We start from the raw sequence: 56,005 nt of genomic DNA, 5'->3' as shown, positions 1-56,005 counted from the left end.
GTCGGTGGCCGGGAACTGCCAGTCGTCGAGGAGTCCCTGGACGTACATCATCGATCCCCCGACGATCACCGGGACCCGACCCGCGGCGCGCAACCGGTCGACGTCGGCCCGCGCGGCCTGCTGATAGCGCGCGACCGTCGCCACCTCGGTCACGTCGAGCACGTCGAGCTGATGGTGCGGGATGCCGCGGCGTTTGTCGGGCGGGAGCTTGGCCGTCCCGACGTCCATGCCGCGGTACTGCTGCATGGCGTCGATGTTGACGATCTCGCCGCCGAGCCGTTCGGCGAGGTCGAGGGCCAGATCGGACTTGCCGCCGGCAGTGGGTCCGACAACAGCGATCGGGGTGGGCGGCGCGGTCATCGGACGTGCTCACCGTCGTCGACGGTCCAGGTCGCGACCACGTAACCCACGCCGAAGGGCGCGTCGGCGAAGTCGGGTACCGCCCGGACCGACCGGTCGCCGACGAGACCGGCCGCCACCTGCCACGCGACCCGGCCGCCGACGCCCTCGGCATCGCACTTCGCAGGGTCGAGTGCCATCAGCGTGTCCGTGTCCGCCGATCCGAGCGCAGCCACGATCGCGTCGTTCAGCGCCACCGCCGATTCCCGACGCCCCCCGCCGGGGGCCTTGTCGGTCAGCGCCGTCGACCCGTCGCCCACCACCAGGACCCCGACGGCGTCCGAGCCCTCGTCGAGACGGGCGGCCAGCCGGGTACCCACCGCGACGCACTCCGCGGGCGGCGTGGCGGAACCGACGCTGCACACGCTCAGCGGACCCAGCGACATCCGCTCGGCGATCCACCCGGCGATCAGCGCCGACAGACTCATCCGGGGCAGCGGGTCGGTGACCGCGACATCGGCGATAGCAACATCGGTGATCGCGGAGTCGATCGTGACCGGGACGTCCACGCCGAACCGCGCGAAGGTGCCGCGCAAGGGCTCGCCCACGAGGCCAGCGGTCGACCCGTCGGCGGTTCCGACCGCCACCCAGCGGTCGACGCCGAGCGCGCCCGCGACCGCGTCGAGAGCTGCGCGCCGCACCGGCTCGGTGTCGAAGGCGGCCGGTCCGGCCAACTCAGGGACGAGCAGCGGGGCACTCGGAACGAAGACGACGGCCGCAAGCACACCACGACGCTAGTCGACAACACGAGGCCCGCTCGCTCCGCTCCCGGCGCCGGTGACATTCGGCCCGCTCGCTCCGCTCCCGGCGCCGGTGACATTCGGCCCGCTCGCTCCGCTCCCGGCGCCGGTGACATTCGGCCCGCTCGCTCCGCTCCCGGCGCCGGTTACCCCGCGCCGCGACCCACCAACTCGGCACGGACGCCACATCGACGGGCCTGAACTGCTTGAATGGAACGGTACTTGTCGGCGATCGCGGGCGTAGGATGCCCGGCGAGAACCGACTCCAGCGACCGGCAGCCGTGACGCGCGGCACCACTGAGCGGCAGGACACGTGCACATGAGCAACCCGACCGAATCGGCTTCCGAACCCCAGCAGGCACCCGCCGGGCAGGACACACCGAAGCCGGGACCCAAGCCGGGACCCCGGCCCAAGCCCGGACCCCGCCCCGGCATCGCGTCCGAACCGGTCGTCACGCATCTCGTCACCGGCGATCCGCACCGCTTCGGTCGTATCGACGAGTCGGGTGTCGTGTGGCTCAAGACCGACGAGGGCGAACGCGAGATCGGTTCGTGGCAGGCCGGCACAGTCGAGGAGGGGCTTGCGCACTTCGGACGCCGGTTCGACGACCTCGCCACCGAGGTCGAGATCCTCGAGGAACGGCTCACCGCCCGCTCGGGAGACCCGCGTAAGGCCCAGCAAGCCGCCAAACACCTGCTCGACGAGTTGCCCAACGCGCATGTGATCGGTGACGTCGCCGCGCTGCAGCGCCGCCTCGAGGCCATCGTCGGCAGCGCCGACGAGGTCGCCGAGACCATCCGCGCCGAGCGCGAGAAGACCCGGTCGGAGGCCATCGCGCGCAAGGAGGTCCTCGCCGCCGAGGCCGAGCAGATCGGCGCCGACGCGACCAACTGGAAGAGCGCGGGCGACCGGCTGCGCGAGATCCTCGACGAGTGGAAGTCCATCAAGGGCGTCGACCGCAAGACCGACGACGCGCTGTGGAAGCGGTACGCCAAAGCGCGCGACGCCTTCAATCGCCGGCGAGGTGCGCACTTCGCCGAACTCGACCGCGAGCGCGCCGGTGCGAAGGAACGCAAGGAAGCACTCATCGCCCGCGCCGAGGAGCTGTCCGGCTCCACCGACTGGGGTCCGACGTCGGCCAAGTTCCGGGAACTGCTCGGTGAGTGGAAGGCGGCCGGCCGCGCCCCGCGGGACACCGACGAGGCCCTCTGGCAGCGGTTCAAGGCCGCACAGGACGTCTTCTTCGGCGCCCGCAACGCGGCGTCGTCGGAACGCGACGCGGAATTCTCTGCGAACGCGACCGCCAAGGTCGCCCTGCTCGATGCCGCCGAGAAGGCCATCGACCCGGCCGCCGATCTCGACGCGGCCCGCCGCGAGTTCCGGTCGTTCCGCGATCAGTGGGACGAACTGGGCAAGGTCCCGCGCGATCAGATGCACAGCCTGGAGGCCCGCGCGCGGGCCCTGGAGAAGCGCATCCGCGACGCCGAGGACGCTCAGTGGCAACGGACCGATCCCGAGGCACTGGCGCGGGCGGCGCAATTCGCCGATCGCGCAGCGCAACTCGAGGACCAGGCACGCAAGGCGGCCGAACGCGGAAAGGACCGCGACGCCGCGAAGTTGCGCGATCAGGCTGCGCAGTGGCGCGAGTGGGCCGCCGCCGCGGAGAGTGCCGTCACCGACCGCTGAGTCCGGTCGGGGCCGGCCGGATCAGTCCTCGTGCGGGTTCTTGCGGTACAGCGCTGCGGCGTAGGCCTCCTGCTCGGCGGCCTGCCGGCGCCGCTCGTCCTCGAGCGCGAGCTGGTAAGAGCTCCGCGCCCACACGACGCGGGACCAGTGGAACGTGAGCACGAAGACCGCGATCCAGCCCAGCACGAGGCCGATGCCGACGCCCGACGGCGGCTCGACGCCACCGACGCCCGGCGTGTTCCGCGACCACCACGCCAGCATCCCGGCGACGCACGCGATGGCGCACCCGCACAGCGCGATCCACGCCAGGAACCACCGGCGGGTGAGCAGCGCGAGCATGGAGACGACGATGCCGAAGATCGTCACCAGGTAGACGAAGATCCTCGACACGATCGTGACGCGCTCGGCGGCCGCCTCGGGCGTGAAGGTGAGGACCTCGAGCCCGGTGACGGATCCCGTGTGCGGCAACACCATCGACACCATGGCGAGGACGACGGCCACGGCGACGACGACCGCGCGCGCACCCGGGTCGATCTCGCCGGCCACCCGCCGTTCCGCCTTGCGCAGGTCGTTCTCGTACTGCTCGAACGCGGCCTTCTCGGACGCAGAGCTGCCGGACGCCTCGTTGTCGGACGCCGAATTCTCGGACATGGTCATCGCCTCACTTCGTGATGGTGGTCAGCTGCCGCAGCCACTGCCGCAGCCGGCGTCGGCCGGGACGGCGGCGGGGGCACCGAACCCCGGCAGCCCGAGCCCGACGCCGACGGGCGCGGTGGTGGGGGTACGGCTCTGTTCGTGTGCGTCGCCGGCGCGGGTGCGGCGGTGCGCGAGAACGCCGGAATCGGCGATCAGATGGTGTGGTGCCGCTGCGGTGAGCTGCGTGTGCACGACGTCACCCGGGCGGATCCCCGACGCCGTTCCGGGCGCGAAGTGCACCAGGCGGCCGTCCCGGGCGCGGCCGGTCATGCGCTGGGTCTTCGCCGACTTGCGCCCCTCGTCGGCGACCACGAGCAACTCCACCTCGGTCCCGACCAGCGCCTCGTTCTCGGCCAGGCAGATCCGCTCCTGCAGCGCGATGAGACGCCGGTAGCGATCGGCCACGACCTCGGGCGGCACCTGATCGGCCATCGTCGCGGCGGGCGTGCCGGGGCGGGGCGAGTACTGGAAGGTGAACGCGCTCGAGAAGCGGGCGCGCTCGACGACGTCCAGGGTGGCCTCGAAGTCCTCCTCGGTCTCGCCGGGGAAGCCGACGATGATGTCGGTGGTGATCGCCGCATGCGGCATGGCCTCGCGGACCTTGTCGAGGATGCCCAGGAACTTGGTCTGCCGGTAGCTGCGGCGCATCGCGCGCAGGATGCGATCGGACCCCGACTGCAGCGGCATGTGCAGTTGCGGACACACATTCGGCGTCTGGGCCATCGCCTCGATCACGTCGTCGGTGAACTCGGCGGGGTGCGGTGAGGTGAACCGGACGCGTTCGAGCCCCTCGATGTCACCGCAGGCGCGCAGCAGTTCGGCGAAGGCGCCCCGGTTGCGGGGCTGATCGGGATCGGCGAAGGACATCCCGTAGGCGTTCACGTTCTGGCCCAGCAGCGTCACCTCGACGACACCCTGGTCGACGAGGGCCTGTACCTCGGCGAGCACCTCGCCCGGCCGGCGGTCGACCTCCTTGCCGCGCAGCGACGGCACGATGCAGAACGTGCAGGTGTTGTTGCACCCCACCGACACCGACACCCAGCCCGAGTAGGCGGAGTCGCGCTTGGCCGGCAGGGTCGACGGGAACCGCTCGAGCGCGTCGAGGATCTCCACCTGGGCGGCGTCGTTGTGGCGGGCACGATCGAGCAACGCGGGCAGCGACCCGATGTTGTGTGTGCCGAAGACGACGTCGACCCACGGTGCTCGGGACAGCACCGTGTCCTTGTCCTTCTGCGCGAGGCAGCCGCCGACGGCGATCTGCATGCCGGGCCGATCGGACTTGACCGGAGCGAGGTGCGACAGGTTGCCGTACAGCTTGTTGTCGGCGTTCTCCCGAATCGCGCAGGTGTTGAAGACGACGAGATCGGCGGGGTCGTCATCACTGGCGCGCACGTACCCGGCGTCCTCGAGCAGACCGGCGATGCGCTCGGAATCGTGGACGTTCATCTGGCAGCCGTAGGTACGGACCTGATAACTGCGCGCGGCGGGTGCTGCCTGCTCAGGCCGATCCGACAACTCGATACTCACCCCTACGAGGGTACGGGGCGCACGCAAATCGACTCCCACAGGACACCGTGTTCCACGTCGGCCGATAGGGTGCCCCAATGACCGTTTCGCCGAGTAAGTCCGCGGACCCAGGGTCCCAGCCGATGATCGCGATGCGCGGGGTGCAGAAACACTTCGGGTCGTTGCACGTCCTCAAGGACATCGATCTCGAGGTCCCCGCCGGTCAGGTCGTGGTGGTCCTCGGACCGTCGGGTTCGGGCAAGTCCACCCTCTGCCGCACGATCAATCGCCTCGAGCCGATCGACGGCGGCGAGATCCTGGTCGAGGGGCAGGTGCTGCCCGCCGAGGGCAAGGACCTCGCCCGGCTCCGCGCCGACGTCGGAATGGTCTTCCAGTCCTTCAACCTGTTCTCGCACAAGACGATCCTCGAGAATGTCACGCTCGCGCCGATCAAGGTGCGCAAGAAGAGCAAGGACGAGGCCGGCAAGCGCGCCCTGGAACTGCTCGAGCGCGTCGGCATCGCCAGCCAGAAGGACAAGTACCCCGCCCAGCTCTCCGGCGGCCAGCAGCAGCGCGTGGCCATCGCCCGGTCGCTGGCGATGAACCCGAAGATCATGTTGTTCGACGAACCGACCTCGGCCCTCGACCCGGAAATGGTCAACGAGGTGCTCGACGTGATGGTGTCCCTCGCGAAAGAGGGCATGACGATGGTGGTCGTCACCCACGAGATGGGCTTCGCGCGCAAGGCCGCCGACCGCATCATCTTCATGTCCGACGGGGCGATCATCGAGGACTCCGATCCGGAGACGTTCTTCAGCAACCCGTCGACCGATCGCGCCCGGGACTTCCTCGGCAAGATCCTGGGGCACTGACATGAAACAGCGAACCACCCGCCCGATGCGGACCGCGGGCCTGGTCCTCGCGGTCGGCGCCCTGCTCGCCACCGTGTTGTCCGCCTGCGGCAGCACCGAACCGCGCAACCTGCTCGACTCCATCCGCGAGGGATCGGTCGTGCTGGGCGTCAAGTTCGACCAGCCCGGTCTCGGCCTCTACGAGCCGGACGGCAACGTCGAGGGATTCGACGCCTCGGTGTCGCGCTATGTCGTCAACCACATCGCCGACGACCTCGGTGTCCCCCATCCCGAGGTCACCTGGCGCGAGACCCCCTCGGCGCGCCGCGAGGCGATGATCGACAACGGTGAGGTCGACCTGATCGCGGCCACGTACTCGATCAACGCGGCGCGCTCGAAGAAGGTGTCCTTCGGCGGTCCCTATCTCGTCACGTACCAGGGTCTGATGGTGCGCGCCGACGACAACACGATTGACGAACTCGCCGACCTCGACAAGGGCAAGAAGCTCTGCTCGGTGACCGGCTCGACACCGGCGCAGAACGTCAAGGCACAGCTGCCCGCGGTCCAGTTGCAGGAGTACGACTCCTACTCGGCCTGCGTCGAGGCGCTGCGTCGCGACAAGGTCGACGCGGTGACCACCGACGAGGCGATCCTCGCCGGCTACTCCAACTTCTGGGAGGGCGAGTTCAAGCTCGTCGAGATGACCTACCTCAAGGACGCCTGCGTGAAGGATGCCCTGAAGACCGCGGGCAGTCCGTTCTCCACCGAGCGCTACGGCGTGGGGCTGGCTCTGGACGACACGGCGTCGCAGAACGCCGTCAACACGGCACTCGACGCGATGCTCGCGCCTTCCGTCGACGGCGAGTCGGCCTGGAACGCCGCGCTGCGCGAGGCGCTCGGCAATCCCTACGTGGACGAGATCATCGCCCGCGCCGACCGTCCGGACTCGAAGTTCCCCTACCTGCCCGATCCCGGCGACCTCGACTTCCTCGACTCGCCCTCCACACCGTGCCCGCCCGGGCTGCAGTGAGCGACGGAGCTACCGATGAATGACGTCTCTCTGTGGGAGAGCATGGGTCCAGAGCTGTGGCCCGCCTTCTGGGTGACCATCCAGCTGACCTTCTACTCGGCGATCGGCTCGCTGGTGTGGGGCACGATCCTCGCGGCCATGCGGGTCTCCCCGGTGCCGGTGATGCGCGGCTTCGCCGAGGTCTACGTGAACATCGTCCGCAACACGCCGCTGACACTCGTGGTGCTGTTCTGTGCGATCGGCCTGTACCAGAACCTGGGCCTGACCTTCGCGCCGACGATCGAGTCGAACAACTTCTGGCTCGCCGTCCTCGCCTTCGTGCTGTACACCTCGACGTTCGTCTGTGAGACGCTGCGCTCCGGCTTCAACACGGTCCCGCTCGGGCAGGCCGAAGCCGCTCGCTCCCTCGGCCTCTCGTTCACGCAGGTCTTCGGGGTCATCGTGCTGCCACAGGCGATCCGGTCGGTGATCGGTCCGCTGGGCAGCGTCCTGATCGCGCTCACCAAGAACACGACGGTCGCCTCGGTGATCGGCGTCGCCGAGGCGGCGGCTCTGATGAAGACCGAGATCGAGACCTACTCCGACCAGCTGTTCGTCATCTTCGGCGTCATCGCGGCGGGATTCATGATCATCACACTCAGCGAGGGTGCCGTCTTCGGCTACCTCGCCAAGCGACTGGCGGTGAAACGATGAGCGCTGACTCGACCGTCCTCTACGACGCCCCGGGACCACGCGCCCGCACCCGGAACCGCTTGCTGGCGATCGCGTTCATCGCGGTCCTGGCCGCGATCGCGATCTACGTGATCGCCGTCCTCGCCGCCAACGAACAGTTCATCGCCGAGAAGTGGTCGCCGTTCGTCACGTGGAGCACTTGGACCGGCTACATCCTGCCGGGCCTGTGGCGGACCCTCGCGGCCGCGGCGGTCTCGATCGTGCTGTCGTTGTTGCTCGGTGCGGTCCTCGGTATCGGCCGACTCTCCGATCACCTGTGGGTACGCACCATCGCGGGCCTGTTCGTCGAGGTGTTCCGCGCCATCCCGGTGCTGATCCTGATGGTGTTCACCTGGTTCCTGTTCGCGATCTACGGGGTCTTCCCGTCGTCCTTCCTGGCGTTCGCGGCGGTGGTCACCGGACTCACCCTGTACAACGGGTCGGTCATGGCCGAGATCCTGCGATCCGGTATCAACTCACTGCCCAAGGGACAAACCGAGGCGTCGATGGCCCTGGGTCTGCGCAAGAGCCAGATGATGCGCATCATCCTTCTGCCACAGGCGATCACGGCGATGATGCCCGCACTGATCTCGCAGATGGTCGTGGCGCTGAAGGACAGTGCGCTGGGCTACATCATCGGTTACTCCGAGGTGGTCCGCAGCGGCCTGCTCTCGGCGTCGCGCTACGGCAACTACATCCCGGCACTGATCGTCGTGGCCATCATCATGATCCTGATCAACTTCGGGCTCTCGACCTTCGCCACCAGCCTCGAACGCCGGCTCCGGCAGGGGCGCCGGTCGTCCGCACCGCCCGCGGATCCGGAAGAGACCGAACTCGCTGCGTCGGAGAACCTGCCGACCGGCAGGTGACACCCGCACGATCGTCGTGTGGGGGCGCTCAGCCGCTACGCAGCTCGCTGAGCGCCTCCCCCACGACGTCGAACGCCAGGGACTGGGAATAGCCGCGCCGCACCAGCATTCCGACGAGACGTCGCATCGCCTTGTCGCGTTCGGCGCGATCCTCGGCTATCCGGTCGACGACCGAGGGCGTGAGTTTGCGCACGACCAGACCCGACGCGATCTCACGTTCGTCGTCGGGGTCGATGTCGGCGAGGGCCTCGGCGATGATCGACTCGTCGATCCCCTTGGTGCGGAGCTCGTGTCGTAACGCGACGCGCCCCTTACCGGAGTTGAGGTGGCGGGATCGTACCCACTCGGAGGCGAACTCCTCGTCGTCGAGGAGGTTGTGTTGCTCCAGGCGCGCCATCACGTCGTCGACCGCCTCGGGTTCGAAACCCTTGCGCGTCAATCGCTCTCGCATCTCCTGGCGTGAACGCGCACGGACCCCGAGCAGTCGGAGCGCCGAGTCCCATGCACTGGGTCCCTTACGGTCGGGGTCGTTGTCCCGCCGTGTGCGCGTCTGCCCGGGGTCCGTTGCCTCGCTCACGGTCTACCTGAACTCGCCTTCGATGTCAGAATTCGACTGGGGCGGGGGCGATGTCGTCGGCGTCGACGGTGGCGCCGATGCCCAGCTTCTCTTTGATCTTCTTCTCGATCTCGTCGCGGATGTCGACGTTCTCGAGCAGGAACTTGCGCGCGTTCTCCTTGCCCTGGCCGAGTTGATCGCCCTCGTAGGTGAACCACGAACCGGACTTGCGGATGAAGCCCTCCGCGACTCCCATGTCGATCAGCGAGCCCTCCTTGCTGATGCCCTGGCCGTAGAGGATGTCGAACTCGGCCTGCTTGAACGGCGGTGCGACCTTGTTCTTGACGACCTTGACGCGTGTGCGGTTACCGACCGCGTCGGTCCCGTCCTTGAGGGTCTCGATCCGGCGAACGTCGAGGCGCACCGACGAGTAGAACTTCAGCGCCTTACCGCCCGTGGTGGTCTCGGGCGAACCGAACATGACGCCGATCTTCTCGCGCAGCTGGTTGATGAAGATCGCGGTGGTCTTCGACTGATTCAGCGCGGAGGTCATCTTCCGCAGGGCCTGGCTCATCAGGCGGGCCTGCAGACCGACGTGGCTGTCGCCCATCTCGCCCTCGATCTCGGCCTTGGGGACCAGCGCGGCCACCGAGTCGATGACCAGGATGTCGAGCGCGCCCGATCGGATCAGCATGTCCGCGATCTCGAGCGCCTGCTCACCGGTGTCGGGCTGGGACACCAGCAGCGCGTCGGTGTCGACGCCGAGTTTGGCGGCGTAGTCGGGATCGAGTGCGTGCTCGGCGTCGATGAACGCGGCGATGCCGCCCTGCGCCTGGGCGTTGGCGACGGCGTGCAGGGCGACGGTCGTCTTACCCGAGGACTCCGGACCGTAGATCTCCACGACGCGGCCGCGGGGCAGTCCGCCGATACCGAGGGCGACGTCGAGCGCGATGGACCCGGTGGGGATGATCTCGATCGGCTGACGGGTCTCCTCGCCGAGCCGCATCACCGAACCCTTGCCGAAGTTCTTGTCGATCTGCGCGAGGGCGAGGTCGAGAGCCTTCTCGCGGTCTTGAGGCGCAGGTGCCATGGGAGTTCTCCTCGGTTGTGAGCCGGATTTCCGGCGGGCGGTCTGTGCGGTCCGGGCGTTCATGTGATGAAAGTAGCCGGTGGGTCCGACAACTCTTCAGACGCAGACTCGGCCCGTGTGGTTCCGTCTGATTTCACCTCTGGGCACCAGGATGGACGAACACCTGTTCGATGGCAAGTGTGACACGCGGTGGCGTGTCACCAGCGATGGCGCGGTACATCGAAGTCGCGACAGATCGCGATCCAGACATCGCGCGGGTCGACCCCGTCGTCGATCGCCTGGGCACCCGTGCGACCGCCGACCTCGATCAGGATGTGATCGGACAGAATCGAATCCGCCGACGGCACACCGAATTCGGTGGTCATCAACTCGGTGAACTCGGTCAGACGCACGGGTCCAGCCTAGGTGACGCCGCCAGAACGCGATGCGCGACCGCCACCGGGTCGACGGCGTCGGTCACCGACTCCCCGATCGCACCCGCCGCGCGCGCATGTGCCGGATCGTCCAGGACGGCCCGCACGGCGTCGGCAACCGCGTCCGCGGTGACCGGACGCACCGCCTGCCCCGCGCCGGCTCGTCGGATCCGGGCGGCGAGCTCCCACTGGTCACCCCCACCGGGTACCGCGACGACCGGCACCGACGCGAGCATCGCCTTCGCGAGGATCCCGTGCCCGGAGCCACAGATCAGCAGGTCGGCGTGCGCGAGCACCTCGTCCTGCCGGCCCGGCCCCGCCGTGATCAGTTCCCCGCGGAAGCGGGCGAGATCAGCCCCGTCGGGGTCGCGGAGCCCCGAGACCACCACCCGCACGGTCCGGCCCAGTGTGTCGGGCGACAACGCTTCGAGAGCCTCGCCGAGCATGTCGGCGGCGCCGGTCTGCGCGGTCGACGGGGCGACGACGACGAGGGGGTGATCGCCGGGAGGCACGGTGAAGTGATCGTCGGTGGGCTCCCACACCAGGGGTCCGACGAGATGCGCGTCGGTCGGCCAGTCGGGGCGCGGGACCTCGAGGCCGGGAAGGGTGGCGATGAGTCGCGCCGCCGGTTCCGCGTCGACGTCACCCAGCCCGATCGTCCGCCGGGCAGCGTCCCGCTGCCGCACGCCCTGGCGGATCGACGACGCGGTGGCGGCGCGCATCAGCGTGTCGCGCAGCCGACCCCCGACGCCGCGACCCGGTTCGAGCCCGGACCCGATCGGCGGTAGTCCCCGGGACGGCCGGTACAGCGGATGCGGCGACAGCTCGATCCAGGGCAGTCCACACAGTTGAGCGGCCCAGCCCCCGCCCACGGTGATGACGTCGGAGATGACGAGTTGCGACCCGGCCGCACGCAGCGGCCCGACGAGCTGCTGGGCCATGCGCGCGGCGCGGGCACTCAGTTTGGCTCCGGCGTCGGAGTCGTCGTCGGAGTCCTCGGCGCGCAGCCCCGGGAGATCAGCGATGTCGATCCCCCGGCGGCGCGCGGCCTCCGACCATGCGAGCGAGGTGAACACGACCGGTGTGTCACCGGCGGAGCGGAACCGCTCGGCCAGCGCGAAAGCCGGGAAGGCATGCCCGGCGTCGGAGCCCGCGACGATCGCGACGCGCACGGGTTCGTCGTGCACGCGTGCGCGATCTGTCAGTTCTGCTGGGGCGGCTCGGTGGTCGGCGGCGCGGACTGGGTCGCCGGCTTCTGCAGACCCGGTGCGGTCGTCCCGGCGGCGGGCAGCGCGTCACCGCGCATGCTCGCGCGGATCTGTTCGAGACGAGAATGTCCGGCCATCTGCACGCCGGCCTGCTCGACCTCCTGCATGCGGCCCTGCACGGAGTTCTTGGCCAGCTCCGCCGAACCGAGCGCGTTCGCGTAGCGTCGTTCGATCTTGTCGCGGACCTGGTCGAGGCTCGGCGTGTTGCCGGGCACCGACAGCTCGCTCATCTGGTTCAGCGACGCCGAGACCTGCTCCTGCATCTTCGCCTGCTCGAGTTGACTGAGCAGCTTCGAACGCTCGGACAGCTTCTGCTGCAGGATCATCGCGTTGCGCTCGACGGCCTTCTTGGCCTGATCGGCCGCCTGGAGCGACTGGTCGTGCAAGGACTTGAGGTCCTCCACGCTCTGCTCGGCGGTCACCAGCTGGGCCGCGAACGCCTCGGCGGCGTTGGTGTACTCGGTCGCCTTCTGGGTGTCGCCGGCCGCGGCGGCCTGATCGGCCAGCGTCAGCGCCTGGCGGGTGTTCGCCTGCAGCCGCTCGACGTCCTCGAGTTGCCGGTTCAGCTTCATCTCGAGCTGACGCTGGTTGCCGATCACCGAGGCCGCCTGCTGCGAGAGCGCCTGGTGCTGGCGCTGGGCGTCCTCGATCGCCTGCTGGATCTGGACCTTCGGGTCAGCGTGCTCGTCGATCTTCGCGTTGCCGAGTGCTGTGAGGTAGCGCCACAACTTCACGAACGGGTTCGCCATGCTCGTCGTACTCCATTCAGGGGTCTGAGAACTCTGGTGACCAATCTAGCGTCTGCGAGTCCGGTGTTGAGTCGGTGTCGTTCAGACGGTGCGGGTCAGGCAGCCGCGAGAGCCGTGGCCTCCCGGCGGCCGGCGGGAGCCGGGATCACGACCTTGGTCGCGGTCAGTCCGGCCTCGGTGGCTTCGACGCCGTCACCCATCGGCTCGGCGCCGACCACGACGGGTTCGGCACCGGCCGGACGCATTGCGCTGCCGACTTCGAGGAGCAGGTCGGCGATCTCGACGTCGAGCGCGTCGCAGATCGCGGCGAGCAGTTCGCTCGACGCCTCCTTCTGACCGCGTTCGACTTCCGAGAGGTAGCCCAGACTCACCCGCGCACCGGTGGACACCTCGCGCAGGGTCCGGCCCTGCTGCGTCCGGACCCGACGCAGGCTGTCGCCGAGCGCCTCGCGTAAGAGCATCGCCATCGAGTCTCCTCCCTACTGAACGTCTCGGCCCAACTGAACTGCTCGGCGCCCACCGAACCGGCGGCGCGCCTGCTGCCCTACCCAACGCTTCGCGGTCCCGACAGGTTCCCCGCAGCACCGGCGGCGTCGGCACCCACGGTCGGGTCAGCACCGTCTGATCGACGATAGTCGAAGTCAGCGACCGCCGCCGGTTCCTCCCACAGCACGTCCGTGCGGTGCCACCGGCCGGGGTGCGGTCTCATCGCGATCGGACCGGACCTTGACCGCCTGCCAGGTGTAGTCCAGACCCGTGTAGATCGTCACCACCACCGCCAGTCCCATCAGGATGTCGGCGGCGAGCTGCCACGGTCCGCCGAGCGGGAGCAGGTACAGACCGATGGCGAGCGCCTGCAGCAGCGTCTTGAGCTTGCCGCCGCGGCTGGCCGGGATGACCTTGTGCCGCAACACCCAGAAACGCAGCGCCGTCACCCACACCTCGCGGGCGACGATCACCACGGTGACCCACCACGGCAGGATGCCGAGGATCGACAACCCGACGAGGGCACCGCCGATCAGGGCCTTGTCCGCGATGGGGTCGGCCAGCTTCCCGAAGTCGGTGATCAGGCCGCGCTGCCGCGCGATCATCCCGTCGTACCGGTCGGTCAGGGCCGCGACCCCGAAGACGATCGTGGCGATCGTGCGCCACAGCGTCGACTCGCCCGACTCCATGAACAGCGCAACCAGGAACACCGGCACCAGGACGATCCGGAACACCGTGAGTGCATTGGCGATGTTGACCACCGGCACCGGGTCCACCGGGTCGGTGATGTGGTCGGGCCCGCGGCCCGCATTGGCGATGCCGTTCTCTTCGACGGCGCGCCGGATCCGGTCGGTCATGAGCTCGCTCCTGACCGCGGCGTCGTGCCGCAGTTCAGGGCAGTCCTCAAGTACACGCCCATCAGGGTATCGGCAGTCCCGGCGAACGACGTGCACAGGTCGCCCCATCGCAGAGACTAAGCTGAATTCCCATGTCCCCCGCCGATCACGTCGTCATCCGTCGTGCGCGCACCTCCGACGTCCCGCGGATCAAAGAACTGATCGACCAGTACGCCGGGAAAATCCTCCTCGAGAAGAACCTCGTCACGCTCTACGAGTCCGTCCAGGAGTTCTGGGTCGCCGACGTCGACGGCCTGGTCGTCGGTTGTGGTGCGCTGCATGTGCTCTGGGCCGATCTCGGCGAGGTCCGCACGGTCGCCGTCGACAACGCCCACGCCGGGCGCGGCATCGGCCACCTCCTCGTCGACCGGCTCATGGCGGTCGCCCGCGAACTGCAGCTCTCGCGCGTCTTCGTGCTCACGTTCGAGACGGCCTTCTTCGCGCGGCACGGTTTCGCCGAGATCCAGGGCACCCCGGTCACGCGCGAGGTGTTCGAGGAGATGTGCCGGTCCTATGACACCGGCGTCGCAGAGTTTCTCGACCTCAGTTACGTCAAACCCAACACCCTGGGCAACACCCGGATGCTGGCAACCATCGAGCAGGAGTGACCATGCCGTTCTTCGCCGTGCAGTACACCTATCGCCCCGCCAAGGCCGCCCTGCGGGATCAGCACCGGCCTGTGCACCGAGAGTGGCTCGCGGAAGAACATTCGGCGGGCAACGTGCTGATCGCCGGCCCCTATCCCGACGGGTCGGGCGCGCTCATCGTCATCCGCGCAGCCGACCTCGAGGCGGCCGAGGCATTCCTGGCCAACGACCCGTTCCAGGCGCATCAAGCCGTCGACGCCATCCGCATCGACGAGTGGACGCAGGTGTTCGGGCCGTTCCCGGGCTGATGCCACGTCCACCCGTCGGCGACGGGTGGACGTGGACGGGTCAGGAGTCCTTGGACTTCGGTGCCGGGGCGTCGGTCGTGTCGCCGGCGGATTCGACCTCCGGCGACTTCGCCATCCCGCGACTCTTGATCAGGCTGGCCACCGTGGTGATCACCAGGACACCGAGGATCACCGACAGCGACAGCCCGGTCGAGATCTCGGGGACCGCCACGTGCTCGCCACCGTTGATGAACGCCAGGGTGTTCTCGTGCAGGGCGTGGAGGACCAGCTTGACGCCGATGAAGGCCAAGATGATCGACAGGCCGATGGACAGGTACACCAGGCGGTCGAGCAGTCCGCCGATGAGGAAGAACAGCTGACGCAGACCCATCAGGGCGAACGCGTTGGCGGTGAAGACCAGGTAGGGCTCGGACGTGAGGCCGTAGATGGCCGGGATCGAGTCGAGCGCGAACAGTACGTCGGTGAAGCCGATGACGATGAGAACCATCAGCATCGGGGTCGCGAGGCGCTTGCCGTTGACGCGGGTGAACAGCTTGTCGCGGTCGTAGGAGTCGTGCGTGCGCAGGTAGCGCTTGACGAAGCGCTCGAGGCGCGTCTCGCGCTCCTCCTCGTGCTCGACCGGGTCGTCACTCTCGCGGAGCAGCTTGACGGCGGTGAAGATCAGGAACGCGCCGAACAGGTAGAAGACCCAGCTGTAGGCGTTGATCGCGGCCGCACCGACGGCGATGAAGATGCCGCGCATGATGAGGGCCATCAGGATGCCGAGCAGCAGGACCTTTTGCTGGTACTCCTTGGGCACCGCGAACTTCGCCATGATGATGACGAAGACGAACAGGTTGTCCACCGACAGCGCCTTCTCGGTGACGTAACCGGCGAAGTACTCACCGCCGAAGGTCGAACCCCAGTTCCACCAGACGAACAGACCGAAGATGACGGCGAATCCGATGTAGATCGCCGACCAGATGCCCGACTCTTTGAGCGACGGCGCGTGGGGCACGCGCACGTGGGTGAAGAAGTCGAACGCGAACAGGGCGAGGATCACCGCACAGGTGATCAGCCATACGGACAGCGAAACATCCACTTGTAACCTCCAGCAGGCAGCATGAGCTGACGAGCCAGAGGTCTCTCCCACCGAACGGGGGCCGACGCTCCGGGTCAGGGCCGCGACGATGATCGGCATCGTTGCGAATCGTGACCGTATTGACGGAGACGCCGCTTTGGGGATACTCCCCTCATGGATCTCCGGCTACCTTATACAAACCGCAGGAAGCCTGCAGAAACCGCAGGTCAGCAACCCGCGTCAGGTGCCGGAACTGTCCGTTTCGTCGCCGCCGCCGGTGATCGAGGCGATCACCCCCGCCAGATCGTCGGGCTTCACGAGCACCTCACGCGCCTTGGAGCCCTCGCTGGGGCCGACCACTCCCCGCGTCTCCATCAGGTCCATGAGACGGCCGGCCTTGGCGAACCCGACCCGCAGCTTGCGCTGCAGCATCGACGTCGACCCGAACTGGCTCGACACGACCAGTTCGATCGCCTGCAGGAGATCGTCGAGGTCGTTGCCGATGTCGCTGTCGATGTCCTTTTTGTCGCCCGCCTTCGCCGCGGTGACACCCTCGGTGTACTCCGGCTCGGCCTGCTCCTTGGAGAAATCGACGACCGCGGCGATCTCCTCGTCGGTGATGTAGGCACCCTGCATGCGGATCGGCTTGTTGGCGCCCATCGGGAGGAACAGGCCGTCGCCCATGCCGATCAGCTTCTCGGCACCCGGCTGATCCAGGATGACGCGTGAGTCGGTCAGCGACGACGTCGCGAACGCCAGCCGCGACGGCACGTTGGTCTTGATCAGACCGGTGACGACATCGACCGACGGACGCTGCGTCGCGAGCACCAGATGGATGCCGGCGGCGCGCGCCTTCTGGGTGATCCGCACGATCGCGTCCTCGACGTCGCGGGGCGCGGTCATCATCAGGTCGGCGAGCTCGTCGACTATGGCCAAGATGTACGGATACGGCTTGTAGACGCGTTCGCTGCCCAGCGGGGCGGTGATGTCTCCCGACCGGACCTTCGAGTTGAAGTCGTCGATGTGGCGCACCCGCGAGGCCTTCATGTCCTGGTAGCGCTGCTCCATCTCCTCGACGAGCCAGGCGAGTGCGGCAGCGGCCTTCTTCGGTTGCGTGATGATCGGCGTGATGAGGTGCGGGATTCCCTCGTACGGGGTGAGCTCGACCATCTTCGGGTCGATCAGGATCATCCGCACCTGCTCCGGCGTCGCACGGCTGAGCAGCGACACGAGCATCGAATTGACGAAGCTCGACTTGCCCGAGCCGGTCGACCCGGCGACCAGCAGGTGCGGCATCTTCGCCAGGTTGGCGCTGACGAAATCACCCTCGATGTCCTTGCCGAGCCCGATCACCAACGGATGCTTGTCCTTCCGGGTCGACGGCGAATTCAGCACGTCGGCCAGGCGAACCATCTCACGGTCGGAGTTGGGGACCTCGATACCGACCGCGGACTTGCCGGGGATCGGCGCGAGCAGGCGCACGTTGTCCGTTGCCGCGGCGTAGGCGATGTTGCGTTGCAGCGCGGTGATCTTCTCGACCTTCACGCCCGGGCCGAGTTCGATCTCGTATCGCGTGACGGTCGGCCCGCGGGTGTATCCGGTGACCGCGGCGTCGATCTTGAACTGCTCCAGCACGCCGGTCATCCGGTCGATCATGTCGTCGTTGGCGCTGCTGCCCATCTTCGGCGGATCGCCCTCGAGGAGAAGGTCGGCGGGCGGCAGGCGATAGTCCCCGTCCGCGGTGGGATCGGACGGGATGAACGCCTCGTCGTCCGACATCCCCTCGTCCGTCATCTCGTCGTCGAGATCGGGTTCGTGCCGGGGCTCCGGTTCGGGTGCGGGACGCGGCGCGGATCGCGCGGTGGCCCGCCGGGCCGGGGTGGCGCGGGTACGGGGGCTAGGCGCGATCACCTCGGTGACCTGCTGGTCGGCATCCGCGAAGTTCTCGGTGACGGCCTCCTCGAGCGGGGCGACGTCGGCGACGTCGGCGGGCTTGCGCCGCGACGTCCGTCCCGAGGTCCGCGCTGGCGCCGAATCCGGCGGGTAGTTGTCGTACGGGTTCGACGAGTACGACCGACGCCGGGACCGCGACTCGCGCGCACCGGAGTCCCAGGGATCCGACTCGGCGCTGTCGGTCTCGGTATCGGGGTCGTCGAAATCCGGATCGTCGTAGTTCTCGGCGTCGGCATCCCACTCGTCGTCGTCCCAGGGCGCGTCGTCCGCTCGTCCGACACCCAGCCCGAGGTAACCGGCGGCGGCGTCGACGACCTCGCGGACGGTTCGGCCGCTGAGGATGAGTACGCCGAATGCCATGCACAACAACAGGATCGGCACCGAGACCCACGCGGTGACACCCGCGGTCAACGGTGTGCCCACCGCGAAGCCGACGAACCCGGCCGCGCCGGACCGTCCGGGGAGGTCGACCGGCGCACCGGCGACGAGGTGCATCAGACCGAGCAGCGGAAGGATCACCAGGAACCCACCCGACAGGTAGCGGCCGCGTCGCTCCGGGGCGGCCGGCCGTCGCATCAGGACGACTGCCAGCGCGAGGAGACCGACCGGCACGAGCACGGCCGCCGACCCGATGACCGCGCGGATGAGGGCCTCGATGAAGGCGCCCACCGGACCCGCCGCACCGAACCAGACACTGGCGCCGACGAGCAGACCGAAGGCGAGGAGACCGAGTGCTGTCCCGTCCCGCCGATGGCTGTGACCGCCGGGCCGGGGTCGACCGTTGCCGTCGGGCCCGTCGTCGAACTCCTCGAAGTCCGGGTCGGTGTCGTCGATGTCGTCGAACTCTCCGACGGCTTCGGTGCGCGGTCCGCGGCCGACGCCCGAGCCCGCCCGGGCGGCGCTGCCGACGCCGCGCGCGAACAACGACCATCCGGCACCGATACCCTTGCCCACCGCGGACGCCCCGGCCGCGGCGACGGAACGACGATGCAGGTCCACCGACTCCGCTGGTGCAGCGGACCGGGAACTCTTTCGCGATGCCCCGGCCTTCGACCTCGTCGAGGCACCGGCGCCCGTCTGACGACGCGAGCCACCGCTCTTCGAACCGCCGCTCTTCGAACCGTCACCCGTCGAGCGGCGAGCGGCGGTCGAACTCCCTCGAGCCGAACTCGCCCGCCCCGAACCACCGCGAGCGGATTTACCGCGCGTGGAACCAGCAGCGCCGCGCGCGGAGGACGCGCGTGTACCCGTGCTTGCCTTCGAAGCCATACCGACAGACTAGTGGGCAGCGGTCACATCAGTCACACGGGCAACACAGACAACGGATGCGTGTCGAAGTTGTGATCGCTCAGAGGCCGCGCGAACTCTCGCGGACGCCCGTGATCGCGGCGGCGTCACCGGCGAATGTGACGTCGACCGGTGTACGGCCGAACGCGAACAGCACCAGCTCACCGACACGACCGGTCACGATGACGTCGTCACCCGATCCCGCCGTCACCAGATCCTCGCCGTCCGGGGTGCGCAGGGTCACGCGGGCCGGGACCTTCTTGAGCGTCATCCGGCCCATCGACTTGGCCGGCGTGCGCAACTCCGCCTCGAGTTCGGGGGCCAGCGACCGGGGCGTCCACGGCCCGTCGGGGTCGGCGCCGCCACGCAGGACGTCTTCGTGGTGGACGAACATCTCAGCCAGGTTGGCGAATCGGTCGACCAGCTTGAACGGCGAGTAGACCGGCGGCCCCGAGGCGAGCAACGCCAGTTGGGCATCCCAGTCCTTCGACGTCGCCTGGGCCCGCACCTTCTCGGTGTGGCCGGCGAAAGCCGGGATGAGGATGCCCGGCCCGGTGTCGGGGCGTCGTTCCCGGACCACGAGATGCGCCAACAGATCGCGGGTGGTCCAGCCCTCACACAAGGTGGGCGCGTCGGGGCCCACCTTTCGAAGGGTCTCGACGAGGGCTGCTCTTTCCTTCTGCGCTCCGGTCACACGACCACGGTAGCGACAACGCCGTGGTCTCGTTCCTCGACGCCGGTCAGTCCCCGACCGCGATGACCGTCGGCACGATCATCGGACGGCGACGATAGGCGGTCGACACCCAGCGCCCGACCGCACGGCGAATCCCCTGGGCGATCCGGTGCGTGTCGGAGACACCCTCGGCCGCCAGCGAATCCAGCGTCTGGTTGACGATGTCCGCCGCCTCCTTGAGCGCGTCCGGGTCGTCGGAGAAACCGCGTCCGGAGACCTCGGGTGTGCTCACCGCACGGCCCGTCGTCACGTCCACGGCGACGGTGATGGCGATGAATCCGCCCTCCCCCAGCACGAGCCGTTCGGAGAGCGTCGACTCCCCCACGTCGCCGACCGAGAGGCCGTCGACGTAGACGTGCCCGACCGGAACCCGTCCGACGATGTCGGCGCGACCGTCGACGAGGTCGACCACCACGCCGTCCTCGGCGAGGACGACCCGGTCCTCGGGCACACCGGTCGCTACCGCGAGCGCGGCGTTGGCGCGCAGGTGCCGCCATTCGCCGTGCACGGGCATCGCATTCGAGGGGCGCACCGCGTTGTAGAGGTAGAGCAGCTCACCGGCCGAGGCGTGGCCCGAGACATGGACCTTCGCACTCTGCTGGGTGATGACGGTCGCGCCGCGCTTGGCCAGCCCGTTGACGACGGCGAACACCGAGTTCTCGTTGCCGGGGATGAGCGAGGACGCCAGCACGACGAGGTCGTCGGCCCGGATGTTGATCTGCCGGTGCTCTCCGCGCGCCATCCGGGAGAGCGCGGACAGCGGCTCGCCCTGCGAGCCGGTGGAGATCAGCACGACGCGGTGGTCGGGCAGGGTTGCCGCGGTGTCGAGATCGACGACGACGCCGTCGGGTACCGAGAGGTAGCCGAGATCCTGCGCGATCTGCATGTTGCGCACCATCGAACGGCCGACGAAGGTGACCCGCCGATTGTGGGTGTGCGCCACGTCGATGATCTGCTGGATGCGATGGACGTGGCTCGCGAACGACGCCACGATGACCCTCTGTGTGGCCTTGCCGATGACCTGGTCGAGCACCCCGCCGATCTGACGTTCCGGGGTCACGAAACCGGGCACCTCGGCGTTGGTCGAGTCCACCAGGAACAGGTCGACGCCCTCATCGCCGAGGCGGCTGAACCCGGCGAGGTCGGTGAGCCGGCCGTCGAGGGGCAGCTGGTCGAGCTTGATGTCGCCGGTGTGCAGCACGACGCCGGCGGGGGTCCGGATCGCGACGGCCAGGGCGTCCGGGATCGAGTGGTTGACGGCGAAGTACTCGCACTCGAACGGGCCGTGCGAGGTCTTCTGACCTTCGACGACCTCGACGAGCTTGGGTCGCAGGCGATGCTCGCGACACTTGGCCTCGACCAGGGCGAGCGTGAACTTCGCGCCGATCACCGGGATGTCGCTGCGTAGCCGGAGCAGGAACGGCAGAGCGCCGATGTGGTCCTCGTGGCCGTGGGTCAGGATCACCGCGTCGACGTCGTCCATGCGGTCTTCGATGTAGCGGAAGTCCGGCAGGATCAGGTCGACGCCCGGCTGGGCGTCCTCGGGGAAGAGCACACCGCAGTCGACGATCAGCAGACGGCCGTTGTATTCGAAGACGGTCATGTTGCGGCCGATCTCGCCGATCCCGCCGAGCGCCACCACGCGCAGACCACCCTTGGGCAGTCGGCGGGGTGTGCCCAGTCGGTCGACAGGGGCCGGGGTTGCCGGTTCGGGCCGGCGGCCGCCGCGGGCGTCGCCGCGCTCGTGGCGGGGGCGACGGGTGTTCGACGCGGGACTCGCCGGACGCTTGGCCGCGTGCTTCGGCGAGTTCGCGTCGGACTTCGGTTCCGATGATCCGGTCCGCTCGGCTCGCGCGCGCCGGGGTTGCCGTGCCTTCGAGGTCACCTCGACAGGCTCGGCGGACGAGGTGGGCTCGGCGGACGGGGTCGGCTCGGCGGACGGGGTCGGCTCGGCGGGCGGGGTCGGCTCGGCGGGCGGGGTCGGCTCGGCGGGGGGCGGACTCGGCGGGCCGGCCTTGCGGGCGGCGGCCCGGCGTCGGGTCCGGGGGCGGACGGTGCCGGTGGTGTCGTTGCCGGTGGTGTCGTTGCCGGTGTGGGGGCCGGTGGTGTCGTTGTCCGTCATCAGACCAGCACACCCGCCGCGCGCAGATCCACGATCAGTTCCTCGATCTGCGCCGGGTTCGCGGGCACCTGCGGCAGGCGCGGGTCGCCGACCTCCAGCCCGAGGATGCGCAGTGCCGCCTTCACCATCGTGACCCCGCCGAGGCGCCCCATGGCGTTGACCAGCGGCAGCATCGAGGTGTTGATCGCGCGGGCGGTCGGCAGATCGCCCTTCTCGACAGCGATCTGCATGTCGCGCAGGCGATCCGGGACGAGGTGGCCGATGACGCTGACATAACCGGTCGCGCCGATCGACAGCCACGGCAGGTTGAGTGCGTCCTCGCCGGACAGGTACTCCAGGCTGGTGCTGGCGATCAGGCCGGCCGCCGAGTGCAGGTCGCCCTTGGCGTCCTTCACCCCGCGGATGTTGGGGTGTTCGGCCAGGGCGAGCATCGTCTCGTTCATGATCGGGACCACCGATCGCGGCGGGATGTCGTAGAGCAGCACCGGCAGCGCGGTGGCGTCGGCGACGGTCCGGAAGTGCGCGAGGAGCCCGGCCTGCGGCGGCTTCGAGTAGTACGGGGTCACCACGAGGAGCGCGTGAGCACCGATCTTCTCGGACTCGATCGCGAACCGGACGCTCTCGGCGGTGTCGTAACTGCCTGCGCCCTGGGTGATCCGGGCCCGGTCGCCCACCGCGTCGAGGACCACCCGCAGCAACTCGAGCTTCTCCGGCACGGTGGTGGTCGGCGACTCACCGGTGGTGCCGGACACGACCAGCCCGTCACATCCCTTGGCGACCAGATGGTCGGCGAGGACGGCGGCCTTGTCCAGATCGAGGCTTCCGTCCGGGCGGAAGGGGGTGACCATCGCAACCACGTTCGTCCCGAAGGGATGCTCGTGCAGCGGTTCCTGGACTGCGTTCATGGTGCTCAAGGCTACCGCCTCCCTGTTGGTGACGATCCTCACCCTTCCAGCACGAATGGTGAGGTGGCGACCTCGGTCCCGTCGGCCAGGGTGCCGATCTCGAAATCGCCGAACACGGTGGGCGCCACCCGCATCAGCTGGCGTAGACACTCCACCGCGAGCTGGCGGATCTCGACGTCGGCGTGCTCGGTGGCGCGCATGCCGACGAAGTGCCGCCAGGCGCGATGGTTGCCGGTGACGACGATCTTCGTCTCGGTGGCGTTCGGCAGCACGGAGCGAGCAGCCTGACGTGCCTGTTTCCGACGCAGGATGGCGTTGGGGACGTCGGCGAACTTCGCCTCCAGCGCCGCGAGGAGCTCGGTGTAGGCCGCCCGGCTCGCGTCGGTCGCCGCGGCGAAGAGGTCCTCGAGTTCCGGGTCGCCCACGATCGCCGGCGGCGCCACCACGTTGGAGTCGTGCTCGGGCACGAACCGCTGGGACAGTTGCGAGTACGAGAAGTGGCGGTGCCGGATCAGTTCGTGGGTGCACGAGCGGGAGATGCCACTGATGTAGAACGTCACCGATGCGTGTTCGAGCAGCGACAGGTGCCCGACCTCGAGGATGTGCCGCAGGTAGCCGGCATTGGTGGCGGTACGCGGGTTCGGCTTGTCCCAGCTCTGATAGCACGCCCGGCCGGCGAACTCGACCAACGCCTCACCGCCCTCGGCGTCGGTGCTCCACGGCACGTCTTCCGGCGGGGTGAACTGGGTCATCGCCACCATCTGCACCTTCAGCGGCACCAATTCGGACACGCATGTCTCCTGTCGTCCGTCGCGGCCACACGTCCGCGTGCCGCGCGGTATCCGATTCTCCCCCACCACGTGAGTACCGCACCGTCGGGCTCCGCCCGCGGTAGAGTCCCTGCAGGCGTGGGCGAGTACCCGGGGGTGGATGCGATGACGACGCGACGCGACTTCCTGCGCACGGGCGCGGTCGTGACCGGAGCGGCGCTCGCCTCCCCCGCCGTCGTCGCCCAGGGCGCCCCGCGGTCGCCCCGACCCCCGTCGGCGGCGGTGTTCCGGCACGGCGTGGCGTCCGGCGACCCGCTCCCCGAGGCCGTCATCCTGTGGACCCGCATCACCCCGACCCCGGTTGCGACCCCCGGTTCCGGCCTGGGACCGGAGAGCCTCGTCCGCTGGGAGATCGCCCGGGACCCCGGCTTCGGCGCCGTCGTGGCCGCGGGCGAGGTGCGGACGTCCGCCGACTCCGACCACACGGTGAAGGTCGACGCGTCGGGTCTGACGCCGCGCACCTGGTACCACTACCGCTTCACGGTGCTGTCCGGACCCGCGACCGGTGCGGTGTCGCCCGTCGGTCGCACGTGCACCGCCCCCGCGACGGGTGCCGACGTCGCGAAGATCCGTTTCGGCGTCGTGTCGTGTGCCAACTGGGAGGCCGGATACTTCGCCGCCTACCGGCACCTGGCCGCGCAGCCGGCCCTCGACGCGGTGGTCCACCTGGGCGACTATTTCTACGAGTACGAGACCGGGCGGTACACCGGCAAGACCGGAACCGTCCGGCCGCACGACCCCCGCCACGAGACCATCACGCTGCGCGACTACCGGACACGCCACGCGCAGTACAAGACCGACCCCGATCTCGCCCGGCTGCACCGGGTCCTGCCGTTCATCTGCATCTGGGACGACCACGAGTCGTCGAACGACTCGTGGTCGGGCGGGGCGGAGAACCATCAGGCGGGCGAGGGCTCCTGGGCCGCACGGCGCACCGCCGCGCTACGCGCGTACGCCGAGTGGATGCCGATCCGCCCCGCCGTCGACACCGCGGGCCGGCACCTGTTCCGCAGGCTCCGCTTCGGCCGTCTGCTCGAATTGTCCATGCTGGATCTGCGCTCCTACCGCGACCTGCAGGTCAGCGCCCGGTCGGCGGCCATCGACGATCCCGCCCGCTCGATCCTCGGCCGGTCTCAGATGTCGTGGCTGACCAACGGACTCACGTCGTCGGAGACCCGCTGGAAGATCGTCGGCAACCCGGTGATGATCACCCCGGTGCTGATCCCCCCGCTGGACCCGCAGACGACCGGGGCCGTCACCGCGCTGCTCGGCATCCCGCGCGAGGGCATCCCGTACAACGCCGACCAGTGGGACGGTTACGCGGCCGATCGTCGACGGCTCCTCGAATCGCTGCGACGCAACCGCGTCGACAACGTCGTCTTCATCACCGGCGACATCCACTCGTCGTGGGCGTGCGACATCCCGGCCGACCCGGCGAACTATCCCGGCGGCGGGACTGTCGCAACGGAATTGGTCGGCACCTCGATCACGTCGACCAACATCGACGACATGCTGAACGTGCCCGCGAACACCGCCGGGGTCGCGGTGTCCTCGGCCTTCGCGGCCACGAACCACCACGTGCGCTGGAGCGAGTTCGACGCGCACGGGTATTCGGTCCTGACCGTGACGCCGGCGGCGACGCAGATGGACTGGTACTTCGTGCACGACAAGACGAATCCGCGCTCCGGCCAGTATTACGCGAGGTCTTACCGGGTCGCGAACGGCACCCAGCGGGTCGTACCGGCGGGCGGGCCGGTCGACTAGCTGCCCGTCTCGACCTGATCCAGCAGCGCCGACAGCTTCGCGTGGGTGTCGGGCCAGCCGTGGACGGCGATCGACGTGATGCCCAGAGCCTTGACCGGGTAGTCGTTGCCGCCCTCGTCGAGCCGGTCACCGAAGAACAGGATGTCGCTGGTGCTGAGGCCGAGGATGTCCATCAACTTCAGTGCGCCGTAAGCTTTGTCGATGCCCTTCTTGGTGACGTCCACCGACGTCGAACCGCCGCTGCGCACCTCGAGGTCGGGAAGTCGCTCGGCGGCGTAGGCCCGCAGGGACTCCTTCTTCGCTCCGTCGGGGTCCCAGGCCGCCTTCGCGTCGACGGGCGCCTTCTGCCCCAGCGCGCTGAAGGTGATCTGGCTGCCGCGGTCCTCGAGGATGTCACCCCACGTCTCGCTCTCCCACAGGCCGAGCTCTTTCGCGCCGGCCTCCAGCACGTCGAGCGTGCGCTGCTTCTCGTCGTCGGTGAGGAATTCGGCGTAGACCGTCTCCCAGTCGTTCCCGGACCACCGCACGTACTGCGTTCCGCACGTCGGCATGAGGTGGAGGTTGGCGACGCTGTCGAAGTTGCCGAGCCGCGCGAGAACCTGCTTCTCGAACTGGGTGAAGTTGCCGCCGGAGATGATGCAGCCCAGGCTCACGTCGAGCATCCGCCGCAACAGATCGACCATCTGGTCGTCGAGCGGGCTCTTCGACGGGGCCAAGGTGTCGTCGAGATCGAACATCACCAATCGGTAGTCGTTGCCCTCATACGACACGGTCATCGCTTCGTCTCCCATCGCTGTCGTGAACTTTCGATCCTCAGCATTGCATCACCCGGTGTGGGTCACGCGACGTGCAGCAACTGTTGCAGGTCGGGCGCCAGGTCGCCGCGTCCCGACACGACGACATCGTCGAGGTCCTGCCAGCCGGCGAAGCTCCGCAGATCCGCGGACAGCCGTTCGGCGACGAGGCCCCGGGAACGACCCGGCTCGCAGTAGGCCCCGAGCACCTGCAGGGTGCGGTTCTTGCGGTCGGCCTTCAGGTCCACGCGCGCGGCGATGTCGGTGCCCAGCAGATACGGCAGCACGTAATAGCCGTGCACGCGTTTGTGTTCGGGCACATAGATCTCGATGCGGTAGTGGAAGCCGAAGAGTCGTTCGGCGCGGGGGCGGAAGAACACGAGCGGGTCGAACGGCGACAGGATCGCCGAGGCGTCGACGCGCCGCGGGATAACCGCGCCGGCGGCCAGGTAGGCCGGGTCGCGCCAGCCGTCCACGGAGATCTCCTGCAGCACACCGTCCTCGACGAGTTCGGCGACCGCGGGCCGCGCGTCGGCCGGCCGCAGCCGGTAGTAGTCGGCCAGATCGGCCACGGTGGCGACACCCAGCGCCTGGGCGGCACGGCTGACGAGTTCACGGTGCGCCTGCCCACGGTCGGGTCGCAGCGCGACGATGTCCGCGCCGACAATCCGTTCGGTGAGGTCGTAGTGCCGCACGAAGTTCCCGTTGCGGACCGCCGACAGGTCACCGGCGGCGAACATGGCCTCGCACAGGTGCTTGACCTCACCGCGCTGCCACCAGCTCCCGGCTGCACCGGGTTCACGTTCGATGCCCAGTTCCGCTTCGATGGCGCGGGGCGTGGTCGCGCCCGCGTTCTCGATCACCGCCCGGACATCGCCGACCAGCGACCGGTTGCGCCGCATCACCTCTCGCGTGTGTCGATACCGGCCTTCGGCGAATTCGTCCATCCGCCATCGGAAGAGGGGCCAGTCGGACACCGGGATCAGCGCGGCTTCGTGGGCCCAGTACTCGACGAGCAGCCGTCGACCGCGCCCCGGCTGCCACGCGGCGCGGTGCAACAGGTCGGGATCGTAGGCACCCAGGCGAGAGAACAGCGGCATGAAGTGCGCACGCGCGGCGATGTTGACCGAGTCCATCTGCAGCAGCCGCGTCCGGCCGACGACGCGCTTCAGGTGTGCCATGGTGGGCGCGGCGGCGGGCCGGCGGTCGGTGAAACCCTGTGCGGCGAGCGCGATTCGACGCGCCTGCGCGATCGAGAGACGATCCGGCGCCATCAGCCCTGCCGAGCGCGCCGATAGTCGACGAAGCGATACCCGATGCCGCTCGTCGAGGTCTGCCACTCACCGCGATGTGCCAAAGCCCACTCGTCGGTGATCTCCGGGGCAAACGCGTCGGCGCCGTCGACCTCGACGTCGATCTCCGTGACACACAGTTCGGTGGCGAATTCCATTGCCAAGCGGTAGATCTCGCCGCCGCCGATGATTCCGACCCGTTCGCCACCGGCCAGCTCGAGCGCCTCGGCGACCGATCCCGCGACCGACGCGCCGTCGGCCGACCAGCTCGCGTCGCGGGTGACGACCACATTGGCGCGACCGGGCAGCGGCTGAAATCGCGGCGGCAGCGAATCCCATGTCTTGCGGCCCATGACAACCGGGTGCCCGACCGTCAGTTCCTTGAACCGCGCCACATCTTCGGGGACCCGCCACGGGATCGTGTTGTCCCGGCCGATCGCCCCGCCGCGTCCCTGCGCCCAGACCAGGCGCACCTCACGCGAGCCCTCCCCCGCGAGGTCGGACGTCACACCGCCACCGGGGCTTTGATCCCGGGATGGGACCGGTAGTCGACGATGGCGATGTCGTCGTACTCGTAGTCGAAGATCGAATCCCGCTTGCGCAGTTCGAGTTTCGGATATGGGTACGGGTCGCGTGACAGTTGCAACGTCACCTGCTCGACATGGTTGTCGTAGATGTGGCAGTCGCCGCCGGTCCACACGAACTCGCCGACCTCGAGGCCCGCCTGCTGGGCCATCATGTGCGTCAGCAGCGCATACGATGCGATGTTGAACGGCACGCCGAGGAACAGGTCGGCGCTGCGCTGGTACAGCTGGCACGACAGTTTGCCGTCGGCGACATAGAACTGAAAGAACGCGTGGCAGGGCGGCAGTGCCATCTGCGGGATCTCCCCCACGTTCCATGCGGACACGATGTTCCGGCGCGAATCGGGGTTGGTCTTGAGCAGGTCGAGGGCGGCCGCGATCTGGTCGATGTGCTCGCCGGACGGCGTCGGCCAGCTCCGCCATTGCACGCCGTAGACGGGTCCGAGTTCACCGTTCTCGTCGGCCCACTCGTCCCAGATCGAGACCCCGCGCTCCTGCAGCCATCGGACGTTGGAGTCGCCGCGCAGGAACCACAGCAACTCGTAGACGATCGACTTCAGATGCACCTTCTTGGTGGTGATCAGCGGGAAACCCTCGGCGAGGTCGTAGCGCAATTGCCTGCCGAAGAGGCTGCGCGTCCCGGTCCCGGTGCGGTCGGCCTTCGGCGTCCCGGTCTCCATGACGAGGTTCAGCAGGTCCTCGTACGGAGTCGGGATGGTCCCGGTCGATGACATGTCGCGGATGGCCGTGCTCACGGGTGCCAGTCTAGGCAAAGCAGTAGTCGCACCGCCGGGCGCACGACACGGCCCCGACTCGGCCTGTGACGGCTGTGACACGTGTGATCCGAGCGGTAGGCTCCTCCCGTGGCCACCCGCAGCACCACCCGCGCCAATCGGTACGCGAAGCGTCGTCGCAAGCGTGTCGCCGCCCGCGACAACGACCTCACCGACGCCCAGTGGCTCGCGCTGCAGGAGGCCTGGGGTGGGTGCGCGTATTGCGGCGCGGTGGGCGTCGCCCTCCAGCGCGACTGCATGCTGGCCATCTCCCGCGGCGGCCGGTACACCGTCGCCAACGTCGTGCCGTGCTGCGGTTCGTGCAATGCGAGCAAGTGCAACTCCGAGGTCACGACGTGGATGCGGCGGAAGAAGCTGGACGAGAAGGCGTTCCTGGTCCGGCAATTCGAGGTGAGCCGCGCGCTCGCCGCCGCCGTCGACCCGGCCGCCGGCCAGGACGAGTGATCAGCCGGCTCGCGCTGCGCGTCGTACTCGTCCGGGTGAGGACCGGTGACGACATCAAACGTCGGATCACGCCGCGGTTCTCACCGAGTCACCGCGGTCACTGCGCCGAGTTGCGGGCGATGATCAGTTTGTCCGTGCTGCGCAGCGGTCCCGGCGATTCGAGGGTGCGACTCAGCGTGCCGTCACGGACGATCCCGATCACGTCGTCCGGCAGGTCCTGCGGCTCTCGTCCGATCTCGCCGGAGGTGACGGCGCGCTCGCGGATGGCCAGTCCGGTGGCCGGGGTGAGCAGATCCTCGATGACGTCGACGACGTGCGGAGTCCGTGTCGCGATGCCCATGAGCCGCCCGGCGGTCGCTGCCGAGACGACGACCGAGTCCGCTCCGGATCTCCGTAACAGGGCGGCGTTGTCCGCATCACGGGCCGCGGTGACGATTCTCGCGGAGGGGTTGAGTTGCCGTGCGGTCAGCGTGATGAGGACCGCGGTGGCGTCTCGGTGGGCACCGATCAACACGGTGCGCGCGTCGTCGACCTTGGCAAGGGCCAGCACCTCCCGCCGTGTGGCGTCACCTCGTACGGCCACCACGCCGAGCGCTTCGGCCGCCTCGAGCGGTTCCGGTTCCGAGTCGACCACGACGATCTGCGATCGGTCGACACCGGCATCGAGCAGCGCGTGGGCGGCGCTGCGTCCCTTTGTGCCGAAACCGACGATGACATGGTGGTCACGGAGCTGCTGCCGCCACCGCTGGATACGCAAGGCCTGCCGGGAACGCTCCGTCAGGACCTCGAGGGTGGTCCCGATCAGCACGACCAGGAACAACACCCGGAGCGGCGTGATCACGAAGACGTTGATGGCCCGGGCCTCGGCGGTGATCGGCGCGATGTCGCCGTAACCGGTCGTCGACAGTGACACCGTGACGTAGTAGAAGCTGTCGAGCAGCGTGAGCGGTTCGTCCGTGGAGTTGGTGTACCCGTCTCGGTCGAGGTAGACCACGAACGCGGCGATGCAGATGACGGTGACCGCGATGGCAACCCGCCGTCCGATGGCGCGCAACGGGTTCTGCGCGCGCTCGGGGACGGTGATCACGCCGACCGCGAGGTTCTCCTCGCCCTTGGGCCGCCGGCTCAGGAACATGCCCTTCCCCCAGTTTGCGCTCTCACCGTTCTTGTTGTTGATACACGTCCGGGATGCCGTCGTGGTCGTCGTCGCGCATCTCCTCTTCGGCGATCCTTCGATAGTGCCGGTTGCGCATCCGCAAGATCACCGCTGCGGCCGAGGCGGCGGTCAGCGAGCCGACCAGGACACCGATCTTGACGTACTCGGCGCGTTGGGAGTCCGGGTCATACGCCAGGTCCCCGATGAGCAGGGAGACCGTGAACCCGATGCCGGCGAGCATCGCGACACCGGTGACGTCGATCCATCGGATGCTGGCGTCGAGGGTGGCCCGCGTGAACCTGGCCAGCATTGCGGTGGTGCCGACTATGCCGGCCGTCTTGCCGGCCACCAGACCGAAGATGATGCCCAGCGCAACAGGACTGGTGAGCGCCTCGCCCAGCCCGCTCAATCCGCCGATCGTGACGCCGGCGGCGAAGAAGGCGAACACCGGGATGGCGAAGCCGGCCGAGATGGGTCGGATTCTGTGTTCGAAATGCTCTGCCAGGCAATGCCGGGTATCAGTCTGGTCGCTCTCGGTCCGACGGAGCACCGGGACCGTGAAGCCGAGGATGACGCCGGCGACGGTGGCGTGGACGCCGGACTCATGGACGAACGCCCACGTGAGCGCGGCCAGTGGCAGCAGGAGCCACCACGAAGTGATCCGCCGCTGCACGAGGAGGGCGAACGCCGCGAGTGGGATCAGGGCCAGGGCCAGCGCGGTGCCGTTGATGGAGTCGGTGTAGAACACCGCGATCACCGTGATGGCCAGCAGGTCGTCCACGACGGCCAGGGTGAGCAGGAAGGTACGCAGTGCGGCGGGCAGATGCGTCGAGATCACGGCCAGCACCGCGACCGCGAAGGCGATGTCGGTGGCGGTGGGAATGGCCCAGCCCTGCACGGCTCCATCCCCCGCCCGCATGGTGATCGCGACGAAGATGAGTGCGGGAACAGCCATTCCACCGACCGCCGCGGCGATGGGCAGCGCGGCCCGCGCGGGGTCGCGGAGGTCGCCGGCGACGAACTCGCGTTTCAGCTCCAGTCCGACGACGAAGAAGAAGATGGCGAGCAGACCGTCCGCCGCCCAGGTGGCCAGGGAGAGATCAAGGTGCAGACCGAGCGCGTCGGACCCCACATGGATGTCACCGAGGCCGAAGTAGGCGGCCGACCATGGCGAGTTGGCCCATACAAGGGCTACGACCGCGGCGACGAGCAGCAGCATGCCGCCGATGGTTTCGCGCCGGAAGATGTCGGCGATGCGGGAAGCTTCGGGCCAGGAGCCGCGCGAGAAGAGCGTCGGGGTGGCCCGACGTGAGTCGGTGTCAGTCATGGTGCGTACGGAGTCCTTCGTCGGGTGGGCTACGTACGCGTCGTGGCCGCCCCCTCGTGCAGGGCTCACCGTCAACGCGCAGCCGACCAGACTTCCCGGCACACCGCGTGTCAGTCTAACAGCTAGGCGCCTACGCGGCCCTCTGCACGGCGGGATCGGAGCGAGTTGCGTTGCGTGCCTTCCACTCCCACACGGCGTAGAGCACCTCGGTGGTGTAACCCAGGTCCATCCGACCACCGCCGACCGGGATGGTCGCGTCTGCGTCTATCCGGGCGTTCGGCCGCCACCCAACCGGTCTCTCGGTTGGGGGCGCCGCCTCGATCTCCGAACCGTCCGGACGATGAAAGGTGAACCGTTGCTCACCATGTGCGGTGATCGAGAACTCACCCCGATGCAACGACCGATGACACGACCCACACAACAAGATCAGATTGTCCGGATCGGTCCGCCCACCCGCCGACCAGAACACCACATGATGGGCATGCAGATGACGCGTCCGCCCACACCCCGGCACCTGACAACACCGATCCCGCACGAACAACGCCCGCACCAACGCCTTGTTCGGCGCCCGCTTCCGACGCCCCACCCCCAACAACGCCAACTTTCCCGGCCGCCCAGGCATTCCGCGGCTCACCACATCCCGCGTCGACGCCCCGCACCGGGCTTCGGCCACCTCGACCTCCGACAACGCCGGACCATCATCGAGATGAGCCGACTCCACCCCCTCACCGGCATGGATCAAGATCTCCGCACCCGGAGCAAGATCGGGCATCGCGATCCCCTCGTGCACCATGTCGGCCATCGCCACCACCGCCGGCGCCACATTCGACGGCACCTGCCGCCACAGATCCCGACGCCGAGACGGAACCACCTCCGAATTCTCGGATTCTGAACCTGATTCAGTGTTCCGCGGAACACTCCCTGCGGTAGGCAGATCCGGATCGTCGCAGGTCCGGGTGCGTTCATACTCCGCCCGCACCGACCCAGCAAGGAACCGCGCACCATCCAACGGACTCAACCGCAACGACACCGACAACGACCCATCCGCATTCCACTTCCACCGCCCGGTCGACTCCACCGGCGGCCGGCGTTCCTCCTCGACGCCCCGATTACGGTCGATCTGGCCCATCGCCCGCACCGCCCGATCCAACTGACTCGCCGTCGTCGACAACGCCAGATTCACCAACTCCGCCTCACGCTCCGGCGTGGCCACCCGTGTCAGGGCCCGAACCTTCGAATACGACAGCCGACCTTCGCGAAACGCCGTGCGGATCACCGGCAATTCTCGTATCGCCTTGGCGACCCTCACCTGCTCATGCGCCGTTCGCGGTGCGATGCCGGCCTTCCACGACAACCAGTGCGCCAGCGAATGAATCCCCGGCCCCCGCCACGACTCCCGCCCATCCAGTTCCGCCACCAGTTCAAGGAAATCCGCTGTCAGCGCCGTGATCTGAGCGGCATACCCCACCACCCGACCCTCGAGCACCTCATCAGACAACGACGCCGGATCCGCACCGTCGAACATCGACGACACATCCCCACCGCAACGAAAAGCACTGACCCCCACCGCAACCCCCTGAACCGAATGAGAAGTACAGCACCAAGGTATCGCCAGGCACCGACAATCCTCGAGCCTCAACCCAGGGTTCAGAGTGTTCCGCGGACTCGCGAGCTACCCCATCAACCCCGCCGCCACCGTCGCGCCGAGTTCCCAGCACGCTTCGCGGTCGTCCTTGCCCGGGGCGTCGGAGACGATGACGTGCTCGGCAGCCTTGGTCCAGCCGAGCCCGGCGGTGATCGAATCGACCGCTCGCACAGCCCCTTCGGTGCCCTGGTTGCCATGCAGGTACAGCCCGAACGGCCGACCCTGAGTCGAGTCGAGGATCTGGTAGTAGCTCACGTCGAACGCGTGTTTATTTGTCATATACTCCCCTACTATGAGCACCGCCCCGAGCAGCCACGTCCACGAACCTCGGCGCTCGCCGACCCGCGCCGTGATCTACACCCGCGTCTCCCGCGATCTCGCGAGCGGGCGCTCGGTTGCCGAGCAGGAGGCCGAGTGTCGGGTCGTGTGCGATCGGAACGGCTGGCCGGTCGCCGACGTGCTCACCGACAACGACCGCTCGGCTACCCGATTCGCGACCAAGGACCGGCCCCAGTACGCCCGCCTGAACGAAGTGCTGCACCCCGGAGATGTGCTCGTGGTCTGGGAACCGTCACGCGCGGGACGGTCGATGGAGCACTATGTCGATCTGCGCCGCCTCTGCACTGATCGAGGGGTGATGCTCTCGTACAGCGGAAAGCTGTTCGACCTCGATGACGGCGACGACCGGTTCACCACCGGACTCGACGCGCTGATCGCCGAGCGCGAGGCCGAGGACATCCGAAAGCGAATCAAGCGCGCCCACCGCGAGAACTTGGCTCAGGGCAGACCGCACGGTCGCGTCCCCTACGGCTACAAGATCATCCGCGACCCTGAGACCGGCAAGTCGGTGGGTCGGACCCCCGACCCCGACCGCGCACCGCTGATCCAGGAGGCCGCGCGTCGGGTCCTCGCTGGGCAGTCATTCGGATCGGTAGTGCGATGGATCGAGACCCAGGATCCGCTGGGCTGGAACTCCGCGAAGCTGCGCCGAATCCTCACCAACGCGACCTATGCCGGGTACCGGACCAATAGCACCACCGCGAACGGGAAGCGAGGGCCGCAGGAGATCCACAGCAAGGGCACGTGGGAACCGATCCTTACCGACGAACAGCACCACGACCTCGTGGCACTGTTCGCGGGCCGCAGGACCGGGCCGCGGGGAGCGCCGGTTAAATACCTGCTTTCGGGCATCGCCCGGTGTGCGGTCTGCGGTGATCACCTGTGGCGTGCCCGCAGCGGTCGGCGCAAGGACGGCAGCAACTACGAGGTCTACCAGTGCAAGACCCACTGCGTAGGCCGCAACATGGCCGCGATCGACGCGGTGATCAACTCGGTGGTCGAGGGCGTACTGACCAGCCCCGAATCGCTGACCGCGCTCGCCGAGGAACCGGCGACCGATCCGACGGCCCCGGCGCGTCTCGCTGAATTGCGCCAGCGACTGGAAGACGTGGAGAACGAGATCGCCGAGGGCCGGATGCCCGCAGGGACCGGGGCGCGGGTGGCGACCCGACTCGAGGCTCAGATCGCCGAGATGGAAGCCGAGACCGCACCGGTCTTCACCGATCCCGTGGTGCGCGAGTTGGCGACCGCACCCGATCCGGTGACCACGTGGCGTGAACTGCCCCTGGAGTCCCGCCGCGAGTTCATCCGCGCGACGATGACGATCACCGTCGATCGAGTCGGGCACCGCTGGCACGCACCCACCGAGGGCATCACCATCACCCCGGTCACGCCTTCGCACTCCACCGGGATCGTCTCGCAGCCTTGACCCGTTGATTCCCGGCGCTGAGAGCCAATCTCCGGCGCTTTCAGTCGATCTCGGCCTGGTTGTACCCCTCATCGGCGGCACTAGGGTTCAGATAGAGCGCCTGAGCGTCGCCGACCTTGGTTCGCACGATGTACTTCAGATCGATCAGCAAGTCGAACACCGCGTCGCGGACGCTGGCCCTCCGCAGTTTCTTCGGGCCGTGGGAGGTGTACTTGGACACCAAGATCGGTGCGTAGGGCTCGGCGTCGTGCTGGCGGATCAGCCAAGTCAGAACCGCTTTGGCGTCTGCGACCTTGATGTCGGCCTTGCGTCGGTCCGTGCTCGCGGTGGACGCCAGCCCGAGCACCTGCTTGGCGTTGGCGATGTACCACTCCTCGATCTCGATCGCGCGTTCCACAGCGTCTGATTCGATAAGCACCCCCCAACCGCTCGGGCCGTGCTCAGCCATGTGCAGATGCAGAGCGCGCCGCGCGATGCGTCCAGCGGACTTCGCCGCCCACTGGTCGAGGATCGGGTTGCCGCCGAGATCGCCGTCCCGGTCGAAGCGGCGGGCCTTGATCCGATTGGCGACAGATCTCATACGGACCTGGGCACCCTCGGTCATCCTGGCGGTGTGTCGGTCCTCGGCGTGCAGCCCGAGGGCCAGACCGATGACGGTTTCGTCGTAGGCGTGCTTGACGCGCCGGGAAACCGGCGCTTCATCAGACCGAACACCACGCCGGTACCGCGACCGCATGGACTCGGGGTAGGCGAACTCGATGCGCGCGAGAAGCCCCTTACCCATCAGCCGGTCGTTGCTCACCGCCTCCGACGCCACGATCGGCTGGGTAGCGACACACATCGTGATGGCGGGCTGATCAAGCCGGATGGAACCTCGGCCTGCACGGTCGGAGGACCAACTCTCGCCCGAATACCCGCTCAAGAACAGCGTCACCGGTGGCCTGTCGCTGTACCTGCCAGCGAGCATCTCGAACACGTCACCCTCGGCGTCGGCCACGATCATTCGTTCCCCCTGGGCATCGAGCAGCATCGACAGGGCTTCGGTGGTGACATCGGAGGCGACAAGGCGCGGTGCGGGACCCCGAGGCTCCTCGTCGTCATCACAGACCACCGACAGGGCTTCGGCGTCCACGGCATCCGACTCACAGCCCGCTACCGGACCTGCCAGTCCAGCGCTCACTGTTTCGATCGCAACGTCGTTGTGACGATCGATCAGTCGGGTCTCTGCATCACGCAGCGGACCAGACAGCATCAGCTTGAACGCGGGACTCTTACGCCCGCCGGACTCGTCCACGATCACGATGTAGGCGACCCCGGACTCGATCCAGTTGCCATCGTTGACCGCTACGTTCACACGCCCGCACAGAGCACCTGAGACCGCCCCGAGTGCCATCGGGGCGCACATCGAGACGTCGATGTCGAGTTCGTCGGCGACCGCGTGTGCCATGTCAGCGAGGACCGGTGGGAGGGCGTGCATCGGGAACGGGGCAACCCTGCCCACATCGAATCGCACGGGATCAGAGTCGAACAGCGCGCGGACTCTCTGCCGCTTGATCTCCCGCTGTGCGCCGCAGTCGCGGGCGATGCGGTCGGCGATCTCGTGCGGGTCGTCCAGACCGTGCTCGGCGGCGTAGGCAACGACATCGTCTCGGAACAGTCGCCGGTCGGTGAACTCCTCAGCGATTGCCGCGGGCACGACAACCAGGTCATCGATGGTCGGCGACCGATCGAGGCTGTCGAGATCTTCGCCGGTCAGATGCTTGAACGCTTCGTTGAGCTTGCGCCACCGGATCTCGCTGAGCGTGTGGTCGCGCGTGAACTCGTGCAGGGCTTCGAACGCGATCTCTCCATATCCGATGGCGTCGGCAGAGATGGAGCTGAGCACGTCGGCGAACTGCCGAGCGGACCACCACTTCGCAGGTACGCGCACGGCGGAGGCGCTCTGCTCATGCCCGCTTTGATCGGCAAATCCGTTGGCAGCGATGCTATTGTCGGTGTTGAGGGTCATTGGTCGTGATCTCTCGTATCTGGGTCCGCCGCCCGCTCGATGATTCTCGGCATCGGGCGGGCGAACTCGTTGTCAAGGCTGGTTTCCGAGGCCATCCGCAGACTCACCACGGCGTCAGCGGACGCCGATTCCCGGCGCTCAGATCGCCGCTCACGCCGAGTCACCGCCCGATGCGCCCTCGGGTGCGGGCCGAGCGCTCTCGACAGCCGAGGCGAGGCTGGTCAGCAGAACCGCCGCCCTCCGCAGCTCGTCGGGCGCGAACTTCGAGACCTGCTCAGCCACCCAGGATTCGGGGATCAGCGGAGAAGCGATCTCGGGGCCGGTGGTGGTTCCGCTGCCCGATCGCGAACGGACCCAGGCGTCTACCTCGGCGGCGTCGAACAGAAGGCGACGTGCTACGCGGTGAGCCGGGAGGCCCTGTTCGCGGTGAAGCCTGACGACGGTATCGCCGTCTTTGAGACCCAATCGACGGGCGACATCGTCCCTGGAGAGGAACCGGCATTCGATGGAAGGAGCAGACATCTGCGGGAACTCCATGCTCGAGTGGAGGTTCCGCAGCGATCCCCGAGCCGGACGGTCCATTCGTCCTCGGGTCAGCTACGTGGGCACCAAAGGGCACCCGGCGCGGCGACGGGACATCAGTCCTGCGCGCTGGCCTTCTCGGTCAGACCGTACCCGCAGGCGATGTGCGCACCAGCTCCCGATGGACACGGGGGTCGCTGGCGCGGCTTCGAGACCGATCATATGACGGTTGAGACCTTCGAGGCAAGGATCGACACGGCTTATGATGTTGTCGGACAATAGATCCCGAGCTTATCGGGATTGTGTCGGCGTTCTGGTCAGCTACCTGCGGCCCGAGCCGCTTCCCGCCGAGCAGGACACCGTCCCACAGCCCCCTGAGATCGGCGGCGATCCGACAACCTCGGTGAACTCTAGCCCGGTCTAGCCCAGGTCTAGCCCGCGGTCTAGCCCCGGGAGCCACGGTCGCATATACGCAGTTCAGGTGGCAGAAACGAGGTGTTGACCTGCGGAGGTCTAGCCCCTCTAGCCCCCACCTCCGCGTCGAGCTGGGTAGGTCTAGCCCCTCTCGCACTTTTCCCATCAGCTCCTAATTCAAGATCTATCTATCTATTCGACGTGAAGGGGCCAGGGACTCGGCGAAACTCGGCTCGTCGGGCTAGAGGGGCTAGACCCGCTCGTGAGACGACGCCGAAAACAGATCCTGAACAGCCGATACGCGATGATCGCGGCATGGGCTAGATGACGGGCTAGACCGGGGCTAGATCGGGCTAGAGTTCACCGACTGTCTCGGATCGGGTGGCGGTGGGACGGTGACCGACGCTAGAGCTACGCGCCACGACTCGATGCGACCTTGCCAACGAAAGCACCGCCCGTCGATGCATCGAGGAGAGATCATCGAGCGAGCGGTGCGGCGAGAGGGCTGACCACGACCTGGAAGTCGTTCCTCTCACCGCCGACCATAGCAGGACAGGACGCGGCAATAGCGCACTGCCACAACGCTTTTACCCGAGATATTCGGCATTCTCGGATTCACTCGCATCAGGTACGTTTCAGGCATGCCACATCGGATGCCCCTGGCCGCGGCCCACGAGCGCCAGGACAAGGTGCTCTACATGCGAGCCGTGCTCGGGATGAGCTGGCGTCAGATCATGCGCGAGGTCGGCTACACCTCGGTCGGTGCAGCCCAGCAGGGATACGCATCGGCGCGGCGACGCAACCAGATCCCCGACGGGGAGACCACGCTGGCCGAGATCCTTGAGCGACGACGCTCTCGCCTGATCACGTCGAACAAGGCGCTCGCCGAAGCAGTGCGCTCGGGTGACCATTCGGCGACCGCTTCGCTCCTGCGTACCCAGCTGGCCGACGACACCGAGCTGGCCAAGCTCTACGGGCTCCACGCTCCTGAGCGCCACCAGGTGGCTGTGGCTGTGGCAACCACCGAAGTCCTGGACGAACTGGAACAGAAGCTGACCGGCGTGATCGACGGAGAGGTCGTGGAGTGACTGACACCAAGCAGCAGCGCAAAGACACCATGCTCAAGGCCACCGGCTTAGCGCGGGTTATTGCCGAGGGTGATCAGGACCCCGAGACACTGCTCCAGGTCTCCGACACCCTCGACACCGCCCGACAATTGGCTGTGGGTGAGCTGACCGCCGATGGCATCGATCGTCAGATCGCCGAGCACATGGTGGCCCGGTTCGCCGAGGTCGATCCCGAGAACGGTCCCGCGTGGCTGTGGAACCTTCAGCAACTCGTCGCCAAGACCGTGGTCAGCTATTACGGAGACGCCAAAGCTCAAGCCTTGGTCGATGAGCTGAGGTGGGCCGACGCGATCGATCCGCCCGAGCCGTGGGAGATCGACCAGGCATCGCCGACGCCAGACGCCGAGATCCCGGCTCTCAGCTCAACGGAGACCGCCGAACAGGTCGATCCTGACCCCGAGGTACCCCTTGCCGACGTCGATCCGTCAGATCCGCTGTGGGACAACTCCGATGGCGACGGATCGACCGTCGAGAACCCTGATGCCGATCCGGTCGAAGTCATCGACGCCGAGGTGGTCGAGGTCGAGCGGGTCACCTCCTCGCAGACCACCCACAAGCTCCCGCCGGGACAGTTCTACTCACCGTCGAACCGACCGAGCTGGGAACGATCGCTGAAGCGGTCCAGGCCCTCGATCGAGATCTCCACCAGCTCCGCGCATCTCGACGATCGTCGATAGACGCGAGATCGTGGCGATCTAGGGCACAGCCCACCTGACCACCTCACTGTCGGGCATCGCTCGGCTATCTAGGGTCGGGTGCATCTTGTTGTCGCCGTTTCTATTTTGGTCTTAGACCCATACGAGACAGCGAGGAGCACGATCATGAGCAAGGGCCAGATCATCGGGTATCAGCGGGTATCGACCGCCGACCAGAACACCGCCCGGCAGTTGGACGGTATCGACATCGACAAGACGTTCATCGATCACGCCTCGGGCAAGGACACCGACCGTCCGCAGCTGGCCGCGTGTCTGGAGTACCTGCGCGAGGGCGACGAGCTGGTGGTCCACTCAATGGACCGGCTCGCCCGGTCCCTGGTGGACCTGCGTCGGATCACCGACGAACTCACCGAACGCGGGATCAGTGTGCGATTCGTCAAGGAGGGCATGACCTTCACCCGCGACGAGTCCGATCCCTGCTCGGTGCTGATGCTCTCGGTGATGGGCGCGGTCGCCGAGTTCGAGCGGTCGCTGATCCTGGAGCGCCAGCGCGAGGGCATCGCCATCGCCAAGGCCGAGGGCCGTTACACCGGACGCAAGCCCTCGCTCACCGATGCCCAGGCCCAGCAGGTCGTGGCGCGGCTGGGTGAGGGTGAGGCGGCGGCAGCGTTGGCTCGGGAGTTCGGCGTGAGCCGGGCGACGATCTACAACACCCGGCTGCGCGCCACCACCGAGGCGATGTCGGCATGAGCGCACCAGCAGCGGTGACCCCCGGCACGGTCGGCGACGGCTGGGACGACGCCCGTCATCGGATCGAGCAGATCGAGCCCGACCACCGGATGCAGGCAGTGAGACACGTGCTGGCACGAACCCCACTCGGCGACTTCGAGTTCGGGCAATGGAGTTACGCCCGCCACTATCACCGCACCCATCCCGGCTAGAGGACCGCTATACCCTCGTCACGGCCCCTCACCTGTCGCGCCCGCAGCCCAGGTGAGGGGCCGCTTGCATCTCCCCGGACCACTCGCCACAACACCGAGTTTCGCGGAGAAGCATTGCGCTACAACGAATTACCGGCGTTGCGCCGTTGCGTCGCACGTGCGCAGCGTGCAGTATGTAGGCCATGAGGACCACCATCGCCGCCCAGGGCGATCTCCCGGCCTCCGCCGACCTGTCGGCCTCGCAGTGGTCGGCGAAGTTGGCAGCCCTGGTGGGCCGTGGGGCAGCCGACGACGACCCCCGCGTCATCGGCTGCCGTGCCGCGCTGGCCTTCCACCGCGTGCGTCGAGTCATCGACGCCGAACGCGGCCACCTCGATCCCGCCGATGCCGATGCCCTCCAGGAGGCGCTGACCATGAGCTAACCCCATGTGTTGCCCGACGAGCCTCGGCGTCGGAAGCAACAGACCCGGATCGATCACGATGCTCGACCCACCGCCGTGTCCCACCTGGACGCGCGCACACCGAGGAGACCAGCGATGCCGACGACCACCCAGACCACCACCACCCGATCCCGACCCACCGACGACGAGATCGAGACCGCGATCCTCTCCGCCCTGGCCGATCTCGGCGCTTCGGACGGCGAGATGGTGCAGTGGAGCCGGGTTCGCGCTCTCCTCCCCCGGTGCGGGTTCTGGCAGGCTCACGAAGCCCAGGACAGGCTGTGGCGGCGCGGAGATCTCGTCGTCGTGCAGATGCACGGATCGCCGTTGATCGGCCTGGCCGACGAATGCTCACGAATGGCTGACGCCGCCCGCCAACAGCGCGGTGAGCCTCGACGAGCGCTGGCCGTGTGATCCCCATGAACCGGCGATCTTCCACCGCACCGTCGAGACCGGCGATCGACATCGACGCCTACCGACTCCTCGGCCAGCTGACCTCCCGAGCCTTCACCGAGGGCCGTCTGGACACCTCCGGCCTGGCCGAACTGACCCGGCACGTACTGGATCTCGACCTCGTTCGAGCCCACGCCGTGCTCAGCCCTTCACCGACTCCTGTTGCCCACCAGACTGTTTAGGAGACACCACCATGCCGATCAGCGGCTACATCAAGCCCCGTCCCGAACGCCGACCCTCGCCGATGCCCGTCTTCGACCAGGACAGCTTGCGTGAGCGTCGTCGTCACTGGCTGCCGGTCACCCTCGACGGCAACTTCCACCTCGACTCCGAGGTCGCCGCCATCTGTGGCCCGTTGGCCCAGCGGATCGCCGCCCAGCCCCACGCAACCGGGTACATCGGCTACGTCGAGACCGTCGCCAGAGCTGTGGGAGAGCTGTGTGCAACCGTCGCTGGACTCACCGCCGACGCCAAGCTCCGGGGTCTCATCGGTGCCGACCGCAACCGCGCCCGCGACGCCCTGCGCACGGTCTGCCGCACCGCGGTCCCCACGATCACTGCCGACATGCTCACCGACGAATCGTGGGTCACGCCTCTGGTCGAGCTGGCCCGCCGCGACACCGACTCCCTCGCACAGCTCCTCGGCCACCAGGCGACCGACCGGCGCGGTGGAGAAATTGCCTCCGACACCCTGCTCACCGTGCTGCGCGATCTGGACCGTGCGGCCCTCGATACCCGCCGTCGCATCGACAAGGCCGAATACTGGCGCGCCCAGCGAACCACGTCATCGACCACGCCCCGGCGAGACGACGCCCAGAGCGCTCAGGACACGTTGCGGGAGCTGGGGATCGACACGGACTCGGGGACGACGACGTGAACACCACCACCACCACGACGCCCACTACCGAACAGGAGATCTCACGATGACCGCTCCCGCCCGCACCCCGGACCTGTCTCCGGTCCGCTTCGAGGCACCGCTGGTCAACCCGTCCCCGCAAGGCCTCTACTACTCCACCGCCTGGACCGACCAGGCCGGCGCGCCCCGCTGGCTTGCCTCCGGAGTACAGGTGCGCCCCCACAACTTCGGCGGCGAAGACGCTTTCGGTATCTGGGGCGCGGAATGGTGCGGCGACCCGGGCGACGAGCTGAAAGACGGTGTCCGGCCCGACCCCGAGACCGAACCGTTCGAGGCGCTCACCGTGTGGGCCTTCGACGAATGTGACCTCACCGCGCCCAGCCAGCACGAGGTGCGCGCCCGCGTCCAGCAGAACTTGCGCCTGATCGAACCTGTGGCGGTGGAGCGCGAGTTCGCTGCCCGCCTCATCGCCGACGCCCCGCCCGGACCCGAACCCACCGGCATCGTCGGCGCGGTCGGCCACCTGGAGGCTCAGCTCGCCCGCACCAACACCATCGGCGTCATCCACGCCAGCGTCGAATGGGCCGCGCTCGCCGCCTCGGAGAATCTGTTGATCTACTCCGGGGGCAGCGCACCGCGCACCCCGATGGGACACATGTGGGTATTCGGCGGCGGGTACGTCCAGGGCCTCGGCAAGGCCCTGGTCGCCACCTCCCCGCTCTACGGCTGGCGCGACGTGCCCGAGGTGCGCGAGTCCATCGACGCCACCAACAACCGCTTCATCGCCATTGCCGAACGCTCGGTGGTCATCGGATACGAACACGCCGCGGCCACCGCCTGGCTCACCTGACCACCTGACAGCGGGCGAGCGTCAACCTCTCCGCCGCCCACGATGAGGCCGGGTCCGGGTCTGGCTGCGGGCCGCCGAACCCGGCCTCATCAGCGTCAGGCCACCACCGACTCACCCGTCCGCAGGAGGACCCCGCTATGACCACATCGAGCCGGGCGGCGCGCCAGGTGACCCGGCCTGCCCGTATCCAGCAGCGCACCGCCCCCGCACCGCCGACACCGGAGACCTCCACCATGACCGCCGCCCAGCGGGCGCGCTACGCCCTGGCCGTTCACGAGAGCGCCCACGCCGTCGTCGCCACCGTCCTCGGCCACGAGGTCAACGGTGTAACCCTTGACGGCGACAATCGCACCGGCGCATGCACTATCACCCAGCGGTTCGGCGGCGCACCGTCTGCCGAGATCGCCTACGCAGGTATCTACGGCGAGGCGTTCTACCTCAGCGGCGGCCCGCCCAGCACGGCGACCTTGCGTGCTGTGCTGACGCGACAGTCCCGCGATGAGAGAGCGATGACCGCAGCGGGCGATCCCCGGCCCGCCCAGGTGCCCCGACTGGTGGTGAACTGCTGGGCATCGATCAGCCTGCTGGCCCACCGGGTATATACGAACGGATCAGCGACCAAGGCCGACGTAGACGCCTCCCTCCAGATCCCCCACAACGACGACGATGGACGCGCCGCCGCCTTGGCAGTGATCCGCTCGGGCAGTGCGCCGGGAACCTTCACGATCCACCCGGTTGGGTCGCGGGACTGAGAGTCAGCTCCCGGTCCACCACTCGTTGACGAAGCCGGACCGCCGCGGCCGGAAGGCGGCGTTCAGCTCTTCGTCGTCCAGGATCGCGTAGTCGGTCTCAACGGCTTGGGCGATACCTCTGTTCAACCGGCTCAACGACCGCTTGATCTCGCATGGGGCTTCCAGCCCGCACGCCGGACACTTCCCGTCGCCGCCTTCGATCATGTGCTCGATGCTGTATCGGACCAGCATCTCCTTCCATCGGTTGCGCAGGGCGTAGAGCAGCCGCAGCTGCCGTTCGGGGTCCTCGCCCACCCACGGAGCCGCGCCTGGTCCGCCGTCGGAATCCCACACCGCGATCTCCTCCACGAGACCGGCGTCGAGGCTGTCGAGTGTCTGCTTGGGCAGGCACGGCGCGGGCTTCCGGCACTTCGCGCACTCCCCGCTGCCGTCATTGACCAGGTGCTCCCTGGTCAGCTCTACGAGGGTGCCGCGCCACTTGTCCAGCGAGGCCGACACGCGCTGGATCTCCGCATCGACATCGACCGGTGGCTTCGGGGGCGGCGACGGCTTGACCGGGCGACGCGGTGTGACCGGCTGCTCGCGGATCTCGCGCATCCGCTGCGCGCGGCGGCGGTCAGCGCTCACGAAGCGGAGCAGAGCCTCCTGGTCCTTGATCGAGAGCATCGAGTTGTGGTCGAGGGCGCGGACCCCGGCCTTCGCCCGGGCGTCGAGATAGGCGTTGCGGATCAGGCCGTAGTGTCGGCAGAAGTCGCGCACTGATCGGCGGACGAGGGGTTCATCTGTCACGGGATACCCCCGGGTAGGTGCCGTGACCACACAGACCGGACCGATGTGACCGATCCCCTGTTGCTCGGGTTCGCTCACCCTCTAGGCTGTAGCGGTATCGCCAAATACGCGTCGAGCCCTGTCGGAGTCCGCTCTGGCAGGGCCTCGGCGTCTCTGAGGCAGATCGGTTGAATCTGCCATTCATGATCGTAACCCCCGGCCCCGACTTCTGTTTTTGACGCGCAAATCAGCTGTGGATAGTTCGTTTCACGCTGCACCCTCGATCCGCCCAACTATGTCTCGATGTATGCCGGGAGGTCCTTCGTTGTCACGACCTCGCCGCGCATAGCACAAGCCAGCGCGTGTGCGGCACCCTCCGCGCTTATCCCAGCGTCACTCTCCTTCAACTCGAATTTCGTTCCGAAGAGCTTTCCTGGTCTTGGGTATTGGCCGACCGGAACAGCCACCCCATCGGGTGTCACGATGGTCGCAAATCGATAGGGCTTCGGCCCGCTACCGAGCGACCCATACAAACTGGGGACGATCCATCCGGTGACATGCCTCTGACCGCGCGGGACCTTGATGTATCGATTCGTCGAGACCAGGCGGTGCGAAGACGGCCCGACGCCCAGCCTCTTCATCTCCTTGGCGAACTCATGTGCGCGCGCACGTCCTGCCTCTGCCGCGCTCACAGCTGCGTTGGCCTGTGCGCTTCGCGCGGAGTTGATGCTCGATGCGTCGTCCCAGATACCCATCTATCGAGTATGCGCAGGTAGTCCGAGTCTCAGTGGTTCCGGCGACGGAGGTTCGCCCGGTCAGACGACATCACACGTTGTTGGACCGCCCTATGCGGTCAGCTCCACGTCACCCCTCCATCAGCTGGGCCGCAACGGTCGCACCCAGCTCCCAGCACGCCTCCAAGTCGGCCTTGGTCGGTTTCTCCGAGACCACCACGTCGGCTGCTGCCCGAGACCAGCCCAGGCCGGTGGTGATCGAGTCGAGCGCCCGCTGAGCGCCCTCGGTCCCCTGATTGCCGTGGAAGTAGGCCCCGAACGGACGCCCCTTGGTCGAGTCGAGGATCTGGTAATAGCTCTGGTCGAAGGCGTGTTTGAGAGCACCTGACAGATAGCCCAAGTTGGCGGGAGTGCCCAGCAGGTAGCCATCGGCTTCGAGGAACTCGCTTGCCGAAACCGAAAGGGCCGCACGGCGAACCACCTCGACGCCCTCGATCTCGGGGTCGGTCGCCCCGGAGATCACAGCCTCGAACATCTCCTGGCAGTGGGGCGATGGCGTGTGATGCACGATCAGCAGGCGACTCATCGCCTAGGTTTCCTCTGTCATGAACTCGGCTAGCTGCTGGTCGAACTTGTTACAGAGGCGGCGGACGAAGTCCACCCAGGCACGCACGCCCGCGAGATTGAGCGATCCCGGCGTCGCCCCCTTGTGGACGATCTCTCCGCGCACCTTGACGAGCTGGTGAACCTCGTCGCGAACCGACTTGTTTGATCGTCTCTGCCATCGCACCGCTGCAAGAGGGTCTACACCGAGCACGTCGCGGTACAGAATCGATACCTGTTTGGGGCTAGCTGTGTTGAGCCCGAACTCGGTGTTTCCGTCTCCAAGGGTTAGCGACTCAACCGCTCGCGGGATCTCGACGCGCCATGAGTCCCCCGCGAACAACCATCCATCGGCGATGTTCTGGGACGCCCAGGTGCGGAGCGCGTCAGGCAGCGCACCGGGGTCACGGTCGTTGCAGAGCGATGCGACAGTCTCGTTGAGTGCCTCTTCGACGTAGACTTCCCACGCCGTGTAGCAGAGCGCCACGCATGCTCGCAGCAAAGGACCGTACCCGGCCCCGGGCGGGCGTCCCCGGCTCGGGTCCTTCTGGGCAGGGTGGTTCTGCATCAGCGATTCGACATCACTGAGAAGCGCTTCCGCGCTATCGAGAGCTGACACGCCGGTTGTCTCCTTACTCACGCGGCCACCGATTCCATCGTTGACCAGCGACTCCTCGTACATGGGGGGTATCGCGAACTCAAATGTTTCAGTGCGCCGCTGATGTATCCGAGGTTGGCGGGCGTGCCGAGGAGGTACCCGTCGGCGTCGAGGAAGTCGGAGGCGGTGACGGCGAGCGCCGCGCGTCGGATCACCTCGACGCCTTCGATCTCGGGGTCGGTCGCACCGGCCACGACGGCCTCGAACATCTCCTGGCATGCCGGTGACGGGGTGTGGTGGACGATCAGCAGCCGGCTCATCGGACTACTGCTCCCGGCCGTGGTACTGGGCGACAGCCCGTTTCATCATCGAGCGGGCGCGGGTGCGGTCGCCGGCGTAGTCGTAGGCACGGGCGATGCGGTAGGTGTTGCGCCAGTCGCTCGGGTCGGCCTCCCATTCGGCCTTCACCTGGGCGAAGAGTTCGTCGGCCGCGTCGCGCTCCATCCGGCCCGATGCGCGGTGCGGCAGGTTCGAGATGTCGAGTTCACGTCCCTCGTCGGCCATGATGGCGGCGAGTTTCTGGTGCTCGAGGCCCGCCCGCAGCGTCGCGTAGACCAGCCACGCCCCGATCAGCGGCAGCGCGATCACGCCCAGACCGAGACCGATCCCGGCGGCCGACCCGGAGGCGATCAGCTGGAAGCCACGCCATCCGAGCAGAACGAAGTACACGATCAGCGCCACGACGAGGAATGCGATCATCCAGACGATCGGACGGGAGTCCTTCTTCCGCGGGCCCAGACGAGGTGCGCCGCCCTCGGTGTCGTCGTCGTGGGGCGGTTCGTTCGGCGGGCCGGAGGAGGTCATCGTCAGAGGTCCATCAGTTCTTCGAGCCCGATCGTGAGTCCGGGACGGCCGGCGATGCTCCGCACGCCCAGGAGCACTCCGGGTGCGAACGACGCCCGGTCGAGGGAGTCGTGCCGGATGGTCAGCGTCTCGCCTTCGGTGCCGAGCAGCACCTCCTGATGCGCGACGAGTCCCGCGAGCCGCACCGAGTGGACACGTACGTCATCGACGACCGCGCCGCGGGCGCCGTCGAGTTCCTCGGTCGTGGCATCGGGGCTCCGGCCGACGCCCGCCTCGGCGCGAGCACGGCCGATCAGCTCCGCGGTCCGATAGGCGGTTCCCGACGGCGCGTCGGCCTTGTGCGGGTGATGCAACTCGATGACCTCGACCGAGTCGTAGTACTTGGCGGCCTGAGCCGCGAAGCGCATCGACAGCACTGCGCCGATCGCGAAGTTGGGTGCGATGAGGACACCCACCCCGGGGTTCTCCGACAACCAGCCGCGCACGGTGTCGAGGCGTTCCTCGGTGAATCCGGTGGTCCCGACGACGGCGTGAATTCCGTTGGCGATGAGGAACTTCAGGTTGTCCATGACCACATCGGGATGGGTGAAGTCGACGACGACCTGGGTCTCGGTGTCGGTGAAGAACTCGAGTGAGTCACCTTTGTCGACGCCCACGGTGTAGGTGAGGTCGTCGGCATTCTCGACCGCCGCGACGATCGCCTGCCCGACCTTGCCCTGGCTGCCCAGGACGCCCACCTTGATACCGCTCATGTCCACCTCTTCGTGTCGTGTCCTGCCGGCCGAGTCGCTGCCGGGCCAGTCTAGTGGCGTCTCTCCTCAGAAGATCGGGGCACCGCCGCGGCGGTGTTCGAACACCAGCGACGTCGTGGTGCCTGCGACCTCCGGCCGGCCGTTGAGTCGTTCGACGAACTGGCGCAGCGCCTCGGTGTCGGCGGCGGCGACATGCAGCAGGTAGTCGTCGGTGCCGGCGAGGAAGAACACGTCGATCACCTCGTCGTGGGTGGCGATCTCGCCGACGAAGCGCCGGATCTGACCGCGCGCGTCGGACTGCAGACTGACGGCGACCATGGCACGCAGCGGGCGCCCCAGCGCCGCCGGGTCGACGTCGGCGAAGAAGCCGCGGATGATGCCGAGGTCGACGAGCCGACGCAGTCGGCCGTGGCAGGTCGACGCGGCGATGCCGACGCGCTGCGCCAGTTCGCTGTTCGGCATCCGCGCATCGGACTGCAGCAGGCGTAGCAGCTCCCGGTCCGTCGCGTCGAGTTCACCGGCCCGAACATCCTTCGGTGTGGTGGCCATCGCACCCTCCGTCCTCACACGATCGTCGGCAGACCGAGCTGCACGAGAATATTCTTCCGCACGATTGTGTCATGGCCGATGTTCCTTCACTCTTAAAACCAGTTCATCGAGGAACGTTCAGGAGACCACAACCCGACGGAGTCATCATGCGCATCGGCATCCCCACCGAGATCAAGAATCACGAATACCGCGTGGCCATCACCCCCGCCGGCGTCGCCGAACTCCACCAGCGCGGCCACGACGTGATCGTCCAGGCCGGCGCGGGCGAGGGATCGGCCATTGCCGACAACGACTTCAAGGCCGCCGGTGCACAGATCTTGGGAACCGCCGCCGCGGTCTGGGAGCAGGCCGAACTACTGCTGAAGGTCAAGGAACCGATCGCCTCGGAGTTCGCGCTGATGCGTCGGGATCAGACGCTGTTCACCTACCTGCACCTGGCCGCCGGCAGGGCCTGCACCGACGCGTTGCTGGCGTCGGGCATCACCTCCATCGCCTACGAGATGGTCCGGACCGCCGACGGCGCGCTCCCGTTGCTGGCCCCGATGAGCGAGGTCGCCGGACGCCTCGCACCGCAGGTGGGTGCCTATCACCTGATGCGTTCGGCGGGCGGTCGGGGCGTACTCATGGGCGGCGTGCCGGGAACCGAGCCCGCCGACGTGGTCGTTCTCGGCGGTGGCGTCAGCGGCGTGAACGCGGCGCAGATCGCGCTCGGCATGGGCGCCCAGGTCACCGTCTTCGACATCGACATCGCCAAACTCCGCTCGATCGACGCCCGCTTCGGCGGCCGCGTCCACACCCGGTACAGCACGGCCCTGGCAGTCGAGGAGGCGGTCGTCGGTGCCGACCTCGTCATCGGGGCCGTCCTCGTGCCGGGTGCTAAGGCACCGGTCCTCGTCTCGAACAGCACGGTCGCCCAGATGAAGCCGGGCGCGGTGCTCGTCGACGTCGCGATCGACCAGGGCGGCTGCTTCGAGGACTCTCGACCCACCACCCACGACGACCCGACCTTCGCCGTCCACGACACCGTCTTCTACTGCGTCGCGAACATGCCCGGCAACGTCGCGCGTACGTCGACACAGGCGCTCACCGGTGCGACCCTCCCCTACGTCCTCCGGCTGGCCGAATCGGGACCGGAGCAGGCGTGCGCAACCGACCCGGCACTCGCCTCGGGACTGAGCACGCGGCACGGTCAACTGTTCACCGCCGAGGTCGGCGCCGCACTCGACCTGGACGTGTCGCCGAACCCCTTCGCGCACAACTGATCAGAACGTCAGCGTGGTGGTTCCGCGGCGTCGGCCCCGCCAGCCGTAGCGACGCTCGGTCATCGATCCGTGGCCGTCGTACCCGACGAGCAGCAGGGTCGAAGCCCGGGTGCCGTACCCGGGGATGTTGATGAACATCGGCGACAACGCCGCCTCGGCCTGTGGCCCGACGCCGGTGTCGGGCAGACGCGCCGGGTCCGGCCGATCCTGGTCGGCCAGCATGGCGAAGTAGGACTCGTCCGGAGACCCAGCCGACCCGCCACCGTCTGCCTCGACCAGCCCACTCAACGCCGCCGCGCCGTCGACGACCTTCGGCCAGTCGTTGTCCATGGCCCCGTTGGACAGACCGTGCACGCCGTCGGCCACCCGCTCGGCGCGCGGTTCCGGCCAGTTGGTCATCCACCACAGCTCGTCCCGATCGGCGACGAGCAGATTCACCGGATCGTACGCCGCCGCATCGTCGAGGACCCGGTGGGCGTACACCTTCGGGCCGTCGTCGCCGATCAGATAGTCCACCGGAAGCTGTCCGCGCGAACGGATTCCGGCCCGTCGAGCCGGCCCGACCCGGACGTTCGTGACCATGGCCACCCGGTCGGGGACCTCGGCCGAGACAGCCATCCACGTACCGCCGGCGACGGCGTCGCGACCGCCGAGGATCGGCAGGTCGTCCCAGTGCGACAGCGCGAAGGTGCGGCGACGGTGCTGCTCGTCCCGATTGGCGGCCACGATCAGCCGCTGAGTGGGGTGCGCGTTCCACGCACAAAGGATCAGGCACATCGGGATTCAGGTCACCTGCTCGGGTCCGGGAAGAAGTCGGCTCATGGTCGACATGCGGCGCTGCACTCCGGCGATCTCGCGGACCGCCTGCCCGAGCAGGCTGCGGTCCAGCGGGGACAACTGCCTGACATCGAACCGATCGCCGGGCGGATCACCGTTGTCGAATTGTGCGACCTGATATCGCAGCCGAACGCGCTGCAGCACATCGAAGACCTCGATGAGCGTCGACGCATGATCGCTCGGCAGCATCTCGCTGCCGGACGCCGCGCGCAGACGGCCACGGGTGTCGACCTCGGTCGAACCCACACTGACCGCGGCCCACCGCGCGATGTTGACGAGCGGTGTCACCGCATGCCCCTTGATGTCGACGATGTTGCCCCGACCGGTCAACACATCCCGCCGGGACCGCAACCGGGCACGCATCGAAAGGGTTTCGGCCAGCAGCAGATTCATCGTCCGGGGGTCACGCCGCAACCCGGCGATCATCGCGACCGCGGGCGTCGCCGACACCGCGTCGCGCCCACGGACCGGCCGGCCGTCGAGCATCAGCGATGTGAAGATCATGCCCTTGCCGGCGAGCGGATCATCGATCCACGCACGCGCCGCCGTCTGCCACTGCGTGTGGGTCCGCGCGAACAGCGGCTTCGACGCGACGGCGCCGTTGTCGTCGACCCGCAGTCCCGCGTTACGCACCACCTCGTCGACCTCACCGAAGGCTGCCCGATAGCGTTCGATCTCGCCGCCGGCCGAATCGTCGATGGAGACAGCCGAATCCACGTCCGAGCTCAGCACCGGCTCCCGACGGGCGTTGCTGCCCAGCGACAACCAGGTGAACGCTGCGGGGTCGAGTTCGGGGTGCGCGGTCAGGACGACATCGAGCGCGCGACCGACGACCGCGTCGACGATCATGGAAGCCGCGCGCGAGATCTCGTACGGCGGTCGGTCCCGGCGAACCTGATCGGCCACGAACTGCGGCAGCCTGCGCGCGTGCCCCTGCAGCTCCTCGACGTCGATCGAACGTCGGATCTGTTCGCGCAGCGGGATACCCGCACCGACGGGGTCGGCGACGAAATCCCCCGCCCCGACGACACCGATCACCTCGCCGTCGGCGCCACGGACGGGGACAATCGCCAGATCGCGGTCGACGAGCTCGGTCAGGACGTCCATCGCCGATGCGTCGGCCCCGACGACGAAGGCCGGCGTCGTCACGATCTCACCCACGGGAGTGTCGACCCTGCGCCCGGCGGCGACCACCTCGGCCCGGATGTCGGAGTCGGTGAGCACGCCGTACCGGCGGCCCGACAGCGGGATCACGACATAGTCCTGTCCGCGCTCGGTCATCAACGCGGCCGCCTGGCGGACGGTCATGTCGGCCCGGCCGATCACCGGTGCGGTGCGGAGCAGTTCGGCCACGGCGCTCGCCGCCGAGATCCCGCCGGCGTCCCGACGCCGCGCCACCGTCAGCTGCGGCTTCTCCTCACCGGCCATGTCTGCAGAGTCTAGGCGGGCCCGGGGTCTGCGAAGACCGTCGGCCGGTCGAATGATTCGGAGTCCGGCCGGCACACCGCGGGGCCCGGGTTCGGCTCGAAGGGAGCAGACACCCTCTCGGAGCAAAGGACCCCCGATGATCAAGCCTCACGTCGCCGCCGCGACCACCCTGCTGGCCGCTCTGGCCGTGGCAATGGGCACGACCGCCCCCGCAGCCGCCATCACGCCCGAGTACGCCGACACACTCACCGCCGGCCAGGGCATCCTGATCGGCGACGGCCTGTGTTCCATCGGGTTCTTCGGGACCAACGCCGACGGTGACCGTCTCGCCGTCACGGCCGGGCACTGCGCCGAGGGCGTCGGCGACGAGGTCACCACCACCGACGGCGAGACGATCGGTGAGGTCGTGGACTGGCAGGACGACGGCGGCACCCCCGACGGGTCGATCACGCTCGCCGATCCCCGCGGTTACACCGTCATCGCGATCGAGGACGACTGGGAGGTGGACCCCGTGTTCGCTACGGCGGCCGACCCCGAGGTCGGCGAACCGGTCGCCAAGACCGGCGAACGCACCGGGACGACCGTCGGCACCGTGACCGCCCTGCTGCATCAGGACGCCGCGCCCGAGCATCGTCTCGTCAACGCCGAACTCGTCGTCCTCGGCGGGGATTCGGGTTCACCGTGGTACCAGGAGACCCGTGGCGGACGGTATGTCCTCGTCGGGATCTCCTCGAGCGGCAACTTCGGCACGCAGAACCCCGACCAGGCGATCTCGACGGCCCAGACCATCGAAGGCCTCTACGAGCAGATCGCCGGATCCGGGTCGGCCTGGACCGACGGCTTCGAGATCAGCTTCGACACCGCCGACCGATCCTGACGCCGGCTTCCAGACGACACCGGGGCCCGCCGTCCGCAATGGACGGCGGGCCCCGGTGGGTCGTTCTCAGATCAGGCGTCGGCCTTCACCGCGTCATCCTTGACCGCGTCGGGGGCGGGCGCGTCGGCCTTGTCGGCGTCGTCGTCGACCGGGACGAGGCTGATCTTGCCGCGCTCGTCGATGTCGGCGATCTCGACGCGGAGCTTGGAGCCCACGTTGACCACGTCCTCGACCTTGTTGATGCGCTTGCCCTTGCCGAGCTTCGAGATGTGCACGAGGCCGTCGCGACCCGGGAGCAGCGACACGAAGGCGCCGAATGCGGTGGTCTTGACGACGGTGCCCAGGAAGCGCTCCCCGACCTTGGGCAGCTGCGGGTTGGCGATCGCGTTGATGCGGTCGATCGCCGCCTGCGCGGACGGACCGTCGGCCGCGCCGACGAACACGGTGCCGTCGTCCTCGATGGAGACGTTGGCGCCGGTCTCCTCGGTGATGCCGTTGATCGTCTTGCCCTTCGGGCCGATCAGCTCGCCGATCTTGTCCATCGGGATCTTGATGGTGGTGATCCGCGGCGCGAACGGGCTCATCTCGTCGGGCTCGTCGATGGCCTCGGCCATGACGTCGAGGATGGTCAGTCGGGCGTCCTTGGCCTGGCTGAGCGCACCCGCGAGCACCTGCGACGGGATGCCGTCGAGCTTGGTGTCGAGCTGCAGGGCGGTGACGAAGTCCTTGGTGCCCGCGACCTTGAAGTCCATGTCGCCGAAGGCATCCTCGGCGCCGAGGATGTCGGTCAGTGCGACATAACGGGTTTCGCCGTCGACGGTGTCGGAGACGAGGCCCATGGCGATGCCGGCGACCGGGGCGCGCAGCGGCACACCGGCATTCAGCAGCGACATGGTCGACGCACAGACCGAGCCCATCGAGGTCGAACCGTTGGAGCTCAGTGCCTCGGACACCTGGCGGATCGCGTACGGGAAGTCCTCGACGCTCGGCAGCACCGGCATCAGGGCACGCTCGGCGAGCGCACCGTGGCCGATCTCGCGACGCTTGGGCGATCCGACGCGACCGGTCTCACCGGTCGAGTACGGCGGGAAGTTGTAGTGGTGCATGTACCGCTTGGACGTCTCGGGTCCGAGCGAGTCGATCTGCTGCGCCATCTTGACCATGTCGAGTGTGGTGACACCCATGATCTGGGTCTCGCCGCGCTCGAACAGCGCACTGCCGTGGGCGCGCGGGATGATCGCGACCTCGGCCGAGAGGGCACGGATGTCGGTGATGCCGCGGCCGTCGATGCGGAAGTGGTCGGTGAGGATGCGCTGCCGGACGAGCTTCTTGGTCAGCGACCGGTAGGCCCCGCCGATCTCCTTCTCGCGGCCCGCGAACTGCTCGCCGAGCTGCTCGAGGACGTCGGCCTTGAGCTCGTCGGTCTTGTCGTCGCGCTCCTGCTTGCCGGCGATCGTCAGGATCTCCGACAGGCGATCGGTGGCGGCGGCCGCCACGGCGTCGTAGGCATCCGACTGGTACGCCGGGTACAGCGGGAACTCGGCGGTCTCCTTGGCCGCGGCGGCGGCCAGGGACTTCTGCGCCTCGCAGAGGCGGGCGATGAACGGCTTGGCGGCTTCGAGGCCCTCGGCGACGATCGCCTCGGTCGGTGCCTGCGCGCCGCCGGCGATGAGGTCGATGACGTTGTCGGTGGCCTCGGCCTCGACCATCATGATCGCGACGTCGGCGCTGTCACCGGAGCCGGCGACGATCCGGCCCGCGACGACCATGTCGAACACGGCGCCCTCGAGCTGCTCGACGGTCGGGAACGCCACCCACTGGCCGGCCTTGTTCTCCTCGGTCGGGATGAGCGCGACACGCACGCCACCGACCGGACCGGAGAACGGGAGACCCGCGAGCTGGGTGGAGGCGGACGCGGCGTTGATCGCGACGACGTCGTAGAGGTCGTTCGGGTTCAGCGAGAGGACGGTCACGACGACCTGGATCTCGTTGCGGAGACCGTCGACGAACGACGGGCGCAGCGGACGGTCGATGAGGCGGCAGGTCAGGATCGCGTCGGTCGACGGACGACCCTCGCGACGGAAGAACGATCCGGGGATGCGGCCGGCGGCGTACATCCGTTCCTCGACGTCCACGGTCAGCGGGAAGAAGTCGAAGTGCTCCTTCGGGTGCTTCGACGCCGCGGTGGTCGAGAGCAGCATGTTCTCGTCGTCGAGGTAGGCGGTCACCGAACCGGCGGCCTGCAGCGCGAGGCGTCCGGTCTCGAACCGGATCGTGCGGGTGCCGAAGCTCCCGTTGTCGATGACGGCGGTCGCCTCGGTGATCGCGTCGTCGTAGTCGTCGGCGAAGTCTTCGGTGGTGTTCACATCTGTCATGTGGGGTGGAATCCCTTCGTAGCGGCTGCCGGTGGCGGC

General features: G+C 68.0%; 58 protein-coding genes and 2 pseudogenes (1 of these 60 cut by a window edge). 22 read left to right on the top strand and 38 right to left on the bottom strand.

What is annotated here, in order from left to right:
- Both miaA and AS181_RS03390 read right to left on the bottom strand, forming a co-directional pair.
- On the bottom strand, nucleotides 1–360 hold the 5' portion of the coding sequence (gene miaA / locus AS181_RS03395; protein ID WP_058250190.1) for a tRNA (adenosine(37)-N6)-dimethylallyltransferase MiaA. Its footprint begins 561 nt before the window's first position; the window shows 360 of its 921 coding nt (coding positions 1–360); its start codon is at nucleotides 358–360; its stop codon lies beyond the left edge, outside the window.
- Nucleotides 357–1,124 carry a hypothetical protein gene (locus AS181_RS03390; protein ID WP_058250189.1) on the bottom strand — a complete coding sequence of 256 codons (768 nt, stop codon included), beginning with the start codon at nucleotides 1,122–1,124 and terminating at the stop codon, nucleotides 357–359. The genes miaA and AS181_RS03390 overlap by 4 nt, the downstream gene beginning before the upstream one ends.
- Before the next feature lie 334 nt (nucleotides 1,125–1,458).
- Here AS181_RS03390 and AS181_RS03385 point away from each other — a divergent pair, with 334 nt between their 5' ends.
- Nucleotides 1,459–2,826 carry a DUF349 domain-containing protein gene (locus AS181_RS03385; protein ID WP_175404257.1) on the top strand — a complete coding sequence of 456 codons (1,368 nt, stop codon included), beginning with the start codon at nucleotides 1,459–1,461 and terminating at the stop codon, nucleotides 2,824–2,826.
- Between the two features lie 21 nt (nucleotides 2,827–2,847).
- On the opposite strand, the gene AS181_RS03380 is transcribed toward AS181_RS03385, so the two are convergent.
- Together AS181_RS03380 and miaB are read right to left on the bottom strand one after the other, a co-directional pair.
- Nucleotides 2,848–3,483, bottom strand: coding sequence for an Rv2732c family membrane protein (locus AS181_RS03380; protein WP_058250187.1), 636 nt, complete (start codon nucleotides 3,481–3,483; stop codon nucleotides 2,848–2,850).
- 21 nt (nucleotides 3,484–3,504) lie between these two features.
- Nucleotides 3,505–5,037 (bottom strand): tRNA (N6-isopentenyl adenosine(37)-C2)-methylthiotransferase MiaB, encoded by a 1,533-nt coding sequence (miaB, locus tag AS181_RS03375; RefSeq protein WP_058250309.1) that lies wholly within the window; start codon nucleotides 5,035–5,037, stop codon nucleotides 3,505–3,507.
- A gap of 134 nt (nucleotides 5,038–5,171) precedes the next feature.
- Between miaB and AS181_RS03370 the strand changes: the two genes are divergently transcribed.
- From AS181_RS03370 to AS181_RS03355, 4 genes are read left to right on the top strand one after another with little or no spacing between them, the layout of a single operon-like run.
- Nucleotides 5,172–5,900 carry an amino acid ABC transporter ATP-binding protein gene (locus tag AS181_RS03370; RefSeq protein WP_165630857.1) on the top strand — a complete coding sequence of 243 codons (729 nt, stop codon included), beginning with the start codon at nucleotides 5,172–5,174 and terminating at the stop codon, nucleotides 5,898–5,900.
- Nucleotide 5,901: 1 nt separating this feature from the next.
- Nucleotides 5,902–6,909 carry a glutamate ABC transporter substrate-binding protein gene (locus tag AS181_RS03365; protein ID WP_058250185.1) on the top strand — a complete coding sequence of 336 codons (1,008 nt, stop codon included), beginning with the start codon at nucleotides 5,902–5,904 and terminating at the stop codon, nucleotides 6,907–6,909.
- Between the two features lie 15 nt (nucleotides 6,910–6,924).
- Entirely contained in the window at nucleotides 6,925–7,602 is a 678-nt protein-coding gene (locus AS181_RS03360) for an amino acid ABC transporter permease (RefSeq protein ID WP_058250184.1), read from the top strand.
- Nucleotides 7,599–8,489, top strand: a complete 891-nt coding sequence (locus AS181_RS03355; RefSeq protein WP_058250183.1) for an amino acid ABC transporter permease — start codon at nucleotides 7,599–7,601, stop codon at nucleotides 8,487–8,489. The genes AS181_RS03360 and AS181_RS03355 overlap by 4 nt, the downstream gene beginning before the upstream one ends.
- A 28-nt stretch (nucleotides 8,490–8,517) precedes the next feature.
- Here AS181_RS03355 and AS181_RS03350 read toward each other — a convergent pair whose 3' ends face one another.
- From AS181_RS03350 to pgsA, 7 genes are all read right to left on the bottom strand, one after another.
- On the bottom strand, nucleotides 8,518–9,066 hold the full coding sequence (locus tag AS181_RS03350; RefSeq protein WP_058250182.1) for a regulatory protein RecX: 549 nt from the start codon (nucleotides 9,064–9,066) through the stop codon (nucleotides 8,518–8,520).
- Between the two features lie 25 nt (nucleotides 9,067–9,091).
- Complete coding sequence (gene recA / locus AS181_RS03345; protein ID WP_006866461.1) at nucleotides 9,092–10,135, bottom strand: recombinase RecA; 1,044 nt, start codon at nucleotides 10,133–10,135, stop codon at nucleotides 9,092–9,094.
- 197 nt (nucleotides 10,136–10,332) lie between these two features.
- Nucleotides 10,333–10,527, bottom strand: coding sequence for a DUF3046 domain-containing protein (locus AS181_RS03340; RefSeq protein WP_058250181.1), 195 nt, complete (start codon nucleotides 10,525–10,527; stop codon nucleotides 10,333–10,335).
- Nucleotides 10,518–11,720, bottom strand: coding sequence for a glycosyltransferase (locus AS181_RS03335; protein WP_058250308.1), 1,203 nt, complete (start codon nucleotides 11,718–11,720; stop codon nucleotides 10,518–10,520). The genes AS181_RS03340 and AS181_RS03335 overlap by 10 nt, the downstream gene beginning before the upstream one ends.
- A gap of 29 nt (nucleotides 11,721–11,749) precedes the next feature.
- Complete coding sequence (gene pspA, locus AS181_RS03330) at nucleotides 11,750–12,565, bottom strand: phage shock protein PspA (protein ID WP_058250180.1); 816 nt, start codon at nucleotides 12,563–12,565, stop codon at nucleotides 11,750–11,752.
- A 95-nt stretch (nucleotides 12,566–12,660) separates the two neighbouring features.
- A complete protein-coding gene (locus AS181_RS03325) occupies nucleotides 12,661–13,032 on the bottom strand; it encodes a helix-turn-helix domain-containing protein (protein WP_058250179.1) in 372 nt (123 codons plus the stop codon).
- Between the two features lie 174 nt (nucleotides 13,033–13,206).
- Entirely contained in the window at nucleotides 13,207–13,908 is a 702-nt protein-coding gene (pgsA, locus tag AS181_RS03320; protein WP_058250178.1) for a CDP-diacylglycerol--glycerol-3-phosphate 3-phosphatidyltransferase, read from the bottom strand.
- 131 nt (nucleotides 13,909–14,039) lie between these two features.
- Between pgsA and AS181_RS03315 the strand changes: the two genes are divergently transcribed.
- Nucleotides 14,040–14,555, top strand: coding sequence for an amino-acid N-acetyltransferase (locus tag AS181_RS03315; protein WP_058250177.1), 516 nt, complete (start codon nucleotides 14,040–14,042; stop codon nucleotides 14,553–14,555).
- A gap of 2 nt (nucleotides 14,556–14,557) precedes the next feature.
- Entirely contained in the window at nucleotides 14,558–14,842 is a 285-nt protein-coding gene (locus tag AS181_RS03310) for a YciI family protein (RefSeq protein ID WP_058250176.1), read from the top strand.
- A gap of 40 nt (nucleotides 14,843–14,882) precedes the next feature.
- On the opposite strand, the gene AS181_RS03305 is transcribed toward AS181_RS03310, so the two are convergent.
- The 6 genes from AS181_RS03305 to thyX form a co-directional block, all read right to left on the bottom strand.
- A complete protein-coding gene (locus AS181_RS03305; protein WP_058250175.1) occupies nucleotides 14,883–15,923 on the bottom strand; it encodes a TerC family protein in 1,041 nt (346 codons plus the stop codon).
- A gap of 219 nt (nucleotides 15,924–16,142) precedes the next feature.
- Entirely contained in the window at nucleotides 16,143–19,124 is a 2,982-nt protein-coding gene (locus AS181_RS03300; RefSeq protein WP_231742232.1) for an FtsK/SpoIIIE family DNA translocase, read from the bottom strand.
- Nucleotides 19,125–19,203: 79 nt separating this feature from the next.
- On the bottom strand, nucleotides 19,204–19,836 hold the full coding sequence (locus AS181_RS03295) for a TIGR03085 family metal-binding protein (protein WP_058250173.1): 633 nt from the start codon (nucleotides 19,834–19,836) through the stop codon (nucleotides 19,204–19,206).
- Between the two features lie 46 nt (nucleotides 19,837–19,882).
- Nucleotides 19,883–21,997: a ribonuclease J gene (locus AS181_RS03290; protein WP_058250172.1), complete on the bottom strand. Its 2,115-nt coding sequence runs from the start codon at nucleotides 21,995–21,997 to the stop codon at nucleotides 19,883–19,885.
- A complete protein-coding gene (dapA, locus tag AS181_RS03285) occupies nucleotides 21,997–22,902 on the bottom strand; it encodes a 4-hydroxy-tetrahydrodipicolinate synthase (protein ID WP_058250171.1) in 906 nt (301 codons plus the stop codon). Before dapA ends, AS181_RS03290 begins: the two co-directional genes overlap by 1 nt.
- Nucleotides 22,903–22,940: 38 nt before the next feature.
- Nucleotides 22,941–23,693 carry an FAD-dependent thymidylate synthase gene (thyX, locus tag AS181_RS03280; RefSeq protein ID WP_058250170.1) on the bottom strand — a complete coding sequence of 251 codons (753 nt, stop codon included), beginning with the start codon at nucleotides 23,691–23,693 and terminating at the stop codon, nucleotides 22,941–22,943.
- A gap of 144 nt (nucleotides 23,694–23,837) precedes the next feature.
- Between thyX and AS181_RS03275 the strand changes: the two genes are divergently transcribed.
- Entirely contained in the window at nucleotides 23,838–25,496 is a 1,659-nt protein-coding gene (locus AS181_RS03275; RefSeq protein ID WP_058250307.1) for an alkaline phosphatase D family protein, read from the top strand.
- On the opposite strand, the gene AS181_RS03270 is transcribed toward AS181_RS03275, so the two are convergent.
- The 4 genes from AS181_RS03270 to AS181_RS03255 form a co-directional block, all read right to left on the bottom strand.
- On the bottom strand, nucleotides 25,493–26,272 hold the full coding sequence (locus AS181_RS03270) for an HAD-IIB family hydrolase (RefSeq protein ID WP_058250306.1): 780 nt from the start codon (nucleotides 26,270–26,272) through the stop codon (nucleotides 25,493–25,495). The genes AS181_RS03275 and AS181_RS03270 overlap by 4 nt on opposite strands.
- 62 nt (nucleotides 26,273–26,334) lie before the next feature.
- Nucleotides 26,335–27,564 (bottom strand): winged helix-turn-helix domain-containing protein, encoded by a 1,230-nt coding sequence (locus AS181_RS03265; RefSeq protein ID WP_058250169.1) that lies wholly within the window; start codon nucleotides 27,562–27,564, stop codon nucleotides 26,335–26,337.
- A complete protein-coding gene (locus AS181_RS03260) occupies nucleotides 27,564–28,091 on the bottom strand; it encodes a dihydrofolate reductase (protein WP_058250168.1) in 528 nt (175 codons plus the stop codon). The genes AS181_RS03265 and AS181_RS03260 overlap by 1 nt, the downstream gene beginning before the upstream one ends.
- A complete protein-coding gene (locus tag AS181_RS03255; protein WP_058250167.1) occupies nucleotides 28,088–28,921 on the bottom strand; it encodes a thymidylate synthase in 834 nt (277 codons plus the stop codon). The genes AS181_RS03260 and AS181_RS03255 overlap by 4 nt, the downstream gene beginning before the upstream one ends.
- Before the next feature lie 108 nt (nucleotides 28,922–29,029).
- Here AS181_RS03255 and AS181_RS03250 point away from each other — a divergent pair, with 108 nt between their 5' ends.
- Nucleotides 29,030–29,404 (top strand): HNH endonuclease, encoded by a 375-nt coding sequence (locus AS181_RS03250; RefSeq protein ID WP_058250166.1) that lies wholly within the window; start codon nucleotides 29,030–29,032, stop codon nucleotides 29,402–29,404.
- Nucleotides 29,405–29,501: 97 nt separating this feature from the next.
- On the opposite strand, the gene AS181_RS03245 is transcribed toward AS181_RS03250, so the two are convergent.
- The 4 genes and pseudogenes from AS181_RS03245 to AS181_RS03230 all read right to left on the bottom strand — a co-directional run.
- Complete coding sequence (locus AS181_RS03245) at nucleotides 29,502–30,539, bottom strand: potassium channel family protein (protein WP_058250165.1); 1,038 nt, start codon at nucleotides 30,537–30,539, stop codon at nucleotides 29,502–29,504.
- A 22-nt stretch (nucleotides 30,540–30,561) separates the two neighbouring features.
- Complete coding sequence (nhaA, locus tag AS181_RS03240; protein ID WP_058250164.1) at nucleotides 30,562–31,887, bottom strand: Na+/H+ antiporter NhaA; 1,326 nt, start codon at nucleotides 31,885–31,887, stop codon at nucleotides 30,562–30,564.
- 130 nt (nucleotides 31,888–32,017) lie between these two features.
- Nucleotides 32,018–33,412, bottom strand: coding sequence for an HNH endonuclease (locus tag AS181_RS03235; protein WP_058250305.1), 1,395 nt, complete (start codon nucleotides 33,410–33,412; stop codon nucleotides 32,018–32,020).
- A 147-nt stretch (nucleotides 33,413–33,559) separates the two neighbouring features.
- Nucleotides 33,560–33,802 (bottom strand): annotated as a pseudogene (locus tag AS181_RS03230) (flavodoxin family protein); the annotation flags it as partial.
- Nucleotides 33,803–33,824: 22 nt separating this feature from the next.
- Between AS181_RS03230 and AS181_RS03225 the strand changes: the two are divergent.
- Complete coding sequence (locus AS181_RS03225) at nucleotides 33,825–35,300, top strand: recombinase family protein (protein ID WP_058250163.1); 1,476 nt, start codon at nucleotides 33,825–33,827, stop codon at nucleotides 35,298–35,300.
- Nucleotides 35,301–35,340: 40 nt separating this feature from the next.
- Here AS181_RS03225 and AS181_RS03220 read toward each other — a convergent pair whose 3' ends face one another.
- Together AS181_RS03220 and AS181_RS03215 are read right to left on the bottom strand one after the other, a co-directional pair.
- Entirely contained in the window at nucleotides 35,341–37,308 is a 1,968-nt protein-coding gene (locus tag AS181_RS03220) for a YfjI family protein (protein ID WP_058250162.1), read from the bottom strand.
- A 150-nt stretch (nucleotides 37,309–37,458) separates the two neighbouring features.
- Nucleotides 37,459–37,830, bottom strand: coding sequence for an excisionase family DNA-binding protein (locus tag AS181_RS03215; RefSeq protein WP_139114183.1), 372 nt, complete (start codon nucleotides 37,828–37,830; stop codon nucleotides 37,459–37,461).
- Between the two features lie 1,055 nt (nucleotides 37,831–38,885).
- On the opposite strand from AS181_RS03215, the gene AS181_RS03210 reads away from it, so the two are divergent.
- The 10 genes from AS181_RS03210 (at nucleotide 38,886) to AS181_RS03170 (ending at nucleotide 44,319) form a co-directional block, all read left to right on the top strand.
- Entirely contained in the window at nucleotides 38,886–39,332 is a 447-nt protein-coding gene (locus tag AS181_RS03210; RefSeq protein ID WP_139114182.1) for a hypothetical protein, read from the top strand.
- Nucleotides 39,329–40,048 (top strand): hypothetical protein, encoded by a 720-nt coding sequence (locus tag AS181_RS03205; RefSeq protein WP_058250159.1) that lies wholly within the window; start codon nucleotides 39,329–39,331, stop codon nucleotides 40,046–40,048. Before AS181_RS03210 ends, AS181_RS03205 begins: the two co-directional genes overlap by 4 nt.
- A 144-nt stretch (nucleotides 40,049–40,192) precedes the next feature.
- A complete protein-coding gene (locus tag AS181_RS03200; RefSeq protein ID WP_058250158.1) occupies nucleotides 40,193–40,777 on the top strand; it encodes a recombinase family protein in 585 nt (194 codons plus the stop codon).
- Nucleotides 40,774–40,968, top strand: a complete 195-nt coding sequence (locus AS181_RS24875; RefSeq protein ID WP_139114181.1) for a hypothetical protein — start codon at nucleotides 40,774–40,776, stop codon at nucleotides 40,966–40,968. The genes AS181_RS03200 and AS181_RS24875 overlap by 4 nt, the downstream gene beginning before the upstream one ends.
- 182 nt (nucleotides 40,969–41,150) lie before the next feature.
- A complete protein-coding gene (locus tag AS181_RS03195; protein WP_058250157.1) occupies nucleotides 41,151–41,390 on the top strand; it encodes a hypothetical protein in 240 nt (79 codons plus the stop codon).
- A 114-nt stretch (nucleotides 41,391–41,504) separates the two neighbouring features.
- Entirely contained in the window at nucleotides 41,505–41,822 is a 318-nt protein-coding gene (locus tag AS181_RS03190) for a hypothetical protein (protein WP_058250156.1), read from the top strand.
- A 5-nt stretch (nucleotides 41,823–41,827) separates the two neighbouring features.
- Nucleotides 41,828–42,043, top strand: coding sequence for a hypothetical protein (locus AS181_RS03185; RefSeq protein ID WP_139114180.1), 216 nt, complete (start codon nucleotides 41,828–41,830; stop codon nucleotides 42,041–42,043).
- A gap of 11 nt (nucleotides 42,044–42,054) precedes the next feature.
- The gene (locus AS181_RS03180; RefSeq protein ID WP_058250154.1) at nucleotides 42,055–42,738 is read left to right on the top strand and encodes a hypothetical protein; all 684 of its coding nucleotides are present in this window, start codon (nucleotides 42,055–42,057) and stop codon (nucleotides 42,736–42,738) included.
- Nucleotides 42,739–42,784: 46 nt separating this feature from the next.
- A complete protein-coding gene (locus AS181_RS03175) occupies nucleotides 42,785–43,567 on the top strand; it encodes a hypothetical protein (RefSeq protein ID WP_058250153.1) in 783 nt (260 codons plus the stop codon).
- A 137-nt stretch (nucleotides 43,568–43,704) separates the two neighbouring features.
- Nucleotides 43,705–44,319 (top strand): M50 family metallopeptidase, encoded by a 615-nt coding sequence (locus tag AS181_RS03170; RefSeq protein ID WP_058250152.1) that lies wholly within the window; start codon nucleotides 43,705–43,707, stop codon nucleotides 44,317–44,319.
- 3 nt (nucleotides 44,320–44,322) lie between these two features.
- Here AS181_RS03170 and AS181_RS03165 read toward each other — a convergent pair whose 3' ends face one another.
- From AS181_RS03165 to AS181_RS03135, 8 genes and pseudogenes are all read right to left on the bottom strand, one after another.
- Nucleotides 44,323–45,108, bottom strand: a complete 786-nt coding sequence (locus AS181_RS03165; RefSeq protein WP_139114179.1) for a hypothetical protein — start codon at nucleotides 45,106–45,108, stop codon at nucleotides 44,323–44,325.
- Nucleotides 45,109–45,380: 272 nt separating this feature from the next.
- Entirely contained in the window at nucleotides 45,381–45,842 is a 462-nt protein-coding gene (locus tag AS181_RS24870) for a hypothetical protein (protein WP_139114178.1), read from the bottom strand.
- 109 nt (nucleotides 45,843–45,951) lie between these two features.
- Nucleotides 45,952–46,407: a flavodoxin family protein gene (locus AS181_RS03160; RefSeq protein ID WP_058250150.1), complete on the bottom strand. Its 456-nt coding sequence runs from the start codon at nucleotides 46,405–46,407 to the stop codon at nucleotides 45,952–45,954.
- 3 nt (nucleotides 46,408–46,410) lie between these two features.
- Nucleotides 46,411–47,064, bottom strand: coding sequence for a HEPN domain-containing protein (locus AS181_RS03155; protein ID WP_058250149.1), 654 nt, complete (start codon nucleotides 47,062–47,064; stop codon nucleotides 46,411–46,413).
- 62 nt (nucleotides 47,065–47,126) lie between these two features.
- Nucleotides 47,127–47,342: pseudogene (locus AS181_RS03150) on the bottom strand (flavodoxin family protein); the annotation flags it as partial.
- A 4-nt stretch (nucleotides 47,343–47,346) separates the two neighbouring features.
- Nucleotides 47,347–47,886: a hypothetical protein gene (locus tag AS181_RS03145; protein ID WP_058250147.1), complete on the bottom strand. Its 540-nt coding sequence runs from the start codon at nucleotides 47,884–47,886 to the stop codon at nucleotides 47,347–47,349.
- Nucleotides 47,887–47,888: 2 nt separating this feature from the next.
- The gene (dapB, locus tag AS181_RS03140; RefSeq protein WP_058250146.1) at nucleotides 47,889–48,638 is read right to left on the bottom strand and encodes a 4-hydroxy-tetrahydrodipicolinate reductase; all 750 of its coding nucleotides are present in this window, start codon (nucleotides 48,636–48,638) and stop codon (nucleotides 47,889–47,891) included.
- A 66-nt stretch (nucleotides 48,639–48,704) separates the two neighbouring features.
- Nucleotides 48,705–49,187 carry an Lrp/AsnC family transcriptional regulator gene (locus AS181_RS03135; RefSeq protein WP_058250145.1) on the bottom strand — a complete coding sequence of 161 codons (483 nt, stop codon included), beginning with the start codon at nucleotides 49,185–49,187 and terminating at the stop codon, nucleotides 48,705–48,707.
- A gap of 146 nt (nucleotides 49,188–49,333) precedes the next feature.
- Between AS181_RS03135 and ald the strand changes: the two genes are divergently transcribed.
- On the top strand, nucleotides 49,334–50,449 hold the full coding sequence (gene ald / locus AS181_RS03130) for an alanine dehydrogenase (protein ID WP_058250144.1): 1,116 nt from the start codon (nucleotides 49,334–49,336) through the stop codon (nucleotides 50,447–50,449).
- Here the strand turns inward: ald and AS181_RS03125 are convergent, their stop codons facing one another.
- On the bottom strand, nucleotides 50,450–51,226 hold the full coding sequence (locus AS181_RS03125) for an NRDE family protein (RefSeq protein WP_058250143.1): 777 nt from the start codon (nucleotides 51,224–51,226) through the stop codon (nucleotides 50,450–50,452).
- A 6-nt stretch (nucleotides 51,227–51,232) separates the two neighbouring features.
- Entirely contained in the window at nucleotides 51,233–52,714 is a 1,482-nt protein-coding gene (locus tag AS181_RS03120; RefSeq protein ID WP_058250142.1) for a putative nucleotidyltransferase substrate binding domain-containing protein, read from the bottom strand.
- 136 nt (nucleotides 52,715–52,850) lie between these two features.
- Here AS181_RS03120 and AS181_RS03115 point away from each other — a divergent pair, with 136 nt between their 5' ends.
- Entirely contained in the window at nucleotides 52,851–53,591 is a 741-nt protein-coding gene (locus AS181_RS03115) for a hypothetical protein (protein WP_058250141.1), read from the top strand.
- 71 nt (nucleotides 53,592–53,662) lie between these two features.
- On the opposite strand, the gene AS181_RS03110 is transcribed toward AS181_RS03115, so the two are convergent.
- The gene (locus AS181_RS03110; protein ID WP_058250140.1) at nucleotides 53,663–55,966 is read right to left on the bottom strand and encodes a polyribonucleotide nucleotidyltransferase; all 2,304 of its coding nucleotides are present in this window, start codon (nucleotides 55,964–55,966) and stop codon (nucleotides 53,663–53,665) included.
- Nucleotides 55,967–56,005 lie beyond the last annotated feature (39 nt).

The organism is Gordonia sp. SGD-V-85 (genome assembly GCF_001456905.1).
GTDB lineage: Bacteria > Actinomycetota > Actinomycetes > Mycobacteriales > Mycobacteriaceae > Gordonia > Gordonia hongkongensis.
The sequence above is the reverse complement of the archived record's forward strand: the minus strand, read 5'-3'. Positions and strand labels throughout refer to the sequence as shown.

Coding starts and splice junctions, on each gene's coding strand:
- AS181_RS03310 (WP_058250176.1), top strand. CDS start 14,558: ATGCCGTTCTTCGCCGTGCAGTACACCTATCGCCCCGCCAAGGCCGCC.
- AS181_RS03200 (WP_058250158.1), top strand. CDS start 40,193: ATGAGCAAGGGCCAGATCATCGGGTATCAGCGGGTATCGACCGCCGAC.
- AS181_RS03135 (WP_058250145.1), bottom strand. CDS start 49,187: ATGGCCACCACACCGAAGGATGTTCGGGCCGGTGAACTCGACGCGACG.
- AS181_RS03175 (WP_058250153.1), top strand. CDS start 42,785: ATGACCGCTCCCGCCCGCACCCCGGACCTGTCTCCGGTCCGCTTCGAG.
- recA (WP_006866461.1), bottom strand. CDS start 10,135: ATGGCACCTGCGCCTCAAGACCGCGAGAAGGCTCTCGACCTCGCCCTC.
- AS181_RS03195 (WP_058250157.1), top strand. CDS start 41,151: ATGAGGACCACCATCGCCGCCCAGGGCGATCTCCCGGCCTCCGCCGAC.
- AS181_RS03220 (WP_058250162.1), bottom strand. CDS start 37,308: ATGACCCTCAACACCGACAATAGCATCGCTGCCAACGGATTTGCCGAT.
- AS181_RS03125 (WP_058250143.1), bottom strand. CDS start 51,226: ATGTGCCTGATCCTTTGTGCGTGGAACGCGCACCCCACTCAGCGGCTG.
- dapA (WP_058250171.1), bottom strand. CDS start 22,902: ATGAACGCAGTCCAGGAACCGCTGCACGAGCATCCCTTCGGGACGAAC.
- AS181_RS03145 (WP_058250147.1), bottom strand. CDS start 47,886: ATGACCTCCTCCGGCCCGCCGAACGAACCGCCCCACGACGACGACACC.
- AS181_RS03360 (WP_058250184.1), top strand. CDS start 6,925: ATGAATGACGTCTCTCTGTGGGAGAGCATGGGTCCAGAGCTGTGGCCC.
- AS181_RS03245 (WP_058250165.1), bottom strand. CDS start 30,539: ATGTTCCTGAGCCGGCGGCCCAAGGGCGAGGAGAACCTCGCGGTCGGC.
- AS181_RS24870 (WP_139114178.1), bottom strand. CDS start 45,842: ATGGGTATCTGGGACGACGCATCGAGCATCAACTCCGCGCGAAGCGCA.
- AS181_RS03120 (WP_058250142.1), bottom strand. CDS start 52,714: ATGGCCGGTGAGGAGAAGCCGCAGCTGACGGTGGCGCGGCGTCGGGAC.
- AS181_RS03370 (WP_165630857.1), top strand. CDS start 5,172: ATGATCGCGATGCGCGGGGTGCAGAAACACTTCGGGTCGTTGCACGTC.
- AS181_RS03110 (WP_058250140.1), bottom strand. CDS start 55,966: ATGACAGATGTGAACACCACCGAAGACTTCGCCGACGACTACGACGAC.
- AS181_RS03300 (WP_231742232.1), bottom strand. CDS start 19,124: ATGGCTTCGAAGGCAAGCACGGGTACACGCGCGTCCTCCGCGCGCGGC.
- ald (WP_058250144.1), top strand. CDS start 49,334: ATGCGCATCGGCATCCCCACCGAGATCAAGAATCACGAATACCGCGTG.
- AS181_RS03380 (WP_058250187.1), bottom strand. CDS start 3,483: ATGACCATGTCCGAGAATTCGGCGTCCGACAACGAGGCGTCCGGCAGC.
- AS181_RS03160 (WP_058250150.1), bottom strand. CDS start 46,407: ATGAGTCGCCTGCTGATCGTGCATCACACGCCATCGCCCCACTGCCAG.
- AS181_RS03270 (WP_058250306.1), bottom strand. CDS start 26,272: ATGACCGTGTCGTATGAGGGCAACGACTACCGATTGGTGATGTTCGAT.
- AS181_RS03225 (WP_058250163.1), top strand. CDS start 33,825: ATGAGCACCGCCCCGAGCAGCCACGTCCACGAACCTCGGCGCTCGCCG.
- AS181_RS03115 (WP_058250141.1), top strand. CDS start 52,851: ATGATCAAGCCTCACGTCGCCGCCGCGACCACCCTGCTGGCCGCTCTG.
- AS181_RS03290 (WP_058250172.1), bottom strand. CDS start 21,997: ATGACGGACAACGACACCACCGGCCCCCACACCGGCAACGACACCACC.
- AS181_RS24875 (WP_139114181.1), top strand. CDS start 40,774: ATGAGCGCACCAGCAGCGGTGACCCCCGGCACGGTCGGCGACGGCTGG.
- AS181_RS03180 (WP_058250154.1), top strand. CDS start 42,055: ATGCCGATCAGCGGCTACATCAAGCCCCGTCCCGAACGCCGACCCTCG.
- AS181_RS03190 (WP_058250156.1), top strand. CDS start 41,505: ATGCCGACGACCACCCAGACCACCACCACCCGATCCCGACCCACCGAC.
- AS181_RS03355 (WP_058250183.1), top strand. CDS start 7,599: ATGAGCGCTGACTCGACCGTCCTCTACGACGCCCCGGGACCACGCGCC.
- dapB (WP_058250146.1), bottom strand. CDS start 48,638: ATGAGCGGTATCAAGGTGGGCGTCCTGGGCAGCCAGGGCAAGGTCGGG.
- AS181_RS03365 (WP_058250185.1), top strand. CDS start 5,902: ATGAAACAGCGAACCACCCGCCCGATGCGGACCGCGGGCCTGGTCCTC.
- pgsA (WP_058250178.1), bottom strand. CDS start 13,908: ATGACCGACCGGATCCGGCGCGCCGTCGAAGAGAACGGCATCGCCAAT.
- AS181_RS03325 (WP_058250179.1), bottom strand. CDS start 13,032: ATGGCGATGCTCTTACGCGAGGCGCTCGGCGACAGCCTGCGTCGGGTC.
- AS181_RS03315 (WP_058250177.1), top strand. CDS start 14,040: ATGTCCCCCGCCGATCACGTCGTCATCCGTCGTGCGCGCACCTCCGAC.
- nhaA (WP_058250164.1), bottom strand. CDS start 31,887: ATGACTGACACCGACTCACGTCGGGCCACCCCGACGCTCTTCTCGCGC.
- AS181_RS03170 (WP_058250152.1), top strand. CDS start 43,705: ATGACCACATCGAGCCGGGCGGCGCGCCAGGTGACCCGGCCTGCCCGT.
- pspA (WP_058250180.1), bottom strand. CDS start 12,565: ATGGCGAACCCGTTCGTGAAGTTGTGGCGCTACCTCACAGCACTCGGC.
- AS181_RS03235 (WP_058250305.1), bottom strand. CDS start 33,412: ATGTTCGACGGTGCGGATCCGGCGTCGTTGTCTGATGAGGTGCTCGAG.
- AS181_RS03385 (WP_175404257.1), top strand. CDS start 1,459: ATGAGCAACCCGACCGAATCGGCTTCCGAACCCCAGCAGGCACCCGCC.
- AS181_RS03210 (WP_139114182.1), top strand. CDS start 38,886: ATGCCACATCGGATGCCCCTGGCCGCGGCCCACGAGCGCCAGGACAAG.
- AS181_RS03275 (WP_058250307.1), top strand. CDS start 23,838: ATGACGACGCGACGCGACTTCCTGCGCACGGGCGCGGTCGTGACCGGA.
- AS181_RS03185 (WP_139114180.1), top strand. CDS start 41,828: ATGAACCGGCGATCTTCCACCGCACCGTCGAGACCGGCGATCGACATC.
- AS181_RS03215 (WP_139114183.1), bottom strand. CDS start 37,830: ATGTCTGCTCCTTCCATCGAATGCCGGTTCCTCTCCAGGGACGATGTC.
- AS181_RS03265 (WP_058250169.1), bottom strand. CDS start 27,564: ATGGCGCCGGATCGTCTCTCGATCGCGCAGGCGCGTCGAATCGCGCTC.